Genomic DNA, 57,671 nt, shown 5'->3' on the forward strand with positions numbered 1-57,671 from the left:
CTCCTGGTGCAGCTCCAGCACCCCGGCCTCTTCCAGCGCCCGCAGGTGGTAGTTCAGCCGCTGGCGGGTCTGACCCAGGCGCTGAGCCAGGCCGGCCGCCGAATCGGGCAGCTCACGCAGCTCCTCGACCAGCCTGCGCCGTTCGGGATCCCTCAGCAGCACAGCGCCTTCCAGGCCCTCCAGGAAGGCGATCGGGGTCGGCTCGGTGGTCACGCTCGTCGTCGTCATGGCTCCATAATGTCTTGACAAATTTTTTTTGTCAAGACGTTTGTGTACCTGCCGCGGGCTGGCCGGTGCATCCCCACACCTTCGCGGGCGCGCGCCTGCTGCGTATCGATCCGGAAACCGCGGCCGTCGCCTCGCAGGCCAACATCGGCGGAGGCACCTCGGCTCTGGCCGTGGCGCGCAGCCTGGGACGCGGGGACCTGGTCGTGCCCGGCATTCTCATCGGCTCGCTCGGCAACGCCATCGGCACCTTCCTGGGCTTCTGGGCGGCGGCGAAGCTTTTCTGAGGCCGCGGCCCGTGGGCACCTTCCGCTCCACCTGTGGGGAGATTCCCTCTAGGCGCAACGAGCAACCGGCTCAATCATTGGAATCGGAGGAACAGCTTCCGTACCGCCAGTACGCGATATCCATGTAGCCGAGTAAGGCCAAATGGGTGCGCAACGGACTGTTCGTGTACGTGCACTAATGCTCTTGATCGCGGCGGGCATCGCCGGCGTAGCCTGCGGGGATGAGGGAACCCCGCCGGATCCCACGCCCACGGTCGGCAGCCTGACGTTCTCGACCATCCCGTCGACTTCGTCCACTGGCTCTTCGGTGCCGTTCACCGTCGTCATCAGGGACGATGGCGGCCGGCCGCTCTCCGGCATGTCGATCCGATTCGACGTCATGGCGGGAGGCGGCACCGCGGATCCCGCGTCGGCCGTCAGCGACGCGTCCGGCAGCGTCAGCGCGGTCTGGAACGTCGGGGCGAGCCCTGGCGTGCACCAGCTGCGTGCGTCGTCGGGCAGCAAGTTCGCCGAGGCGATCCTGACCGTTGTCGAGCCTCCGCCGGATCCCGTGCTCACGACGCTTCTGCTGGAAGGCGTACCCGCGAGCGCGCGCACCTTCGAGACACTCGACGTCACGGCCGTAGCGCTCGACCAGACCGGCGGGCCGATGCCCGGCATCTCCGTCACCACGACCGTCGTGGAGGGCGCCGGCACCGTCGCTGAAGGCGAAAACGTCACCGGCGCCGACGGACGAGTCGCCATCGCCTGGACGCTGGGACTCGAAGCCGGCCCCCAGCGGCTTCTGGTGACTTCTGGGACCCACGCGGCCGAGGCCTCGGTCACGGCGATAAAGCCCGCGCTCGGAGGCTTCGGCGCGGTGACGGGGGGTGGCCAGGAGGGCCCGGTCGGACGTGAGCTCGCCGCGCCGATCGTCGTGGAGGTCCTCGACGACGAGGGCCAGCCATACGGAGGGCTCGCGCTGACCTGGACCGTGGTGTCGGGCAACGGCACTATTGCTCCCGAGGGCCAGTTCACCGGCGCCGATGGGAAGCTAGCCGGCCGCTGGACCCTCGGTTCGGTCGTCGGACAGCAACGACTCGAGATCATGGCGGACGACGGACAGGGCAGGGTGACGGCCGTCGTGATCTCCGCCAACGCCTTCGACGGCGTCCGCATCTTCACCGACCTGCCCGTGATGCGGCGGACGAGGGCGGTAGACGTGAGCATGACCGCGCGAGGAGGAGCCGAGGAGACCGGCTATACGTGGTCGGTCACCGCGGGGATCCTGCCCCCGGGACTCGACCTGTCGGCGGACGGCGTGCTCGGCGGCGTTCCGACGGTGGATGGCGTGTTCCCGTTCACGATTCGCGCGACCGACATCGACGGGATCGGCGGCGAGCGCGCCTACGACGCCCGGATTTGCCAGGGTGCGTTGCTGCTGGCCGTGGGCGAGGTCGATATCACCACGTACCCCAACCCGTGCCCACCCCTGCTGCCGGCGTCCGACGCGGGCACATACCGCGTGGGCGTGATGGCACGCGGCCAGGATCGCATCTGGACTCGCGAAGTGGCCGGAGGACTGGCGCTCAACGCCGCGACGGAGGGTCAAGCGGCCATGGGAGCCGGCCTGCGTGTCGATGAGCCCCAGCTTCCGCAAATCGACGGGTCGGTCGCTCTCCAGATCGCGCCCGATCCCACGACCGGGTGGTACCACGAGGAGACCATAGAGGCCGTCGGCCGCTCGTTCCGACCGCGTGTGAACGCGACTGGTACCCACGCCGCGCTTCTCGCCGACCCGGCTCCTCACCGTGAATTCCTGGTGTTCGGCGACGCAGACCAGCTCGTCACCGTCGGCGCTACGCTGAGGGCTTTCTCGGAGACCGTCGCGTACTACGAGGAGGACGGACTCGTGGCCGCGGGCGGCACCCGGTACTCCGACCAGGACATCCAGGAGGTCCTGGCGTATCACGATCTGCATTCCCATCCCGTGCTAACGGAGGCGTTCGGGGGCTACGGGCCACCCGGGACGGTCCAGGTGTTCACCGACGACGCGGGCAACGTCCTGGACAAGCAGGTCGGAGACCTGGACGGCAACGGCCGCCTCGTGGCTCTGCAACTGAGACTCGACTGGATGCGTGGGGCCATAGGCTTCGTGGCGTTCTGCGACTTGGTCCCGCGTCCAGAGCACGCGGTCGAGGGGTTTGCGAGCTGCCCGGCGAGCAACGAGAGCGAGATCATCTACGTGCGCGCGCCCGGCAAGGCGCTCTTCGCGCACGAAGCCAAGCACGTGAGTAGCGGCGGCTGGTTCACCTACGGCGGCAGGGAACCTCACCGCGCCCCCTGGATCGAAGAGGGCACGGCGGTGCTGGCCTCGGAGCTCGCCAGCCGGCACGCCGCGGGCGTGGCGCCAACACAGCGCATCGGAGCCGCGGATGTCTACGTAGCCGGACAGCGGCCCGTTCCGGACGACCCGTCCTACCTGATGTGGGCCGCGACCGTGACCGGATATAACTATCTGGCCGCTGCGCCGTTCTCGGGGATCACGGGGGATCCGAACCCCAACCCTAACGGCTCATCCTTCTACGGCGCGTCCTGGCTGTTCCACCGCTATGTGCTGGATCAGTACGGAGCCGGTGACCCGCATGGTCTCATGCGGCGGCTGAACACCGTTTCGGGTGGCGTCGCGGGACTGGAGGCGGAGACCGGTAGACCGATAGCCTCCCTCTTCACGGAGCTGATGGAGGCCGCGCTCGTGGACGACGAGCCGGCCGCCCGCTCGGCGGCGGCGCACCGATTCCAGAGCTACGACTTCGGCGACATCATCGAAAGCGATCCGGCTGGCGTCACCTGGCCGCCGTTCATTGCGAGAGTCGGCTTCGGCGCCGGCACCTGGGATCTGCCCACCTGGGAGACGTCTTCGAACCTGTTCGAGTTCGTCGCATCCGGCACGCAGGACCAGCTTCTGTCGCTGACGCGAGGCGACGGCACAGAGGTCACGCCCGAACACGATGTCGCCCTGCTGGTCGTGCGGGTGCGCTGAAACCCGACCGGGACGTGTGACCCCGACCGCCGCCGCTTGGCCGGTCGGCGTCAGCGCCTGCGTTTACAGCTCGACGTCCAACCAGGGTCGTCGCCGCCGGAGTGCCAGTCGAAGCCCTGGTCGGTGATGTTGTGGAAGGTCAGCGCTGGGCCCTCAGTGCGGCCCTCTCGGCGGATGTGGATCTCGTCGCCCACCTGCCGCCCCTGCCACGCGCTGCTCTGGTAGCCCGGCATGCGGAAGAAGGTCACGCGCCAGGATTCGGTCTCCGAATCGAAGATGCGCACGTTCGAGGTGAAGAACGTCGGCGTCCAGTAGTGGTCCTGGATGCCGAAGCCGTTCAGGAAGTAGCGCGCGTTCCATATCGCCGGGAACTCGTTGCGAGATCCATCCGCCTGCCTCACCGAGTCCACGCAGTCGAACTCGCCGATGAAGAACGCGAACTGGCCGAGCTCGGGCGGCGCCTCGGGGTTGGGCCGGCCGAAGGGAAATGCGGGGCTGGGGGCGTAGCGCGTATCGACCTCCTCCTGCTCCTGGGCCAAAGCGGGCGACGCGCTGGCGCCAAGCGCCGAGGCAACGAAAGCCAGTCCGGCCGCGAATCTGGTGGGCGAATCGATCATCGTTCTCCGGTGTCGAGATTCCGCGCCCGCGCCGGGTCTGCCGTCGACTCCGAGAGGGATTCCCGGAGGTAAGGACAGGCGCCGGTCACGAGGGCGTCCATCGTACAACGATCGAGGCCCCCCAGTAGCCTACGACCCCGACTGTAACAACGGGAATTACCTTACGACCGGTCGGGTCCTCCCCTACAGTCCGATCCCCTTTGCGTCACAAGATTACTTCCATGAACCAGCATCCCGACGACACCGAAAAACAGTCCTCCCAACGCGGAGGAGACCAGTGAAGAACATCGTGATTCTCGGCGCCGGAACCGGCGGGACGATGATGGCCGCGAAGCTCCGTCGGGCGCTCGATCCCGACGAGTGGAGCCTCACCGTCATCGACCGGGATGACCGGCACATATATCAGCCCGGCCTGCTCTTCCTGCCCTTCGGCATGTACAACGAGCGGGACCTCTTCAAGCCCCGATCTCGCTTCATTCCCTCCGGCGTAGCGATGGTCTTCGGCGAAATCGACGTGATCGAGCCGGAGCAGAACCGCGTACGGATGGCGGGCGGAAGGACCCTGGATTACGACCTCCTCATCATCGCCACCGGAAGCCGCATCGCCCCGGAGGACACGGAAGGCATGACGGCCGCCGGCTGGCGAGACAGCGTCTTCGACTTCTACACGCTGGAGGGTGCCCAGGCGCTCGGCCGGTCTCTGCAGCGCTTCGACGGTGGGCAGCTCGTCGTTCACATGACCGACATGCCCATCAAGTGCCCCGTGGCCCCCCTGGAGTTCGCCTTCCTCGCGGACTGGTACCTGCGGGAGAACGGGCTGCGGGAGAAGACCCGGCTGACCTACGTGACCTCCCTCTCGGACGCCTTCACCAAGCCTCGCGCCTCCGCGGCCCTGGCGGACCTCCTGCGCACGAAGGAGATCGAGATCGAACCCGATTTCGCCGCCGCTTCGGTCGATGGATCGGCCGGCGTGCTGAAGAGCTGGGATGATAGGGAGGTGCCGTTCGACATGCTCGTCACCGTCCCGATCCACAGGGGCAGCGAGGTGATCGCCCGCTCCGGCATGGGAGACGACCTGGACTTCGTGCCCACCGATCCATACACGCTGGTCGCGCGGGATTGGCCCAACGTGTTCGTGATCGGCGACGCGACCGACGTGCCGACGTCGAAGGCGGGATCGGTGGCCCACTTCGAGTCCGAGATCCTGTTCGACAACGTGCTCAGGTGGGTGGGCGGCCGCGAGCCGGTGTCCGCCTTCGATGGCCACGCGAACTGCTTCATCGAGACGGGCTTCGGCAAGGCGGTGCTGCTCGACTTCAACTACGACACGGAACCCCTGCCAGGGAAGTTCCCGCTCCCCGGCCTCGGCCCCCTCTCGCTGCTCGCCGAGAGCGAAGCGAACCACTGGGGCAAGCTGGCCTTCCGCAGCGTCTACTGGAATCTGCTGATGAGGGGTGCGGACCTCAGCGCCGTCGGGCCGGCCATGCCGATGGCGGGGAAGTGGACCTGACCATGAACGAGTCGATGCCCTGGTCGACCGAAGCCGAGCGCTCGGAAGGGCTGCGCGAAGAACTCGGACGACTGAACGACAAGCTCGATCGCCTCACCACGTCGATCGCTCTGCTGGATCGACGCCGCAGCGAGGCGGAAGAGATGGTGGCGGATATGATGCCCGCGGCCAACGGCGCGGTGCGCCTGGCCGCCGACCGGCTCTGGGAGCTGGAGAAGAACGGCGTCCTGGAGACCGCCAGGGAAGGCGCGGCGGCGGCCGCGTTCGCGGCGCGACAGGTCGCCCCGGCGGATCTGCGGGACCTGGCCATGAACGCCGGCTTGGCGGTTCGCATGTTGGGCGACCTCACGGGGCCGGAGATGGCGACGCTGTCCGAGCGCACCGTGCGCGCGCTGCGAGAAGCGCGCACGGGGACGCCGCCGACAGCGTTCGCTCTCGCCAGGAAGCTGCGCCAGCCGCACGTCCGGCGCGGCCTGGGCGCGGCGCTCGCGATCCTGGAGGCGCTCGGCGAGGGCGCGCATCCCGTCACCCCGGGTGAGGCGATCGCCCCCACCACGAGCGCGCCTCCGCGCGAGCGCGCCCGTCCGGCGGCCGCTCCTATGGCGCGGCCTGCGCAAGCGGCGGTCTCATCGACCCCGGCGACCGCTCCCAGGACGGGACCGGACGGCCGGGGGATGGTGGTCGGGGACCGCACCGTTCCGCTCGACGCCGACGGATTCCTGGTCGACCCCGCGGACTGGTCGCCCGACGTGGCCGAGACCCTGGCGGCGCAGGTGGGCATCGGCCCCCTCGACGGCGACCACTGGAAAGTGATCGAATTCTGCCGCTCCGACGCGGGCCCCATGGGAGTTGCTCCCGGGCTGCGTCGCATCACCAAGGAGCTCGAGATTTCTCCCAAGGACATGTACCGGCTCTTCCCCAAGGGTCCCGGCATGCTGGCGGCCAGACTGGCCGGGCTGGGCAAGCCCAAGAGCTGCGTTTGAGGAGGTTTGACCATGAGCACGACAATGACCGATCCGCGGATGGAAACAGGCCTGGCCGCGCCGGCAACCGGAGAAGCACCGGCGCGGCGCAAGGTGGCCATCATCTGCTCGAAGGGCAGCCTGGACATGGCCTACCCCGGCCTCATCATGGCCAACGCCGCCCGCATGATGGACATAGACGCCATGATCTTCTTCACCTTCTGGGGCCTCGATGTGGTGCGTGAGAAGACCGTGGACAAGCTCCAGCCGGGCATCGTCGGTAACCCGGCGATGCACATGCCGCACATGGTGAGCGGATTGCCCGGAATGGGCGCCATGGCGGGCCGCATGATGCGCAAGCAGATCGACGCGATCGAAGTGCCACCGGTGCGGGAGCTGCTCGAGACGCTCGAGGAGTCGGGCGCGGAGCTGTATGCCTGCCACATGGCCATGGACATGATGGGCTTCACGAAAGAGGACCTGATACCGCAGGTCCACGATGTGATCACGGCGATGGAGTTTTACGAAAAGACGGAGGGTGCTCAGATCATTTTCGTCTGAACCACCTGAGTCCGAAGGAGGAGGCGCGCGGGACCGCACCCTCCGTCGTCGAACGCCACAATCAGGAGGATCTGATGAATACAAGAGCGATGCGGCCCGGCACCGTGCTGGCCGCCCTCGCGATGGGTCTGGTCGCCGCGCCCTCGGCGGCCCAGACCAACGGCTACGTTCTCCACTGCATGTCCGCGCGCGCCGCCGGCCAGGGGTGTGTAACCCGCGCCCAACCGGCTCTGCCTTCCAGCCTCTTCCGCGATCCCGCGGGCCTCGCGGCCTTCGACCGGGCCATGCTGGAGGTCAACGCGGCGCCCTTCCTGCCCTCCATAACGTTCGAGAACGCGGCGAACACCAGGGTGGACGGTACGCGGCACGTGTACCCCCTGGGCAGCGTCGCCTTCGTGGGACGTCCGCTTGGCGACCTGGCCTGGGCGGTGGGTTTCGAGCCCATCGGCGGCTTCGGCTCCGACTTTCAGTTGAAGCATGAATTGCTGAGCGGATCCACCGGTGATCTCATCGACTACGAGAGCTACTTCGCAGCCGCGAAGGCGGGCCCGGCGGTCGCCTACGAGTTGGCACCCGGACTCTCGGTGGGAGCCAGCGCGAGCCTCGTCTACGGCCAGATTCGCGACTTCCGGATGCCGTTCTCGATGCCGCCTAGCACAGCGAAGGGCATGGCCGCGATTCCGGGGCTGGACCCGGCCGTATACGGCCCGCTGTTCCAGCAGTTCACGGAATTGACCGCCTACGGCAACTCCGAAGGCTTTTCCGGATTCACCTGGGCGGCCGATCTGGGCATCGGCTACCGACGTGCCTCCGGCTTCGCGGTGTCGGCGTCCTGGGCCCCCGAGCGAGCTCTCGAGGTGGATGGTGGCGGGGCGCTGATCGACATGAGCGCGCAATTCGGGCAGATGATGATGGCAATGGTGTCGGCGCGGGCGGAAGCCTATCAGGAGGATCTCGGGCAGGCGCAGGCCGCCGTGCTGGACCAGCTCGCGGCCGCCGGCATCGATCCCTCGGTGGGTATGGCCGCCGCGTACGAAGCGGCCACCACCATCACCCTGCCCATGACCGCCGGCCTGGGCATGAGCGTGCCTCTCACCGGCGCATGGAAGGTATCCGGAGAAGCCGAATGGAGGCGTTGGTCGACCGCCGAGGACGTGATGCCGTTCAGGCTCACCGGCGGCGAGAACGCGAACATCAACCTCATGGTGAACGGCGACCCGGCCGACGGGAGCTTCACCTATCCCTTCCCGCTGCACTGGCAGGACACGTGGACGGTGAAGCTGGGAACCGAGTACGCGCTGGGCTCGACCGCGCTGCGCACGGGCTTCATCTATGGCGAGAACCCGGTGCCGCACAACACCGTGTTCATCACCTTCCCGGCGATCTGCACGCGGGCCCTGACCGCGGGAGTGGGCTGGACGCTGTGGGGCTTCCCGCTGGACGCCTCCTACGTGTACACGTCCGATCACGAGGCGCTAGGTCCGGACGCCGGGCACCTGCTGGGCACCGAGTACAATCAGAGCCGGACCACGATGAACGAGAGCACGTTCACGATCGGCACGACGCTACCCTTCTGACTCAGGTCGGCCGTCGTCGCCCGTGCAGGGCGGCGACGGCCAGCCTCCCCTCCTCCCAGCCTTCCACTGCCCTCTCGTGCGCCTAGGCGGAAATCTCGTGCGCGGGTCCCGCCCCCGAGGGCACCCGGATGGAGTCCACCAGGGCGCCCACGTGCGCCGGTGGCGGCGGCGTGAGCGCGGAAACGACAAGGGCCACGCCGAAGTTGACGAGCATGCCCAGCGCACCGATGCCCTCGGGCGAGACGCCAAACCACCAGTTCTCCGGGACGTTGGCGGCGGGGTTCACGAACTTGAAGTAGACGATGTAGGCCGCCGTGAACGTGATCCCGCTGACCATGCCGGCGATGGCGCCTTCCCGGTTCATGCGCCGGGAGAATATCCCCAGCAGCAGGATCGGGAAGAACGAGGAAGCCGCCAGCCCGAACGCGAACGCGACGACCTCCGCCACGAACCCGGGAGGATCGATCCCCAGGTAGCCCGCGACTATCACCGCGGCGCCGGCCGCGACGCGCGCCGCGATCAACTCGCCGCGCTCGCTGATCGTGGGTCGCAGCGCGCGCTTGAGCAGGTCGTGGCTCACCGCCGACGACACCACCAGGAGGAGGCCTGCCGCCGTGGAAAGCGCGGCGGCCAGCCCGCCCGCCGCCACCAGCCCCACCACCCAGTTGGGCAGGCGCGCGATCTCCGGGTTGGCCAGCACCATGATGTCCTGGTCTATGGTCAGCTCGTTGCGCACGGGCTCGCCCGCCGGGTCGGTGGCGTCCGGGCCGACGAACTGGATGTGCCCGTCGCCGTTGTGGTCCTCGTACGCGATGAGCCCCGTCGATTCCCAGGTCGTGAACCACTCGGGGACCTCCGCGTACGGCCGGCCCGAGACGGTATTCAGGAGGTTGGTCCGGGCGAACGCCGCCACCGCCGGCGCGGTCGTGTACAGCAGCGCGATGAACAGCAGCGCCCAGCCGACGCTCGCCCGCGCGTCGCGCACCCGCGGGACGGTGTAGAAGCGGATGATCACGTGCGGCAGGCCGGCCGTCCCGACCATGAGCGCCGCCGTGATGGCCAGCACGTCGATGGTCGATTTCACCCCCGACGTGTACGCCGCGAACCCCAGCTCCGCGTGCAGTCCGTCCAGGCGCTCGAGCAGGAACGTTCCGCTGGCCTGGTCCACGCCGCCGAACCCCAGTTGCGGGATCGCCTTGCCGGCTATCAGGAGCGACAGGAAGATCGCCGGCACCAGATACGCGAAGATCAGCACGCAGTACTGCGCCACCTGCGTATAGGTGATCCCCTTCATGCCGCCCAGCACGGCGTAGAAGAAGACGATGCCCATGCCGATCATGACGCCCACGTGGACCGGCACTTCCAGGAAGCGGCTGAACACGATGCCGACGCCGCGCATCTGCCCCGCCACGTACGTGAACGAGATGAACACCGCGCACACCACGGCCACTATGCGCGCGGTCTGCGAGTAGTATCGATCGCCCACGAAGTCCGGGACGGTGTACGCGCCGAACTTCCTCAGGTAGGGCGCCAGCAGCAGCGCCAGGAGCACGTAGCCGCCCGTCCAGCCCATCAGGAAGACGGAGCCGTCGTAGCCCCGGAAGGCGATCAGGCCGGCCATGGATATGAACGACGCGGCGGACATCCAGTCGGCCGCCGTGGCCATGCCGTTCGCGAGCGGCGGCACCCCGCCACTCGCCACGTAGAAGTCGCGCGTGGACCCGGCCCGCGACAGGATCGCGACGCCGATGTACAGCGCGAAGGAGAGCGCGACGAGCGTGAACGTCCAGGCCTGGACGTTCACGAGCCGTCCTCGTCCAGGCCGAACTCCCGGTCCAGCCGATTCATCAGGCGCACGTAGATGAAGATCAGGACGACGAAGACGTAGATGGATCCCTGCTGCGCGAACCAGAAACCGAGCGGGAAACCGGTGCCCGGGATGCGGATCCGGTCGAGTTGCTCCACGAACAGGATGCCTGCGCCGTAGGACACCGCGAACCAGACGACGAGCAGCGCGCCGACGTAGCGCAGGTTGCGGCGCCAGTAGGCCGACTGACGGCGTTTCGGCTGGGGCATCACCCGTCGCTCCCGGTATCTGAGGATTTCAAGGCAGCGCCGAAGATCGTAGAGCGCAGGGGCCGGCGGCAAACCCGCAGTCGAGCGGAGCGAGGTCGAGCGCTCCGCGCGCCTACGTCATCTGCCCGCCCCATCTACGTCACCCTACGTAGACATCCACGATCGCGCCCGCGCCATGTTGGGTGTGCAACGAACGCACACTCGGAAGGCGGCCATGATCCGCATGCATCGGCTGGGCTGGAGAACGCTGGACCTGGAGCTCGGGACCGCTCGGGGCGTGTCCGTGCGCATCCTGGAGCGGCCGGGGCGTTGGCTGGACGACGCCCGACGCGCGCGCCTACTCGGGGAAATGCGCGAGGTCGCGGCCCCTGCGGCCGGCGGCGGTGAGCTCCCCTACGGCGTGCTTTCAGGAGACGACGAGCGCTGGAACCGGGCCATCCTGACCACCCTCCGCGATCGACACAGCGGCCGCCTCGTTGGCTTCAACGCCATGTCGCTGCTGGACGTCGAGCTCGACGGCGCCAGCCAGGACGTGCTGCACCTCGGGCTTCTCGTTCTCGATTCCGATCATCGCGGCAGGGGCCTCTCGCGGTTGTCCTACGGGCTGAGCATCGCGCTGGTCCTGGCGCGCAGGGGCGGGCGCTCGGTCTGGGTGAGCAGCGTGACTCAGGTCCCCGCCATCGCCGGCATGGTGGCCCAGACCCTGGCGCACGCGCACCCGGCCCCTGGCAGCGCGCCGACGTCTGCACACGTCAGAATCGCCCGGCAGATCATGCGCCGACACCGGTCGGCGTTCGGAGTGGGCGAGGACGCGGGTTTCGACGAGCGGCGCTTCGTCATCACGAACGCCTACACCGGCGGATCCGACCACCTGAAGAAGAGCTACTTCGAGGCGCCGAAGCACAGGAACCCGGCGATCAACGCCTGGTGTCACCGCGAACTCGATTACGAGCGCGGGGACGATGTCCTGCAGATCGGCCGCTTCACGGCGCGCGTGGCCTGGGGCTGCGTGCGCCGCTTTCTCGCCGGGAGAGCCACCGTGGCTCCCAACGCCAGGGACCTGGGCCGCGCCCCGACCCGAACCCGGCCACGTGAAGCATGAACGGCGCTCCATTCGTCGACTTCGACTACTCGGTCATGACCGAGCGCAACGCTGGCTTCGTCACCGCCGAGGGCCAGCGACGGCTGCGTGCGGGCGCGGTGTTCGTGTGCGGCGTCGGGGGCATGGGCGGCGCCGCGCTGATCGCCCTTGTTCGCGCCGGCGTGGGCAACGTCGCCATCACGGACCCGGATCGCTTCGAGCTGTCCAACCTGAACCGCCAGTTGCTGGCCACGCTCGACACCGTGGGTAAGCAAAAGGCGCTCGTAGCCCGCGACCACGTACATCTCTTGAATCCCGAGGCTCGGGTCGCGACATGGGGCGACGACTGGGTCGACAGGCTCGACGAGATCCTTCCCGCCTATCCGCTCGTCGTGAACGGCATGGACGACGTCCGCGCCGCCATTCAGCTCTACCGTAAGGCCAGGGAACACCGAGTCGCGGTCATAGACGCCTACACCGCCCCCATGCCGTCCCTCATCCGCGTGGGGCCCGACGATCCGAGGCCCGAGGAGCGACTCGACTTCCCCTCCCTGGGGCGCGACCCGGCCACGCTTTCCGCTCGGGAGATAGCCGAGTGCGCCCGTCGTGAGATCGAGTTCGTGATCACCCACACCTCCGCGCTCGCCCATTTCGACGCGCGCGTGGCGGTGGAGGTGCTCGACGGACTGCGGGCACGCCCCTCGTTCGCCCCGGTGGTGCTGACGGCCGGCCAGCTCATGGCCGGGGAAGCTCTGTCGTGCCTCCTCGGCCGCCCGACCAGTACCGATCACCGCGGCTGGTTTCTGGATCCGTGGAACGGGCGGATCGAGCGGCCGTGCCACGACGACGCTCTCCCTGGGTCCGCGACGCCGCCCCCCACGCCCGGAGGATGACCGTGCAACCGACCTACCGATTGGAGGAGCGCGACGTCGGCGGATTCTTCCGCGTTCCGTTCGAAGCGTACCCCGACGATTGGCCGTACGCGTCGCCCATGGCGAGCGACCTGCGCAGGCTGCTCGATCCGCGGCGCAATCCGTTCTTCGGAGAGGCCGGCGACGGAACGACCTTCACCGCCTATCGGCGCGGCCGGCCGATAGGCCGAATCAGCGCGCACGTGCACCACGACGCCAACCGCCGGTTCGGCCTGAAGCGGGGCTATTTCGGCTTCTTCGACGTCGCGGACGACGAGGACGCCGGCCGACTGCTCCTCGAAGCGGCCGAAAGCTGGGTGCGCGAGCGGGGCTGCGAGGAGATCGCGGGCAACTTCAACCTCACGTCGGTGCAGGAGATCGGGGTGATGACGAGCGGGTACGCCCGCCGCCCGTACAGCGCGATGTGTTGGACCCCGCCGCACCTGCCGGGGATGCTCGAAAGTGCCGGGTACGGGCCCTTCTTCCCGATGTCCACGTTCGAGCTCGAGCTCGCCGAGTTCGACCCGGCGACGCTCATGGGCCCGCGGCAAGAGCGCCTCTTGAACTCGGGAGCGCTCGCCTGGACCAGTCTCGGCCGACCTGGGTTCCGGCGCCGCAGCGAGAGCGTTCGCTGGCTCCTGAACGAAAGCTTCGCCGACAATCCGCACTTCGTGCCGGTGCCGAAAGCCGAGTTCGACTTCCAGGCCGGGCCGCTCACGTGGATCGTGGATCCGAGGCTGTCCGTGCTGGCCGACTACGAAGGCGCGCCGGCGGGGGTGATGGTCTGCATTCCCGATCTGAACCCCTTCCTGCGGAGCACGCGGTCCCGCATGAGGCCGTGGACGCCCAGCCGATACCTGCGCCATCGTCGGCGTCGCGACCGCGCCGTGATCGTCTTCTCGGGCGTGGCTTCCGCGCTGCGGAACGAGGGCCTCGGCAGCGTGATGCTGCACCGCGTCGTCCGCGCCCTCAAGGAGTCCGGATACTCACGCCTCGGCATCACGTGGGTCTCCGACCAGAACGGGCCGAGCCTGCGTTTCGTCGAGAAACTGGGCGCCACGAAGCTCCACGACCTGGCGCTGTACAAGAAACCTCTGGAGGCGTGACATGCGACGGCCCGTGCCAACTACCTTGCTGACCATCGCGGTCCTCGCTTCCAACGGGTGTTCGGGCCTGTTGCGCGGGTACGCCGAAGGCGAGTCCACGGCGCTCGGTGAGTCCCTCCCGGAGACGTACGGCGCGACGTCGGGGATGGTGCGTTTCGCGCTCGACGATCTGGGCACGCTCAACACCGATGCCCTCGAAACGCACGCGCTCCCGTGGAAGGTCGCGGTAGCGGCCTTGCTGGTGAACCGGCGCGCGCTGGGGGAGGACATTCCCCTCGAACCCGAGGCGATCTTGCCGATCCTCCGTGAGTTCGGGTTCGTGACGCCGGACACGATCCGCAACTGGGAGGGCGCCCCCTACCCAGGGTTCGCGGACGGGCCGGTAGGCATGCTGCGCGGGGTGGCCCGACGGGGGTTCCCGCGTGTCGTCGTGGAGGTCGCCGGATTGGGGTGTGCCTCCTGCCACGCGGGCGTCCTCTACGACGAGTCGGGAAACCCGACGAACGAGGTTTGGCTGGGATTGCCGAACACGTCGCTCAACCTGGGGGCGTACTCCGACGCGCTGTCGAAAGCCTACTCGCATGCCGTCTCCGTCCCCGACCGGATCCTGGCCGCCCTGGACACGCTGTACCCGGCGCTGAACGCCGAGGAACGACACACGATCGAGGAGCACGTACTTCCGGGGCTCATGGAAGAGGTGCCCGAGCTGAACCGCCGCTTTGGATCGCTTTCGCCATTCAACCCGGGAGGTCCGGGCACCCCCAACGGGGTCGGCTCGCTCAAGCGCATGCTCGGACTTCTGGAAGAAACGCGAGACGACGAGGTGAGCCTGGCCCAGATCCCCGACCTGGGCGACAGGGTGCTGCGTACTTCGCTCACGGTCGACGGCGCGTACCGCATCCCCGGCCGGCCTCGCTTCGCGGCCATGACGCCCGACGAAGTAGACGCCCGTCACCTGGACGGACTCACGCGCATCGCCGCGTTCTTCGCGATGCCCGCCATGGGGGCCCGGGCAGGCCGGATCGAGCGCTCCGTGCCGCGCGTGCGCGAGATCATGGAGTACCTGCGCCACTACAGGCCTCCTCCCTTTCCGGGGCCGGTCGACTCGGCGCTCGCCCGCCGCGGCCGTTCCGTCTACGATCGCGCGTGCGCGGAGTGCCACGGCACATACGCCCCCGGGCTGGAGGGCAGGCTCACTGAGTTCCCGAACGCGCTCGTGGCCGGCGACGACATCGGCACCGACCCCGTGCGCTGGCAATCCGCCTCACCCGACGTGCTGGCGGTCCTGGAGGAACTGGACTACGCGCGCTACCTGGATCCGGCGCCGACCGGTGGCTACGTGGCGCCGCCGCTGACGGGCCTCTGGGCGACGGCCCCCTACCTGCACAACGCCTCGGTTCCGACCCTCTGGCACCTCATGCATCCCGAGCTGCGACCGGGACGGTTCGAAGTGGGCGGCCACATGCTGGACTACGATCGACTGGGGCTGGCGGGTGTGCTCGACCGCGAAGGCGTCTTTCGTTACCCGGAAGGATACCGGCCCTGGTCGACTCCCTTCGTATACGATACGAGCATCAGGGGTCAGTCGAACGGAGGCCACTCCCGCGAGTTCGCGCACCTCTCCGAGACGCAGAAGCGGTCTCTGCTGGAGTACCTGAAGTTGCTGTGAGTGCGCGGCCCCGGCGCCCGGACGGCGACTCAGGCTTGGAGCCGGGCGAGCCGCCGGGCGAAGTACGACGCGACCGGCTCGGCGTCTCCGCGGGCCACTGCCTCCTTGTAGCGAGGCGGGACGTACGCGCAGCACGGCTCTGACTCCGTGGGGTCGCCCGTCATCGCCCAGGCGCGCGCGCGGCTGCCGCCGCAGATGCCGCGAAAGGCGCACACCGCGCACTTCCCCTTGAGCCGGTCGCGGTCGCGCAGGGCACGCATCAGCGGAGCCTCACGGTACGTCCGCGCGAGGCCATCCCGGCGCACGTTGCCAACCGTGATCGGAAGGAAGCCGGAAGGCTGGATCTCGCCCTTGCGGCCCACGAACACGAAACCGTCGCCGTCGTTGACGCCGCGGGCACGGCCTATGCCGTCTCGCTGCACTCGACCCGCGTGGCGGGAGCGCCTCGCGCCGGGCATCTGCGTGGCACTGACGGCTCCCGGAGGCGAGCCGGCTCGCCGCGCGGCGCGGTCCGCCTTTGCCGCCTCCTGCCAGGCGACCCTGTGGCAGTGAGGCGCCGCCGTCGCCTTCACGTCGAAGGGCAGCGTCTCCCCCCGTCGGTGCAGCCATCGCAGAGTCCGCTCGAAGGCGTCCGCGCCGACCACATCTTCGGGCCGCGCGCGGCCGACGGGTACGAGGAAGAACACCTCCCAGAAGACGATGCCGAGGCGCTCGGCCAGGGCCGCCATGGCCTCCAGGTCGTCGAAGTTGTGGTGCGCGACGACGGTGTTGATCTGCGTGGACAGGCCCGCGTCCCGAGCTTCCTCCAGCACGCGCACGGCCTGGTCCCAGGCGCCGGGCACGCCGCGAAAGTCGTCGTGGATGGCGTCGGACGCGGAGTCGATGCTGACGGCCAGGCGAGCCAGGCCCGCGTCGCGGAATCGCTCGAGGCGCTCCCGATCGGCGAGCGGCGTGGCCGCCGGCGTGGCGGCGACGCGCAGCCCCAGGTTCGCCGCGTGCGCGGTCAGCTCGAAGATGTCCGGACGCTTGAGGCAGTCACCCCCGCTGAAGACGAATACGATGGGGCCGAACTCGCGCACCTCATCGAGCATCTTCTTCGCCTCGAAGGTGCTCAGCTCGTCGGGCTCCCTGATGGGACAGGCTTCCGCGCGGCAGTGCTTGCAGGCCAGGTCGCAGGATCTCGTCGTCTCCCAGATGACCAGAAAAGGGGCCTCTTCGAAGGGCGACGGCTGACCCGGCGGCGGCTCCGGCGGGGGCGCTGGTCTCGCGGACGAGGTGGGCATGATTCTCACCTGTAACGGGGCATCCTCTACAGAGAATGCGCCGCGACGCGGCCCCGGTCAGTGGGGAGGAGTCCCGTCCTCGGTGGGGAGAATCGCCACAGGCAACCGGCGCTCCGCGGCGCGCTCCAGCGCCCACGCGGCGTGTTCGCGCACGAGCGGCTCCTCGTCCTCCAGCGCGTCGCCCAGCAGGCGCACGGCTTCGTCGTCGGGCGGTCCGGGCCCGGCCAACCAGTTGCCGATCGCCACGACCACGTTACGCCTGAAGCCCACGTACCCGGCGCGCCTGATCGCCGAGCCGCGCGAGAATTCGTCCCATTCCTCCTCGCTCATTCTCAGCAGGTCCAAGAGCGCCGGCGCGTCGGTGCCGGGGTGCGCCGCGCCCGTCGATCCAACCGGCGCGACACCCGCCGGCGCCTCGCCGGGCCCGCGCGCCGCGTAGGCGGGGTCCCCCTCGGACGTCGCGAAACGAACGTTGAACGGACACACCTCCTGACAGATATCGCAGCCGAAAACGCGGTTTCCGATCGCCGGCCGCAGCTCCGCCGGGATCGGCCCGCGGTGCTCGATCGTGAGGTAGGAGATGCAGCGCCGCGCGTCCATCACGGGCGCCCCGGCCGAGTCGCGACCCAGGAGCGCGTCCGTCGGGCATGCGTCCAGGCACGCCCGACACGTGCCGCAGTGGTCTGCCGTGAAGGGCTCATCGGGGGCGAGTTCGAGCTCAGTCAAGAGAACGCCCAGGAAGAAGTACGAGCCGCGGCGCGGGTGAATCAGCATGGTATTGCGGCCGAACCAGCCCAGGCCCGCCGTGCGCGCCAGCTCGCGTTCCAGCACCGGGCTCGTGTCCACGCACGCGCGCGCCGCCGGCAACGGTCGCCCCACCTCGCCCTCCAGCCAGCGCAGCAGACGCCGGAGCCTTCCCTTGACTACCCGGTGGTAGTCGCGCCCGCGGGCGTAGCGGGCGATGGTCGCGCGCTCCCTATCCGCGGGGTCGACCAGGTCCCCCGCGCCGTAGGAATCCGCGATCACGAGCGCCGAGCGCAGCCGCTGGTCACGCGCTCGCGGGTCGAGGCGCCGTGCGACCGCATCGTCGCGCTCCAGGTAGGCCATGTCGCCGTGCAGTCCGTCGGCCAGCCAACGCTCGAGCAGATCCCCGTGGTCGCTCGGCCGGAGCCGGCACACGCCGGCGGACTCACACCCCTCCGTGGCGGCCCTGCGCTTGAGGCGTTGGGCCAGGTCCACGGGATCGTAGCCGGCCGCCTCCCCCCTCACGTCGGGTCCGGGTTCGCGCGAGCCTCCAGCGCCGCCGTCGCCAGCGCGCCCACGGGGTAGGTCAGCGCGAACAGAATGGGCTGCGCGTGACGCGCGTAGGTGAGGACCCAGAACAGCAGCGACAGGCCGGTGGCATACAGGCCCCAGCGGCCGACGGCCCCTCCCCACGCCAGCGCCAGCGCCAGGGGCGGGATCACCCAGAGCGCCAGCGTCAACGCCGAGCCCAGCCAAGAGCCCACGGGACCGGAGGACCTCCGGGCGGTGCGGGCGCCCGCCGCCAGCGCGCCGACGGGCCCGGGCTTACGCTCGCGTCGAGCGCCGAACGCCCGGCTGGACAGGAATCGCTCTCCGTGCAGCAGGCGCACGACGCCTCCTCCCTCGAGCACGCGTCTGGCCACGCTCGTATCGGCGGTCGCATCGGCGCGCGCGGCCTCGTGTCCGCCGGCGTTCAGGTAGGCCGCGCGCCGCACGAGCAGGAAGCCGGGATTCACGAGCACGCTACGCGCGTCGCGCACCCGGTTGACCAGCCTGGCGTTCAGATAAGCCAGCTCGCCTCTGGCTAGCAGAGCCGGCGCCAGCACGCGCTCGAGCAGCGTCTCCAACTCGTGCCTCGGGAGCAGGCTCAGGGCCGCGGCCTCCCCCTCCTCGAGCGCCGCTACCGCGCGAGCGAGCGCCTCCGGATGGTGGCGCGTGTCGGGGTCCGAGAACAGCAGCAACTCACCGGCGCCCGCGCGCGCGCCCTCCCGGCAGGCCCAGGCCCGCGACCGCCAGCCCTCCCGCGGGGTGCCCACGCCGAGCACCCGCACCCGGTGCGAGCGCTCCGCGACGGCGCGCGCGACCTCGAGGGTGCCGTCGCTGCTCGACTGGTCGGCGACGATGATCTCCAGGTTCGGATAGCGAGCCGCGAGCAGCGTCCCCAGACAGGGACCGATGTCGTGCCCCGCGTTCAGCGTCGGCACCACCACGGTGACGGTCGGCGAGCCCGATCCGAATCCCCGCGCGGGGAACGCGCCAAGCCGCGGACTGGGCACCAGCCGCAGCAGGGCCCACACACACAGAGCTGCCCAGGGCAGGGACGCGATGAGGGGTTCCATGGTGCCCGGAAGCTAGGCTCCACGGGCCGCGGCGGCGACACTCGCGGCCTCGGCTCCTGGCGGTGGCCGCGCCCCCTCGGGCCGGGTACGTTGGTCGCCATGACGACCACCCAGCCCCCGGAGCTCACTCTGGCGGAGGCGCAGCGCGAGGTAGACGCGTGGATCGGCCAGTTCCGGGAGGGATACTGGCCGCCCCTGGCGAACCTGGCGCGCCTGATCGAGGAAGTGGGCGAACTCGCCCGCGAGGTAAACCACCGCCACGGCCCGAAAAGGAAGCGCGCGGACGAGCCGGACGGAGACCTCGCGCTCGAGCTGGGAGACGTGCTGTTCGTGCTGATGGCTCTCGCCAACGAGCAAGGCATCGACCTGGACGACGCGCTACGCCGCGTGCTCGAGAAGTACCGGGAGCGCGATTCGGGGCGCTGGGAGCGCTAGTGTGCCGGCGCGGAAGTCCCGTGTGCACCGAGGCGCGTGATGCGCCCGCGGGGCAAGGCGGAACGACGCGCCGTAGCCGTCGCTACGGCAAGGAGTTCCAACGCCGCATCCGCGGGATGCAGCGCGAGCCGAATGCCTACGGGACTTCTGCAACGGTACGCTAGGCCCTCAGGCGAAAAAGCTCAGCGCCAACAGGACCGCGCCCACTACCAGCGCGATCTTCGCGAGCGTGAGCAGGGTTCGAATCACGAACCCCACGACCGCGACTCCGATGAGGACCGCCGCCAGGACCGCCAATGGGCCTATCGTCATCGGTCCGACTCAGGGCACGAGGACGATCTTGCCGAAGGCCTCGCCCGACTCCAGCCGTGCGTGGGCTTCGCGGATCTCCGACAGCGGCCGCACGCTGTCCACCACGGGGTCGAATTCGCCCGAGAAGACCAGGTCCATGACCTTCAGGAATTCGGCGTGGTTTGCCATCGTGGAGCCCACGACATGCGCCTGCTTCCAGAACAGCAGCCGCAGATCGAGCTCGCCGGTGGGGCCGGTCGTGGCGCCGTATACGATCATCCTGCCGCCGCGGGCCAGCGACCGGACGCAGGGTCCGAAGATCGTCGAGCCCGAGGAGTCCAGTATCACATCCACGCCGCGCTTGCCCGTCTCACGCCAGACGGATCGAGACCACTCCTCGTCGGAGCGGTCGTAGACCACGTGCGCGCCGAGTTGCCGCACGCGATCCAGGTAGGGCGTGGACGTCAGCGCGAGCACGCGGGCGCCCGCGAAACGCGCGATCTGAACGGCCGCGGTCGCGACCCCACCGGACGCCCCGGTGATCAGGACCGTGTCGCCCGGCCGCAACCGGCCCTGGGTGATGAGGGCGCGCCACGCCGTCATGAACGCTAGGGGCGCCGCCGCGGCCCGCTCGAAGGCCACGCCATCCGAGATCGGGTAGACGTTGCGCGCGGGCACCACCACGAACTCCGCGGCGCCGCCCCGCACGTGCTCGCCGATGATCCGGTAGCGGACGCACAGGCTGTGTTCTCCGCGGGCGCACCACTCGCACTCGCCGCACCACAAGGACGGATTCACCACGGCCCTCTGGCCCGGCTTCACGCCGAACACCACCGGCCCCACGTCGTCCACCTCTCCCGCGATGTCCGAGCCGCCGATGTGCGGCATCTCGATATCGATCGGGAGTCCGCGCCGGACCCAGAGGTCCAGGTGGTTCAGCGCCACCGCGCGCACCCGCAGGCGCACCTCCCCGGGGCCGGGCTGGGGCACCTCTACCTCTTCTATCCGGAGCATCTCCGGGCCGCCGTGCTCGTAGAAGAGCGCCGCTCGCATTCGCATCGGTTGGGCTTCTCGTGATTGGTCCCGGGGCCACTCCCCTCGAACCACCGCCAACCCTATGCCCCCGGAGCGCACGCCGCTAGCCGGTTGTGCGCGGCTCGCGCTCATGGGACATTTCCTGGCAATGACTCATCACGAAGGAAACGGGTCCGCGCCGGATCTGATCGACACGCTGCGCGCGACCAAGCGCGCCACCGGCGAGGCGGCCGATGCCACGCTCGCCGGGTATCGTCGCGAGCACGAGCGTCCGCCGGCGTTCGAGGGGGTCGATGGCCACGCCTACACGGTGGAGGTCGACGTCGAGGAGACCGACGACCCGAGCCGACCGTACGCCTCGTTCTTCGTGTTTCCGCGCTGGGCGGCGACCGGCGCGGGCATCATGGGCCACGTGGAATCACGCGACGTGGCCTCCGGAAGAAGCGCGGCCGAGGCGCGCGCGTCGGCCGAGGGCTGGACCTTGTTCGAGATTCGCGCGGAGCTGGACGCCGCCATCCGGCGCAGAGCGGAGGACCTTGGAGACGAAGCATGCTGAAGGACGTCCTGCTCGCGTTGAGCGAGAGTTCGCTCGGACGCCGCATCGCGACGGACGCGCCGTTCGCTCGATCCGTCGCCCGTCGGTTCGTCGCCGGAGAGACCGTCGAGGACGCGCTCGCCGCGGCCCGGGCGCTGAACGAGGGCGGCATGCACGTCTCCCTGGACTATCTGGGCGAGTCCGTCAACAGCGCCGAGAAAGCGCACGCCGCGGGAGCGACGATCGGCGCCGTGGTGAGCGCGATCGGCCGGGAAGAGCTGGACGCCAACGTGAGCGTCAAGCTCACGCAGCTGGGGCAGGACATCGACGATACGTTTCTCCTGGAGGTGGTGAATCCCCTGCTCGACGCGGCCGCAGAGCGCGACCTGTTCATCCGCTTCGACATGGAGTCGGCGGAGTACACTCAGCAGACCCTGGACTTCTTCGTGGAGCGCTGGAACGAGGGCCGCCGCAACGTGGGAGTGGTGCTGCAATCGTACCTCTACCGCACGGAAGAGGACGTCGCGAAGGCGAATCGCCTGGGGGCGAGGGTGCGGCTGTGCAAGGGCGCCTACAAGGAGCCGGAGGAGGTCGCGTACCCGGACAAGACCGACGTGGACGCCAACTTCGTCCGCTGCATGGAGGCGCTGCTCACGGACGGGAACTATCCCGGGATCGCCACGCACGATGAGGCGATGATCCAGGCCACCAAGCGCTTCGCCCGGGACCACCGCATCGACCGCGATCGCTTCGAGTTCCAGATGCTATATGGAGTCCGCAGGGACATCCAGAGGCAGCTCGTGGACGAGGGGTACCACCTGCGCATATACGTACCGTTCGGCGAAGCGTGGTATCCCTATTTCATGCGCCGCATGGCCGAGAGACCGGCGAATCTCCTGTTCGTGGTCGACAGCATCGTGCGCGAATCCCCGCTCGGCTTCCTGCGCGGGAACGGGTCGAGAGGGAGGAAGCCGACGGCGTGAGCGAGGGTGCCGCCCCGACGGATTCGGCCGCCGCAAGATCGGATTTACTGCGCGTCACCGAGATCTTCCACTCCATCCAGGGAGAGGGCACGTGGGCGGGGCTGCCGTGCACGTTCATCCGCCTTACGGGATGCCCGCTCCGGTGCGTGTGGTGCGACACCGAGTACGCGTTCCACGGCGGCGAGCGAATGACCCTGAGGGCCATCGTGGAGCGCGCGCGGTCGATCGGCACGCCGCTCGTGGAGGTGACCGGCGGCGAACCCTTGGTCCACCCGGGAGCGTTTCGGCTGTGCACGCTCCTCCTGGACGCCGGCTTCACCGTACTCGTCGAGACGTCCGGCGCATTGGATGTCGGCCCGCTCGACCCCCGAGCCCACAAGATCATGGACCTCAAGTGTCCTGGGTCGGGAGAGAGCCACCGAAACCTCTGGTCGAACATCGACAAGCTCACCGGACGCGACGAGGTCAAATTCGTCGTGGCCGACCGCGTCGACTACGAGTGGGCTCGTGAGACGATCGCTGTCCGCGGGTTGGACGAGCGCGTGCGGTCCGGCCAACTCCGCGCGCTGCTCATGGCACCAGCCTGGGGCGCCGTGGAGTGGGCGGACCTGGCCGGCTGGATCCTGGAGGACCAACTCCCCGTGCGCCTGCAATTGCAGTTGCACAAGCTCATTTGGGGGGCGGACGCCACGGGCGTGTAACCGCGCGTCGACGACGCGCGCTGTCTGGTGGTCTGTTACAGCCCACTAGTTGATCGCCGGCGCCCCGCCGCACGCGTCCGGCGGCTGACTCAAGCGAAAACCGCTGTCCGGGTCGAGCACCCGCAACGCCCGCTCCACGGTCTCGAGCTCTTCGAGCAGGGCCTCCAGTTCCGGGCGGACCTCCTCGGGGACGGGTTCCTCGCGCCACCTCCTACCGTACAGCCTGCGCGCGAGCCACCGGCGGCCCGCGTCCCCCGCCAGCGCCCGGCCCCGCTCCAGAGCGAGTCCCCGCGCGACCGACCGCGCCGCCTGGCGGATGAGCTCGCGTCGCGCGCCGGCGCGGGCGTCGCCGTAGGCCGCGCCAGGCGCCAGGCAGATCCACGCGTCCAGCGCGTCCGCGGCGAGCTCGTAGCCGCGCAGCGCGGTGCGCAGGCGGCGCGGGCCGCGCCGCGCCGCGGCGCCCTCGGGGAAGCGGGCGTCGCGGGGGTCCGCCAGAGCCAGCCTCAAGAGGTCCATGGCGGTATGGGCTCGGCCCGGCCCGAATCCGGACAGGAACCACTCGCGTGTCTCCGCGTACACCGGCGCGATGTCGTCCAGGATCGCTACCAGCGCGCCTCCAGCCTTCCCGCTGACGTCGGGGGGCGGGACCGTGCCGTACCCGGTCAGGACGTCGTCCTGCACGGACGACAGGTACCCGTTCATGCGACCCTCGTGGCCGAGCGCCACGACACTGAACCAGTCGATTCCCCGGGCAAACACTTCGGCGGGTCTCGCCCAGTGGCTGCCGTCGGCAGGCGCGGCGGCGGCGCTGGAGGCTGCAGCCGCGAGCCCGCGCACCGAGGTCGCGAACGAGTCGCCCGCGCCCCGCACGGATCGATCGGTGCCGTAATCGCCCCGGACGTGGTAACGGCGCAGTGCCACCTGCCAGTCCAGGTCGTGCGCGATCTCGTGCGCCAGCGTCCCGGCTCCGGTGAGGGGCGGGAGATAAAGGCGGCGCTCCCCGGGGTCGTGCAGCGCGAGGGGGCCGGTGCGCTCCGCCGCGCCGACGTGGATGCGCAGGCCGTCCAGCCGCAGGGTGGGCATCACGCGCCGCAGGTCGGACACCGCCACGTCGAGGACGGCCAGGTAGTACGGCCTCCACGCCTCGGCCACGCTGGCGTCGAACGTCACGCCGGCGATCCCATGACGCTCGGCCAAGTCAGCCTGCAGAGGCGCCGGCGAGCCCGGGAACCACGGTCGCTCCTGGGCGAACGCTCGCGTGCCGACAGCGGACCACAGAGCGACCGCGTTGCCCACCGGATGGTCCGCGGTGCGGGCGTTGAGCAGTACCAACTCGGCCGCGAGCGCCTCCTCGGTCGTGGCCCGGCTCAGGAACCGCCGCGCGGCCACGCGCCCGTGCGCTCCGAACCCCACGCCGCTGCGCAGAACGGTGGCGTGGGATTCCAGGGCGAGAGAGATCGCCGGGCGCGGTGGCGCGTGGTGACGGTTCGCAAGGGCAGCCAGGCGCGTCGCGGCTGCCGCAGCGAGCAACGGCCTGGAAGACCGCTCTCCGGCAATCCCCCGGGTCGCGCCCGGCCCGGCGAGGTTACGGACGGCGTCCACCAACAGCGCCGCCAGGCGCAGTCCCTCCGACTCCAGCGCGGGCGTGGGGGGCTGGCTGAGCGGCTCCTCCACTCGCGCACCGCCGTCGGCGCGCCAAGCCGGCAGGATCGTCAACGCGGACTCGCCGCTCTCCTCCGCCGCGGCCAGCAACGCCAGGGCGTCTCGTCTGGCCAGCTCCCGGTCCCGCAGAAGCGCCGCCACACGGATGGCGTTGCGGACGGCCGATCGCTTGACGACGCCCTCGGCTCCGGCCAGCGCATAGGCGACACGCACCGCCAGCTCACCCGCGCGAGGATCCTCGGCTTCCCGGATGGTGCGCTCGATCAGCCGGACGTGATCGGACCCGGGCCGCACTTCGCGGCGGCCCATGAGGACCTCGGCTCCGTCCAGCACCCGTGAGTCGATCGCGTAGATCTGTCGGCGCAACGTCCGCTGCAGGATCGACGCCGCCACCGGCCGGCGATCGGCCTCCGTGACGCGCGGATCCGTCAGCGCGAACTCGGCGAGTCGGAATGGCGATCCCAGCCCCAGGCGTGCGCGCTCGAGGTATCCGACGCCGATCAAGCGAGAGTCGGACAGCTGCCCGCCCCGACGCGCCGCGCGCACCCAGCGCGACGCCTTGGCCGCACCAAGGCCCACCTCCGCGGCCGCATCGATCGGGGGACTCGGCGCCTCCTGCGGCCCGCACCCGCCCACGAGTAGGGCCGTGAGGGAGGCCGTAACCCAGCCCTTCCGCGGCGCGCTCATGGCGCCCGCGCTCGCTCGGCGGCGGCGCGCTCGGAGGCGCTTCGGGCGGCCTCGATTACCGCCCTGCGGTGGCGCGGCCAGACCCAGCGAGCGCTGCGAAGGAAGTTCTCACGGGCCATTGCGTCCGACTCCAGGTAAGCCCAGGCCGGTCTGCCGGCCTTGCCCCGATTACAGGTCAGGCAGGCGGTAACGAGGTTGCCGTCGGAGTGATCGCCACCCCTTTGCCGCGGCTCCACGTGGTCCACGCTCAGTTGGCTCTCCTCGTATGGCCGCCCACAGTAGACGCACCGGTAGCCGTCGCGCTCGAAGATCCTGCGCCGTCTTTCCGCCTTCGCGCCGCCGGTAGTCATGATCCGTCCTACACGGCCCGCGGCGAGTTTGCTCCCCGCCGAGGGCTCGGGTAGTCTGGCGCCATGTCGCAGCTTATCGAGGCCCTGCGCGCCACCCTTCAGGACCGGCCCGCGCGGACCGTGCACAGACCGGATGGGACCACAGAGGCCGCCGTGGCGCTGCTGCTGCGAGCTACTCCGTCCCTGGAGCTCCTGCTGATCCATCGCGCCGAGATGGCGGGCGACCCCTGGTCCGGGCACATCGCGTTCCCCGGTGGGAGGCGCGAATCGGCCGACAGCACGCTGCTGGAGACGGCCCTCCGCGAATCGGATGAAGAACTGGGAGCCAACGTGTCCCGACTCGGACGGCCCCTCGGCGCCCTTCACGAAATGGCGCCTTCAGCGCGCCGGTTGCCCTCCATCGTCATCGCCCCCTTCGTGGTCGCGGTGCCACCGGATCTGCGGCTGCGGCCGGATCCGCGCGAGGTGCAGGAGGCCTTCTGGGCCCCCGTGGCCGACCTGAGAGCGGAGGCCTCGGCTACCGAGATCGTCCACGGGACCGGCCCCGAAGCGCGCACGTTCCCGGCCATCCGACACGGGCGACACACGGTCTGGGGGCTGACCCTGGGGGCGCTGTGGGGACTGTTCGACGCGCTCGATGCGGCCGCCGGGGGCTAGAGTGTACCGTTGGAGAAGTCCGTGCGGTGCGCGAGTCCCGGCTGGCGCACGCCGGCGCTGAAGCCGTCGAATTCCGCCGCGGGGCCCTCGGGCATGCGCGCGTCCCTGTTCTCCAACGCACGCTCGGCGGCGCGCGCCACTTCCTGGGTCACCTCTTCCTCGATCGCCTCCAGTCTCTGCCTCGGCACGCCCCGTCCCACGAGCCACTGCTCGTAGAGGCCGATGGGGTCGCGCTTGCCCCACTCGCGGAACAGCTCGGCGGGAAAAGTACGCCGCGCCTCTGCCTCGTCGTGGGTGGCGTGCCCGCCCATGCGGAAGGTGTCGGCCACGATGATCGTCGGGCCTCCTCCCGCGCGTGCGCGGTCGGCGGCCACGCGCGTGGCCGCCAGCACGTCCAGCACGTTGTTGCCGTCCACCCGGTCGCCCGCCATGCCGTACATGCGCGGCCACGCGTCGAAGTCACCGGCGTGGTGCTGATCGACTCGGGTCCCCAGGGCGACCTGGTTGTTCTGGATGATGAACACGGCCGGCACGGCCTGCACCGCCGCCAGGTTGAGCCCCTCGTGAACTGTCGCGGTCTTGGTCGCGCCGTCGCCGATCCACGTCAGCGCCACTCGCGGATCTGCGCGATTGCGGAACGCCAGCGCGACACCGGTCATGACGGGGACCATGTCGCCCACGTGCGAGATCGGCTGCAGCACCCCACTGGCGGCCGATCCCACGTGCAGGTCGCGCCCCCCGTTGGGCCCGTCCGCGGTGCCCAGGTAGCCGGCGAAGAGATCCTCCAGGCGCATGCCCATCTCGTGGCACGCGCCGGCGTTGCGGATCATCGGAGCGACGACATCGCGCTCGCGATCCAGCGCGTGCACGGCGCCCACCGTCACCGCTTCCTCACCCGTCCCCAGCCACGCCTTGGAGATGACGCCGCGCCGCACCCAGCGCTTCAACTCGGTGTCGTGGGTGCGATTGCGCACCATGCCGGCGTACAGGTCCAGGAACTCCTGCGGCTCCAGCGCGGAGATCACGGACCGGCGCGACGGGTTCTCGTCGAGCGCCCGTCCGTACGCCAGGGTCAGCGCGGGATCGGGCTCCCAATCCACGTACTCGGGCGGATCGAAAGGGGGGTATCTGCGCATGGGACAAACCTAGCCTGTGGCGGCGGAATCGGGCCACCCACGGAACCGGGTGAGCGATGGCTCCGTTGCCGCGCGTCGCTCGCGCCCCCACTTTGCCGCTCGCGATCCCGTGCGGATCGCTCCGACGATTCGGCGACCTGCAAGAATGACCACCGACCCTTCCGCGCGCCTCGACGGCACTATCGCGGCTCGGCTTCCGCTCGTGCTGCTGGAGACCGTGCGCGCCATCGATCTGCCCGAGGAGATCCTCGAGAACGAGGATCTCCCCGCCAGCCTGCCACGCCGCTTCGGCTTGAGCGACGTGGTGGCACGGCGCATCACGGGTTACGAGGCAGCGGCCCGAGACGGGAAACGCGTACCGGTGGAGGAGGTGGTCGACCTCTTTCGGCTCGTAATCCGCCGGCCCGACGCACGCAACGTGCTCCGCGAGGCCGGGGTCGCGTTCGCGCGGCGCTCGCTGCCGCGGTTTCGAGTCGGCCCCGGACTGCCGTCCTTTCTCCGACGCATCGCCGCACGGCGCGCGGCGAGGTCCCTGCTGAGGCCGGTGGGCACGCCCGGCGGGCGGTTCAAGGTAGAGCGGCCGTTGGTGGTTCGGTCGCCGTCCCCGTTCACCGCGGCGGCCGACGACCTGGGTACCGGCTGCGCGGTGGTTACTGGCGCCCTGGACGAGCTGGCCAGGACGTATCTGCGGGACCACCAGGGCGTAACCCACGAGCGCTGCGTGAAACGCGGAGACGACGCGTGCGAGTGGGTCGTGAGTTCCGCCGAAGACTGACGGCGGGGAGGCGAAGTGGTCGACCTGGAGGACATCAGAGCCGCTCGCGAGGTGGTCTACGGAGCGCTCGGCCGCACGCCGCTTCTTCGCTCGACCACGCTGGGTGAGCGCGCCGGGGTAGATGCCTACCTGAAGGCGGAGAACCTGCAGCGCACCGGATCCTTCAAGACCCGCGGCGCCACGGTGCGCGTCTCCCACCTGAACGCCGCCGAGCGCGCGCGGGGCCTGGTCGCGGTTTCGGCGGGGAACCATGCGCAAGCCGTCGCCTACGCCGCCAGCGCCGCCGGCGTTCGAGCCACGGTCGTCATGCCCGAAACCGCGCCGCGCGCCAAGGTGGAAGCGAGCCGCGGCTACGGCGCGGAAGTGGTGCTCCACGGCACCGTTTACGACGCCTTCGACAAGGCCGACGAGCTGAGCCGTGAACGCGGCCTCGTCTACGTCCACCCCTTCGACGATCCGCACATCATCGCCGGCCAGGGGTCGGTGGGGCTGGAGATTCTGGAGGACCTGCCGGACGTCGACGCCATCGTGGTGTGCGTCGGCGGCGGCGGCCTCATTGCGGGCATCGCGACCGCCGTGAAGTCTCTGCGCCCCGGAACGCGCGTGATCGGGGTCGAGCCCACGGGCGCCGCGTGCGTGGCCGCCGGCCTGCGCCAGGGCAGCGCCCACTTCCTCGATGCCGTCACCACCATAGCCGACGGGCTCGCCACGCCGACGAGCGGAGACCTCGTGCTCGAGCACCTGCGGGCGTACGTGGACGACATGGTGCTGGTCGACGACGAAGAAATCGTGGAAGGGATGCGCTTCCTGCTTCAGCGGGCGAAGCTGCTCGCGGAGCCCGCGGGCGCCGCCGCGGTCGCGGCGGTGCTCGCCGGCAAGGTCGACCTGCCCCCGGGTGGCAGGGTGGCGGTCACGGTGAGCGGCGGCAACATCGATCTGGGCAGGCTCAGCCAGTACCTCGAGCACGGGCCGCCGGACGCCTAGTGGACTCCCGGCTCGCTCAGGCCCCTTTGGCCCCCTCGCGCTCGTGCATCCCCTCGGCTATGCGCCGGGCGACCGCCATGATGGTGAGCGAGGGATCCTTCGATACGCTGCCCGGCACCGCCGCTCCGTCCGCCACATACAGGCCCCTCAGGCGATGCGACTCGCCGTTGGGGTCCGCGAAGGAGTCCTGGGGGTCCGCGCCGATCGGCGCCGTTCCCAGAAAGTGGCTGCCAGCAGCGAACTGGGCGTTGGGCATGACGGACCGGATGCCGATATTCCGCTCGACCTCGTCCTCTGCGCGCACCACGGTGCCCCACACATCTGGTATCCACACCTCACGCGCGCCGGCCGCCAAAAGGATGCGCGCGGCGTTCCTCATGTAGTCCACGGCCTTGTGGACGTCGACTCCGCGCACGCGGTGCCAGCTGCGCCGGTGGCCGTCGTCGTCCACCCAGATGCGGCCGGGGTTGGTCTCGTCGATGACCGACATCAACGAGCCGAGCTGGCGATACTTGCCGATCCGCTCGCGGTGCGCCGCGCCGATCTCGCTCAGCGTCGCCGCGGTCACCCCCGGCGACTGGTGGTTGCAGAGCATCGTATAGCCGCCGCCCTGATAGCCGCCCGTAGCGTCCGTATGCAGCTCCCGGAACTGGCTCACTTCGTACGCACAGGGGATACCGGTGACGTTGTCGATCTCGCGCCCGAAGTCGCCGTACACGAAATAGTGCGGGTTCATGTAGAGCCGCTTCCCCACCGTGGGATCCTGCACGTTGCGAAGCAGGAATTCGGCTGACCCGATGGCCCCGCCCGCCACCACCACCAGGTCGGCGTCCACGCGGAAGGTTCCGCGCGGCTCGTCGGTGTCCCGACTCAGCAGCGCACCCTCCACGCCCCGCACCCGGCCGCCCTCGACGATCAGCCGATCCGCGCGCGCGTCGCTGTAGACGCGACCGCCCCGGATGGAGACCCGGGGGATCGTGGTGATGAGCTGCGAACTCTTGCGGTTGTAGGCGCAGCCGTACTGCGTCCACCCGCAGCCGATGCAGTCCACCCGCGCGGTGGGAACCGCGCCACCCTCTACGCCCAGTTCCTCGCAACCCTGGCGCACCAGACGGTTGTTCTCGTTGAACAGGCGCTCCTCGCAGATGTGTATGCCGAGGTCCTCCTCGATCGCGTCGAAATGGGGCGCCAGGTCCGCGACCGTCATCCAGTCGATGCCGAGCCCCCTCCACACGTCCAGGCGGTCCGCCGGCGCGCGGAACGAGTCGCCCCAGTAGTGCACCGTACAGCCGCCCACGCATTCGGCGTAGTTCAGGAAGTAGGCGTTGTCCACGGTGGAATCGAGCCCGCGGCGGCCGTTGAAATCGGCCATCGCCTCGTTCTCCCGCTGGCTGAAATCTTCGGCCCGGAAGAACCCTCCCTTCTCCAGCATGACCACGTCCCACCCGCGCTCCGACAGGAAGTCCGCGAGCGTGCCACCGCCGGCTCCGGTGCCGATCACGATCACATCGGCCCGGTCGCGGATCTCACCGGTACGGTGGGTGCCCTGGATGATCACGCGATCTCTCCGAAGTCCACCGGCGGTACCGGGAAGGAGAAGCGCTCGGGCCACGGACCCTCGAAGCCCGTGACGGCCCAGGTCTCCTCGCGCAGATAGGTATTGAAGAAGAGGAAGCCGCGCGTGGCCTGGAACGCCGCCCGGCGCAGGTTGAGGCGGCTCCGCGCCCAATCGAGCAAGTAGGCGCGGCGATCCTCCAGGTTCAGCGACGTGAAACGACGCAGGTGGCCGCTCAGCGGCGTGAGGTGTTCCAGCAGAGTGAGGACCGTCCGCATGTCGGCCCGGATCGGGTCGCCGACCGCGGCCAGGTCCGCGTCGACCGCGCGCGCGACCAGCGCCGGCTCGACCGGGACGTCCACCAGGAGAGCCTCCGCCGCCGCCCGCGCCACGGCGTACTGCTTGGCCGAGAGCGCCCGCAGCCGCGTCCCATCTTGCTGCGCCGCGGGGTACGCCTCCAGCGTGCCCGGGGGCAGCGCTCCGGCGAGCGCGATGGCGGCGCCACCGCCGGCGGTGGCGCGCAGGAAACCACGCCGGTTCATGCCCGTCTCGGCGCCCGGGTCGGGTGGCTGATTCATGCGCGGATGATAGCGTCGGCGCATGGGTGGCGACACCCGTAACACGCTTGTACCGAACCAACTTCGGCGCTAGCTTTGCGCGATTCGTGTCTCCCCCGGCGACGCCCACGGACGGGCGAAAAGCGCCGCGACAACCGAGTGGACGGTGCGCTTGCAGGCGATTCGCTTCCACTACAATCCCCTGCGGTACATCGCTACGCGGATGGTGGCCAAGCGCCGACCGTCCGCGGCCGTGGGGAGCCTGGGCTGTACCCGGCTGGATGACGTGGATCCCCCGGCGCTTCCGGGCCCGGGCTGGGTGCGCGTACGAACCGTCGTAAGCGGAATCTGCGGCAGCGACCTGTCGGCGGTCACCGCGCACGATTCGTTCACGCTGGAGCCCTTCGGCGCGTTCCCGTTCACCTTCGGGCACGAGAACGTCGGCACCGTCGCGGAGGTGGCGGGGGACGTGGGCGACTGGCGCGTCGGGGACCGCGTGGTCGTGAACCCGATGCTCGCGTGCGAGCAGCGCGGGCTCGACCCTTGCGCGGCCTGCCTGCGAGGCGAACGGGGGCTGTGCAGGCGCACGGTGGAAGGCGACCTGGGTGTGGGGCCCATGGCCGGCTACAATCCGGTCGTTGGAGGGGGCTGGGCGGGCTCGTTCGTGGCCCACCGATCGCAGCTCCATGAGGCCGGCGAGCTCGACGACCGCGTGGCGGTCTTGACCGATCCGTTCGCCTCGGCGCTGCGCCCGGTGTTGCTGCACCCGCCGCGTACGGACGACGTCGCGCTCGTGATCGGGGCCGGCACGATCGGCCTCCTGACGATCCGTGCGCTGCGGCTGGTCGGGTACGGGGGCACGATAGCCGCTACGGCTCGCTACGACGCGCAGCGGCGCATGGCTGAAGCCGCCGGCGCGGATGTGCTCCTGCGCGGCGGCGACGACGCGCTGAAGTGGGCCGCGAGCCTCCCCGGCGCGAGGGTGTTCGAGCCGAGCATGGCGCCCGACTTCGTGGAGGGCGGACCGTCGCTCGTGTTCGACACGGTGGGCAGCCAGCGCACCGTCGGCGAGGCGCTGACGCTCACGCGCGAGGGCGGACGCCTGGTGCTGGTGGGTGGCGCCGCCAAGGTGACCGCGGATTGGACGCGGGTGTGGTACCGGCAACTGACGATCGCGGGGGTCATCGCTTACGGCGACGCGCCCTTCCGCGGTCAGAGGAGAGACATATACGACATCGCCCTCGAGCTGATGCGCGAGGGAGGATTGAACGACCTGGACCTGGTCACGCACGAATTCGGCCTGGAGGACTACCGTGACGCCCTCGACACCGCCCTCGACAAGCGCGGACGCGGCTCTATCAAAGTCGTCTTCCGCCCCAATTAGTGGAGCGCTCCACGACTATACGAGCGCTCCGTTTGGCGGGCTGTTTTCGCGCTTTACCGCCGACGACCTGATCCAGGAAGGCTCGCTGCTGGACTGCCCCGGCGCGCGCCGCTGGTTCGAGCGCTTCGAGGTCGGGCTGGTCGATGACATCTACACGTTCCAGTTGCCGCTGGATCGCATGGCGGGGCCCGACTCGGCCGCGCTCGGCGAGCCGATCGTGATGTTCTCCACGTACAGCTACCTGGGGCTCATCGGGCACCCCAGGGTGCAGGTGGCCGTCAAGGAAGCGGTCGACCGGTACGGCACCTCCACCGGCGGAGTCCGGCTCCTGACGGGCACGCTGGCTCTCCACCTGGAGCTGGAGCGAGAACTCGCCGACTTCCTGGGCCAGGAGGCGGCGGCGGTCTACCCGTCGGGCTACGACGCCAACGTGGCCTCCATTACCTCTCTCTTCGCGTCGGAAGACATCGCGCTGCTCGACCAGTACGCGCACGCCAGCATCGTGGAGGGAGTGCGCACCGCCGGCGCGGAGTTGCGCCGCTTCCGCCACAACGACATGGGGGACCTGGAGCGGCGACTCCGGCAGGCCCGCAACCGGGGCTACAAGCGCATTCTGATCGCGGTGGACGGGGTGTTCAGCATGGACGGCGACCAGGCACCCATAGCGGAGCTCATCCGGCTGAAGCGGGAGTACGGCGCGTTCCTGCTGGTGGACGAGGCGCACAGCCTGGGCGCCGTGGGCGAGACCGGGCGGGGCGTGTGCGAGGCGCAGGGAGTGGACCCGCGCGGCGTGGACATCCACACCGGCTCGCTCTCCAAGGGCGTGCCGTCCTCGGGCGGTTTCGCGGCGGGGAGCGAGTTGCTCAAGATCTACCTACAGCACGGTTCCAACCCCTACATCTTCTCGGCCGCGCTCACGCCGGCCAATTCCGCGGCGTGCCTCGAGGCCATCCGCGTGCTGCTCGAAGAGCCCGAGCACATGGAGCGCCTGCGCGAGAACACCCGCCTCCTGGACGAGGGGCTCCAGCGTCTGGGCCTGAACCCGGGGACCGCCGAATCGCCGGTCATCCCGATCATGCTGGGCCCGGATCGGCGCGCCTTCCTGTGGTCCAAGTGGCTGCTGGAAGACCACGGCGTGTTCACCTCCTCGGTGGTCTTCCCCGCCGTATCGCCGGGCCAGGCCCGTTTGCGAATATGCGCAACAGCGGCGCACCGGCCCGAGCACTTCGAGAGGCTGTTCGCGGGCCTGGAGGCCTGCCTGAAGCGGGAAGAGGCGGAAGCGGGCGAGGCCGAGGCCGGGTAGGAACGAGCCGGACCCCAACCGATGCGAAAAACGCGGCGGACCCGAAGGTCTGCCGCGTTCTTCCATAAGAGCTGCAGCGCGACGCCGAACTAGCGGTTGCGGCCGGACCCCATGCTGAGGATCAACTCGATCGTCTGCTGGTCGAAGTAGCGCTGCCAGCCAGTCTCGGTGAACTCCTCCGGATGCGTGGCATAGACCTGGTGGAAGTTGCCCCAGCCGGTCTGGTCGTAGAAAACGAACACGTCGTTCCTGCTCCCGGCGTACCGCCACACTTCGTACATCCGCTCTCCGGTGCGCACCCGAAGGCCCTCTCCAACTGGGCCCGTCGTGGGCCGCGTAAACCGCTCGAAAGGCGCGCCCTGCATGACCCACACGCGACCACGAGCCGTCGCCCAGCCCTCGCCCGGATTGCCCGCGAAGTCGAACTCGCGGTTGGCGTACTCGACGCGGTCCATGTACTCCTGGTACGCCTCGTTGGGGTCCCCCGCGATCGGGTCGCGCCGGCTCCAGAATTCCTCCATGAAGCGCCGCTTGCCCTCCGCGGAGAGACCCTTGAACATGCGCCGCTCCCTGGGCGTGGCGATGTAGTCGACCTTGAGGTAGAGCGAGTCGAGCTGGGCTTCGGAGTGGCTCGGGAACAAGTCGGTCCTCGCCGGCCCGACCGCCGCCACCCGCGGCGCGCTCAGCTCAAACCGCTGGTACGCGGTGACGGCGGTGTCCGGGAAGGCCACCCGCACGCCGACCCGATACGGACCCGGCGCGAGTCCCTCGACCGGCACCCGCACCAGCTCCAGGCCACCTCCGGGCGGGTAGCGCTTCTGCACGGGCGGCGCCTCCTGCTGGAGGTCGGGCGTCTCCTCCGCCGCGAGCAGGATCTGCACGTCGGCCACGTCCTCGCCCTCGGCCGTCTGGGGCGGGTAGACCTCCGTGTACACCTGCACCAACGCGCCGTCCGCCGGCAGCGTCCCGGTCAGGTTCGGCGCGATCGCGAGCCCGTGCCTCAGTAGCGACCCGGCGGGCGCCTCCCCGCCTTCCGGAACCCGATCGATCGAGTGGGCCAGCAAGAGGTCGCCGATCAGCGGCCGCTCCCCCGTCGCGTCTATCACCTCCTCGAGGCGCGTCGATTGGCCCGAGACCGAGTCTCGCACCTCGACCGCCAGGCGGTACTCTCCCGGCTTCAGATCGAAGCTCATGTTCTCGACCGCCTGAGAGCTGGAGGGGACCTCGCCCATGCCCACGCGGACGCGATTACCCCAGTCCTCCTGAACCAGGACGTTGCCACTGGCGTCCAGGATGGTCAGTCCGATCTCGTAACGGGCCACGCGGCTGCGTTCCTCCGCGTCTTCAGCGTACGTCAGTTCGGCGAGCGGCACGGAAACGAAACAAACCACGTTGGTGATGTCCGGCGCCCGCCAGTAGCGATAGACGTGGAGTTGAGCCGTGGTGTCGGCGGGCGGCGCCAGCAGCAGCGCCGACAGCAATGCAATCATGAATCCTCCTGAAAGAAACGCTTTCCGCTCGGAGGTGGCGGCGGCGGAAGCGCGAGCGGCCCGCTCCCGGAGGAACGGGCCGCTGCTCTTACATCAGGACCGGCGCAGCTCCGCTGCAGCGATGATCCGCCGGCGACGTGTCCTCAGAAGTTGATAGACACGCTGAACATATTGGTTCCCTCGAGCAGCCCGAGGTGCCGGTAAGCGTAGTCCAGCGAAAAGCCGAACGACTCGGGATCGGACGGCCGCCAGGAGATTCCACCTCCCCCAGCGAGTCCGTCGGCGCCGTCGTCGTCGAGTGACAGCGAGGTGCCGACCGTGGTCTCGTCGAAGCTGCGATCGGGCTCGTACGTGTATCCGCCGCGCAGCGCCGCCGAGAAGCCCGGCACGCCTTCCGGCATGATCGTGTACTCGGCGCCGAACGCCGCCGACGTGTTGTTCTGCTGCGGCTGCCAGAACTCACCGGACAGCATCAGCCGGTTCGAGGCAGTCGACACGGCGTCGTATGCCAGGCCCACCTTGAACATGACAGGCAGGGGGAAAGGCTGCGTCCGCAACTCGGCGCGGTCCTGCCGGTTGGGCTCGTTCGGGTCCGGGTTCTGGACGGTGATTTCCAGGTCCGAGCCGGACTGTTCGATCTCCCCACCCAGATTCAGGATCGCGAAGCTGGCCCTCAGCATCCGGTCCGAAACCGTGGTGTGGAAGTTCGTGCCCAGATCCACCGCCAACGTGGAGCCATCGGTGTCCGCCAGGCTCTCCTGGACGAACTTCCCGGTGGCGCCGAACGAGAAGCGATCGGTCACGTTGAAGGCCGCCGTCAGCCCGCCCACGAACATGCTGTTCGAGAACGTGGAGCCGGTGCCTTCGGGCTGAGCGACGGTGGTCTCGAGGCCATCCTCGAAGCTGAAGCCGCCGACCTGGAAGCCGATGACCCAGTCTCCCCCGCTCAAGGGGAAGGTCACGCCGCCCCACGAATAGCTAGTGTCGAGCACGTAGTCGTAGAACGAGAAATGCGCGTTGACCTTGTCGGACGCGAACCCGGCGTTGGCCGGATTCCAGTACAGCGACGTCGCGTCATCCGCGAACGCCGAGGCCGCCTGACCCATGGCCGCGGCGCGAGCACCGACCGGCACGAGCAGGAACTCGCCCGCGCGCGTTCCGAACGCGATCTGGTCGATGCTCGCATTGGGATCGGCGCTGTCCTGGCCCACCACCTCCCCGCCCGTGAGGGCGAGGAGGGTGGCCACCGTAAACGCCGAAGTCAGAAACTTTCCTCTATGCATTGTGTCGTCTCCCCGGCGTCAGTTGTTGGGCGCCTGAATGATGGTCATCCGGCCGAGCTTCTCGGCGCCGGTCGGCGTGCTGACGTGATAGAAGTACACGCCGCTCGCCACGAACTGGTTGTTCCGGTTGCGGAGATCCCAGTTCGCCGTCCCGCCCCCGGCGGGATCCTCGTGCATGATCGCATCGACCAGCACGCCGGAAAGCGTGAAGATCCGGATCGTGGCCTGCGTGGGCAGGTTCACGAACAGGATCTTGCGATCCGAGGAAGCCTGCTGCAGCGCCGACGATCCCCGGAACGGGTTCGGCACCGTGTGCACGTCCTCCAGCGAGGCGCTGGCCACGTCGAAGGTCTCCGGCGAGCTCACGGTTACGGCGGCGCGTAGCCCCGGAATGGGGGGCGGGCGCGGCGACTCCAGGAACGAGTAGGCGCTCGTCGTGGAGTCCTGAACCACCGTGCCAGAGTATGTGCGCAGCTTCCACACGTCACCGGCGGCCGGCAGCGTCGAGGTCTCGAAGAGCCACGCCTCCCCGGCGACGAACATGCCGAAGCCCTGCGTGTCGGCCACGTCCACCACCTCACAGAACTGACCACAGCTCTGTGAGCCAGGTGGCACCGTTGCCATGGGCCCGATCACCGCGGTCTGGCTGAAGGAACCCGCCACGCCAGCGACAGGCAGCCAGGTAGCCAGCGGCTCGATGCTCCAGAAGTCGCCGGCGGACAGGATGTTGTCCTCGTTGACGTTGTTCAGAACGCCCCAACTCGCGGCCATGTTGGCCGAGAACGGAATGTCCACGTTGTGCGTCAGGTCCCGCACGCCGGCGACCGTGCCGCCCGCGCCCCATGTGACCTCGATGTCCGCGGCGCGCCACAGACCGCTCTGGGTGTAGACGCCCAGCCAGCGCATCGATACGTCCTGATCATACTGGCTCGGCAAGCTCCAGATGGTCACGCCCGGGAGCGAGCCGGTGGCGTTGCCCAGCGTCGGGTCCGCCGCAGGCGCGTCGCCCGTGAACCAACGCGAGCCGCCTTCCGGGCCGACCACGTGCGAGCGGTTCGACGCAACCGTCTCGGACTGCGACATCAAGTGCGTCGGGCCGTAGGTGATGTTTCCGCCCAGGGAGCCGACGAAGATCGACGGATCCACGCCCTGCGCGTTCGCAGCCGCGGCGTCCGCGAGGACGGACACCGGCGATATGTCCTGAGAGATGGTGCCGATGCAACCGAACAGGCCAAACGGCTCCTTGACCTCCTGCGGAATCTCCGTCGCCGTCCCGTCCGGCGCCGTGGCCGTCAGGTAGTACACCGTGGAAGTGCCCAGACAGTTTGGAGTAGCAGGCTGAACCCCCCCGCCAGCGCCGACGGCTGAAACCACCGAGTCGATCCGGATCTCGTAGTCACCCGCCTGCACCAGCGCGGGCTGCGGCAGGTTGACCAGCGCCGCGAAGGAGTTGGTCGGCGGAGCTGCGCCACCGAATACTCCCGTGGTCGCGTCGATCGCGGGCATGCCGCCCGTGGGATCCAGAACGTTGCCATCACCGTCGAACAGCACCGGATCCCCGATCACGGCCGCGGTCCTGCCGGCCGCCGTGCTGCGCGGGGTCGCCGCCGCGCCACCCGCGGCCTGCGAAGCCACCGACAGGCGCCGGCCCGACTCGAGCGAGCTGCCGCCCGGGGCGAACGGCGTATTGATGTCGAAGGACGTAACGGCGTAGAAGTACGTCACGCCGTTGAGCAGCCCCGGGCCGTTGGCGGCGTCGGGGAAGCGCCCGCCGCGATCCACCAGCGTGAACTGCAGGCCGGTGTCCGTAGAGCACGCGACAGCCTCCTGCCCCGCCAACTCGGGCTGGAGCGGCACGCAGAAGTCGGCCGTGTCGGTGCGGACCGCCAGGAACGAGCTGTCCACCACCTGCACGCTGTCGGTGGTCACGATCTGCGCGCCGACGCCGTCCTTCAGGTCGAACTGCGCGATCTGCGTCCAGGGGTCGGCCGCCCGCACCTTGCGGTACACGCGGAAGCCCTGGAAGTCGAACTCGTTGAAGTCCGTGATCGAGAAGTTCTCGGCGATGTCCGCGAACGGGTCGCGGGCGTTCACTGGGTCGGCGCCCCAGGTGATGAAGTTCTGCTGATCACCAGGGATCGCCGTGACCACCGGGGCCGGCGGCGGGCTGGGCAGCAGGAAGTTGTTCTTGAACAGGTTGTTCGCGTCCAGAACCTGCTTGAACAGCGACGGGTACGCGGTCGTCTCGACGCCGCGGCCCATGATCTTCTCGATGATCCGACTGGTGTCGCCCGGCAGTCCGTGCGGCACCAGTGTGCCCGGCGTGAAGCCCGGCACGTTCAGCACCGGAGCGCCACCGACCAGACCCACGACGACCTCGACGCTGTCGCCGGGCGCCAGGTCGAACGGACCCGTCGCGTGGAAGTAACGCGTGTCCGCGGGGGCCGGCTGATCCACGAACCCGAAGCCCGCCGGGGCGCCCACGATCTGGGACAACTCGGAGGCGTTCAGGTTCCCGGAGTAGTAGCGCCACGACTGCGCCGCGTCGGTCGGGTCGGGGAAGACCCCGCCGCGGGTGGTGTTGGAGCCGAAGCTCTGGCCGATCTCGTGGATGCGCAGGCTGTCCTGCGCGGCCACGTCTCCGAACGCGGCGAGCTCGCGCAGCTCGGCGAGCGTCTCCTGCTCGATCGGCGGCACGATGATGAACGTCGTGTCGGCCACGTTGGTCGTGACCGTCTGCACGACGATCGTGTCGCCCGTGTTGTTATGGGGCGAGCGCAGGAACGTCGTACCCACGAAGCCGGGCACCGAGCAGAACCCGCACTGGGCGTACGGCTCGAAGTCGGTCGCGTCGAAGTCGCCCAGCCAGATCGTGCCAATGTTGAGGGCCGTTTCGTCGTCCAGGAACGGCACGAAGCTGCCCCAGTTCTGGTCCAGGTCGTTGCCCGACACGTCGGCGTCGTGGCCGACCGCCAGGTAGAAGTCCTCCAGCGTCCACCCGCCGGCCGGCACGGCCAGCGCGGGGTTGGCGCTCTGGAAGAGCGGGGTGTCGGAGATGTTCTTGATCTTGAAGATGAAGAACAGCATGTCCCTGAAGCCTTCGAGCGTGAAGGTCAAGGTGTGCTGCACGATCTCGACCCCCATGGGGTGCCCGCCCGGCACCGTGAAGGACGGGTTGCCGTCCCAGTAGCGGGCGCACGTGTCGAGCTGCGACAGCGACTTCACAAGCTCGCCCGTCTGCGGGTTCGCAAGCAGACAGGTGTCCGGCCAGTTGTCCAGGTCGTCCGACACGTCCGAGTGGAAGATCCCGTCCAGCGGCCCGCACTGCGCGTTGGTCGCGCTCACGTTGAAGCAATGCGCGGCCACGAAGCCGTTGGGATCGAGCGGATCGCGCGCGGCGAACTGCAGGCCGGCGAGGAACACGTACTGGTTGGTCGTGCCGATCGGCCAGAAGCCGCCGCCACCCGTGGTGCTACCGAAGGTGTTGACGCAGATGCTCCCGTCGCTCCGGAGCCCGCACAGCCAGTTGTTGACGTTGAGGGTAAGGTCCGCGTCTCCGGACCCACCCAGGTTGACGTTGCTCACGTCGAACGCGCTCCGGCCGGCCTCCCACTCCTGAAACTTCTGGAGGCCAGTCTGGGCCTGGAGCGCGCCGGCCCAGAGCGCCGCGACGCCAAAGGCCACGGCGAGCGGGGCAAATCGATTCCGGCGCAAAGTTCTCTTCAACGGATTCCTCCCGTTGTGGCTCGGAGTGGGCGCGGAGTAGCCGCGCCCACCCGTGCGAGTGTCGTCAAAGTCCAAGGCTAGAACTCCCATTCCAGGCCCAAGCGGATCTGCCGCGGCTGGCCGAACTGCTGGCCGTACACGATGTTCGTCTGGTTCGCGTCCGTCCCCGAATTCAGGAACGACAACGCCGAGCTGAGCTGCTGCTCGTCGACCGACAGCACGCCGTCTCCATTGCCGAAGAACACGTCCCGGCGGCGCAACTGCTCGCGCTGCAGGTCGGTAAGCGCGCTCCCCAGGAGCGTGGCGGTCGGGTCCGTGTAAGCGACTTCCTCACCGAACACGCGCTGCGTGCCCGACGTCCGGTTGGACAGGAAGTTCGCGCCCGGGTTGAGCACGTCGCCCGTCAAGCTCCACACGTCGTTCGGGTTCTTGAAGTTCGCGATGTTGCGGACGTCGACGTAGGCCCGCACGCGCATGTCCCTGGGCAGCTCGAAGGCCTTGCCGACGCTGGCGTTGAGCAGGAACGTCCACGGCAGGCGCGACCCGTTGACCTCCTCGTTGAAGACCGGGTCCGGCCCCAGAATGCTGGCCGTCGCGCCGGGCGTGGTCGACGAGGTGTACGGCAGCCCCGAGCGGGCCGAGAGCGCGCCGTTCAGCGTGACGTTGCGCAGAACCTTGTTGAGGCCGCTGCGCTCCTCCAGGAAGTCGTCCGGCATCGTCATGACCAGCGAACCCGTGAACGTGTGGGTCCGGTCGAAATCGGCCGGCAACGCCGCCTGCGGCGGAACGAACGGCTGACCAGTCACCGGATTCGCCTGGCGTCCGATGGTGCGCAGGAAGTTGGTCGGGTCGGAGCCCGTGGTGCGCGTGGTCAGGAAGCTGTAGTTCACCTGCGCGAAGAGCAGGTCCGTCCAGCGCCGGCTCAGGCGCGCGTCCATGCCGCGCACGTAGCCGAAGTCGCCGTTGGTCAGGAAGGCGACCGTCTTGGCGCCGCCCTGGCCCGGAATCACCAACTGCGCCTGGCGGAACGCTATGTCACCCTGCTTCTCGCGCGTGTAGCCGGAGATGTCCACGACGGTCAGCGGATCGAACGAGTGCGTGAAGCCGAACTCGTAGCCGATCGTGCGCCCGAACTCGATGGGCCGCCCGAAGATGTTGTTCGGGTTGGTCTTGGACAGGTCGTTGGTGATGCCGCCGAACAGGAAGTTGAGCGGGGGCGCCTGCGTGAAGTGCCCGTAGCTCAGCCTGAACTGGGTGTTCTCGGTGACCGGGAACCCTACCCCCAGGCGCGGGCTGAACTGCCACACCGTGGCCTGCTCGATGAACTCCGGCTCGACGAGCCCCAACTCGGGGTCCTGGGCCGCGATCGTGAAGCCCGGGATCGCCGGGTACACGACGTCGCTGTCGAACATGTCGACGCGGCCGCCTATCTCCAGCACGATGTCGCCGATGTCGATGCGGTCCTTGGCGTAGAAGCCCGCGATGACAGGCGAGGCGGCGTACACGTTCTGGAACGTCGGGCTGGTGTTGCTGACGCCGCTCTGCGCGGTGCCGAACGAGCTGCCCGAGCCGATGTTCTCGATGTCCTTCCAGTAGACCTCTCCGCCGATGCCGACGCGGTTGTGGCGGTTGTACTGCCAGTCCAGGTCGGCACGCACGGACAGCGTCTGCTCCCTGCGGAGGCCGAAGGGCGAGAAGCCCTGGCCGAAGAAGTCGTTGATGCCGAACGGATTGTCCGCTCCGCCACCCGCCGTCTGGAAGAGGGCGCCCTCTTCCAGCGTGAAGTTCTCGCCCGTGGCCGGGTTGACGATGGTCTCGAAGGGCGTCAGGAAGCCGAGCGACGGGTTTTCCTGGATCTCGTCGAAGCGCTCGAACCAGGCGTCCGTGGTAAAGCTGTCCTCGAACGGGAACGTGAAGTCGTCGAACGTGAAGCCGAAGAAATCGCCTCCCTGCTCGAACTTTTCGCCCTGGATGATCGCCAGAGTGTCGGCTAGGGTCTCGCCGAGCATGCCGCGCATGAACTCGTCCTCGCCGTAGCCGACGTTGACGCGCAGCGTGGCGCTGGACTCCGAGGTCTGGAAGAGCAGGTGCTCGATGCCCCCCCTGATCAAGTAGCTCTTGTCGCGGCGACCCAGCATCGCCTGCGGCCGGAATGCGTACCGCGGCGAAAAGAACCGGCGCTGGTTGCGCGCCAGCGTCACGCCCGCGTTGTAGCGCGTCCCCGCGCCCGTGCCGCCGCGCAGCGTCAGGTTCAGGTTGTACTCGTCGCCGTTGTTCCAGGGTAGCTTGGCGCCGATGTCATCTCCGGAGCAAGAGGCCCCGGACGGCGTGCCGTTCGAGCAGATCTCCGCGAAATTGTTGACGATGGTGCCGTCGTCGAGCGTCGTCTGCGTGCCCGTCGGCGCGAAGAACCGATCCGGCTGCGCGCCGATCGTCAGGTTGTCGAAGTCGGCGAACGTCAGCGTCCCGGGGGAATCGCCCAGGCGGGTCGGCCGGGCGTCCTCCTGGCCGACAGCTACGCCGGACAGCGAGAAGCCCAGGTACTCGCCGAAGATCGGCCCGGCCACGCTCGCCTCCAGGCGCGTGTAACCATAGCTGTTCTCGATCTCGACCTGGTCGGTCTCGAGGGCGATGGAGCCGCTGAACGCGGTGCCGCCGCCCTTCGAGATCAGGTTGATCACGCCGGACTGGGCCTGACCGAACTCGGCGCCGAAGCCGCCGAGCAGCACGTCGGCCTCTTCCACCGCGTTGGTCTGAAGCGTGATCTCGCTCTGCGAGCCCGCGTTGAAGTTGCGCACCAGGACGCCGTCGATGAAGACCGCGGCCTCGCCGGGGCGCCCGCCGCGGATCACCTGACCCAGGCGGCTGCCGGTGTCGACGACGCCCGGCTGCAGGGCGATGACGGCGCGCACGTTGTCCAGCGGAACGGCGTCGAAAACCTCCGACGTGATGATCGCCTTGGACAGCGTCTGGTCACGCGGCACGAGCGGGTTGGTCTCACCTTGGACGGTGATCCCCTCGATCTGTACCGCCTGCTGCGACAGCCCGAAGTCCACGATCGCTGACTGGCCGGCCAGCACGCGCTGACCGGTCACGGTCACCGTGCCGTAGCCGATGAACTGTGCCCGGATGTCGTGAACGCCGGCCGGTACGTTGTTGACGAAGTAGTAGCCTTCCGCGTTGGCGATGTTGCCCAGCGTGGTTCCGACCACGGTAATCTGGGCACCCGCCAACGGTGCGCCGGATTCCGCGTCGCGGACGTGGCCTTCGAGCTTCCCTTGCGTCGCCTGGGCGAGCAGGGAAGTCGAGGCCGCCGCAAACGCGACTCCGACGAGGAAAGCCGTTAGACCGGCGCGCCTCACCGAAACGTGCATAGAGTGCCTCCTGCGGGGTGGATGCAGGCCTCACGCGCGCAGGCGCGCGGGAGCCTGTTGAAACTGACGGCCATCGTCATGGACCGTATGATCGATCGACTGTGTATACCGCGCGGCGGATTTTCGGCCGCAAGCGAATCCGACAGCCTACCGTTGAGCCAGTTTGGTGTCAAGAGTGCGTAACCTATCTATTTAACTGCAACTTGCGCGGGTGCGATCCCCGGACTTCGTACGCCCCGCGTCCGCCTGAGACAGACTCACCGGAACGTGTACTGGAGAACGACCGAGCGCCCCCACACGTGACGCCTCCCGGTCAGGGACTTGTCAGAGAAGTATCGAGTGTGCCGGCGCGGAAGTCCCGTGTGCACCGAGGCGCGTGATGCGCCCGCGGGGCAAGGCGGAACGACGCGCCGTAGCCGTCGCTACGGCAAGGAGTTCCAACGCCGCATCCGCGGGATGCAGCGCGAGCCGAATGCCTACGGGACTTCTGCAACGGTACGCTAGCGGCCGGAGCGCTCGAGGGCGGCCGCGACGCGGAGCAGCGCGCGCGCCTTGGCGAGCGTCTCGTCGTACTCGCGATCGGGATCCGAGTCGATCACGATCCCCGCCCCCGCCTGCACCGAAGCGACGCCCGCCGAAACGGTCATCGTGCGGATGGCGATGGCCGTGTCCATCACCGCCCCTCCGTAGCCGATGTAACCGATGGCGCCGGCGTAGGGCCCACGTCTGGTGGGTTCCAGCTCGTCGATGATCTCCATCGCCCGCACCTTGGGCGCGCCGGACACCGTGCCGGCCGGGAAGCACGCGCGTAGCACGTCCAGCGCGTCCAGGTCGGAGCGGAGCGCGCCCTCCACCTGGCTCACGAGGTGCAGGACGTGGCTGTAGCGCTCCACGTCGCGCAGCCTGGTCACCCGGACGGATCCGTGGTCGGCGACGCGGCCCACGTCGTTGCGGCCCAGGTCGACGAGCATGAGGTGCTCGGCGAGCTCCTTGGGGTCGCCCCTCAGCTCTTCCTCCAGGCGGGCGTCTTCCGCCGCCGAGCCGCCGCGCGGTCGCGTCCCCGCGATGGGGCGCACCGTGACCACACCGCCCTCGAGCCGCACCATGACCTCGGGCGAAGAGCCGACGATGGCCATGCCGTCCAGGTCCAGGTAGAACAGGTACGGCGAGGGGTTCGTGGTCCTCAGCAGCCGGTAGGCGTCGAGGGGCTCCGCCGTGAGCGGCATGGTCAGCCGTTGCGACAGCACCACCTGGTACGCGTCTCCCTGGGCGATGTAGGCGCGCACGCGCTGGACCGCCTCCTTGAAGCGCTCGCGCGTAAAGGTGGACCGGAAGGCGGCGTCCGCGTCCTCAGCGCGCAGCTCCAGAGGAGGCAGGTCGGGCCCCGACTCCAGCCGGCCTATCGTCTCCTCGATCGTCTCGACCGCGTCGTCGTAAAGGCGCCGCAGGTCGGCGCCGTCCGGATCGCCGGAGGCGTCGACCAACCGAATCGCGCGCGCGCGGCCGAACAGGTTGTCGATCGCGACGACGATGTCGGTCAGCATGAAGACGCCGTCGGGGATACCGGCGTCGTCCGGCGGCGCGGCCGGCAGCCGTTCGATGTAGCGGACCGCGTCGTACGCGAGGAAGCCGACCAGGCCGCCCAGGAACCTGGGCAGCCCTTCGACCTGAACTGGCGACAGGGTACCGGCCAGCGAGGTCAGCTCGGCCAGCGGGTCTTGCAGTACCATGGCGGGGCCCCAACCCTCAGCGGGCGTCCAGGCGCGCACCGCGCCGCCCGGATCGACGCGCCAGGCGGCGCGCGGCTCGGTGCCCAGAAAGGTGTAACGGGCCCACGTCTCGCCGCCGACGACGGATTCGAACAGGAATCCGAACGGCGGGCGCGCGACGCGCCTGTACGCGCCTACGGCGGTATCCCTGTCGAACAGGAATTCGCGCCAGACGGGGATCAGGTCTCCCCTCTCGCGCAGCGCGAGGAAGTCGTCGAAACTCGGGCCTATCACGGGGGCCGAATGTCCCGCAGCCAGGTCGAAGTGTCAATCATCGGGGTCGACACCGGGGGCACCTTCACGGACCTCGTCGGCTGGATCGCGGGTGAGTGGCACCGCCTGAAGATTCCGTCCACCCCGGACGATCCGGGGCGCGCCGTGGTGGAGGGAGTGCGACGGCTTCTGGCCAAGGAAACGCGCGCCCGCGTGGTGCACGGGTCGACCGTGGCCACCAACGCGCTGCTGGAGCGCACCGGCGCGCGCACCGCGCTCGTCACCAACCGAGGCTTCGAGGATCTGCTCGAGATCGGACGACAGGCTCGGCCGACCCTGTACGCGCTGGAGGCGAGCCGGCCGGCGCCGCTCGTGAGCGCCCGGGACCGGGTGGGACTGGCCGGCCGCATCGGCCCCACGGGAGAGGTGGAGGAGGCGCTTTCGGCCGCCGAGTTGGAGGCGCTGCCGGGTCGACTGTCGGAGGCCGAGTCGGTGGTCGTGTGCCTCCTGCACGGGTACGCGAACCAGGCCGAAGAGCGGCACGTCGCCGAGGCGCTCGCCGGCTTCGACGGCGCGCTGACCCTCGCCTCCGTGCTGGTGCCGGAGTTTCGCGAATTCGAGCGGCTCTCCACGGCCGTGGTGAACGGCTACGTGATGCCGCTGATGGCCGGGTATCTGAGCGCCCTGGTCGCCGAGCTGGGTTCCGACGCGGTTTCGGTGATGGGTTCGGGGGGCGGCTGGCTGAGCGTACCGCGCGCCTCAGCGGAGCCGGTGCGCACGGTGCTGTCCGGGCCCGCCGGAGGCGTCCTCGGCGCGCGGCACGTAGCCGCCGAGGCGGGCGTGGAAAGGGTGCTCTCGCTGGACATGGGCGGCACCTCGACGGACGTCGCGCTGTGCCCCGGCGAGCCGCTGCGCACGCGAGAGCTGCGGGTCGGGGGACAACCTCTCGCGATCGACGTGCTGGACGTACACACCGTCGGCTCGGGGGGAGGCTCGGTGGCGTGGGTCGACCCGGCGGGGGCGCTGCGGGTGGGGCCCAGGAGCGCCGGCGCCCGGCCGGGCCCGGCGTGCTACGGTCTGGGCGGTGAACGCGCGACCGTGACCGACGCGAACATGGCGCTGGGGCGCCTGCCCGCTGACGCGTTCGGCCTGGAGGGAAAGCCCCTCGACCCGGCGGCGGCGCGCCGCGCGCTGGAGGCGCTGGGGCGCGACCTGGGCGTGGACGCCGAGGTAGCGGCGCAGGCGATCATCGACGTCGCCGACGCCGCCATGGAGGCAGCGCTCCGCCTGGTCAGCGTGGAGCGCGGATACGACCCGGCGGAGTTCACGCTGGTGGCGTTCGGCGGAGCGGCCGGACTGCACGCGGCGTCGCTGGCGTCGCGGCTGGGAGTCCCGAGCGTGCTCGTGCCGCGCGATCCGGGTATCCTGTCTGCGTACGGCATGGTGGTGGCGCCGGCGCGCAAGGACGCGTCGCGATCCGTCCTGTGGACGCACTCGCAGGACACCGAGGTGCGCGTCCGGCGACTGCTCGATGAGCTCGAGGAGGGCACGCGCGAGGCGCTCGGGCGCGACGGCCTGGATGCGGCCGACGTGGTGACACGGCGTTGGGTCGATGCCCGTTACCTGGGTCAAAGCCACGAATTGCGGGTCCCGGCGGACGGCTGGGCGGAGCGGTTCCACGCGCGGCACGAGTCGGCGTACGGGTACCGCAGGGATGATCCGGTGCAGGCGGTCACGCTCCGCGCGGAGTCCACGGCGGAGCTCGGCGTAGTACGCGAGCGGGAGGCGCTCGGCGCCTCCGACGGCAACGGCGACGAGCCGGCACGGGCTCACGCGGCGCACGCGAACGGCCACGCGCGGGTCCTCTGGCGCGGGAGCCAAGTGGCTGCGCGGGTGTCGCCCAGGACGGCGCTTTCGGCGGGAGAGGCCAGCGCGGGTCCGGCGATCCTGACCGAGTACACGTCCACCACCTGGATTCCGCCCGGTTGGAGAGCGGTGGTGCTGCCCGGCCTCGCCCTCGAGTTGGCCCGGACCGAAGACCCTTCCGCGCCGAACTCAGGGCGGCTCGGCGGGTAGGGAGGTGCCGCCAGGGCAGACGGCGGCCCGACAACGACACGCGAATTTGCGAGCGGCGATGGCATCCGACCGATCCGGTTCTCGCAGGAAACGCGCGCAGGCGAGCGCGTCAGATCGACAGAGCGGTCCTTCGACTCCCAGCTACGAGCCCCCTTACCGCTGGGCGTTGCTGGCCGGCGGGCTCGTGTTCGTGCTCTACATCCTCACGCTGGCGCGTACGACCGCGTTCTGGGATACGAGCGAGTACATCGCCACCGCGCACATGCTGGGCGTCCCGCACCCGCCGGGAAATCCGATGTTCGTGGTATTCGCCCGCGCTTGGGACCTGCTGCTGACGCCCATCATCGACTCGACCGCCATCCGGCTGAATCTCTTCAGCGCGTTCATGTCGGCGGCCGCGCACGGATTCTGGTTCCTGGTGGTGTACCGCATCCTGGCCGACTTCTCCGACAACAAGACCTTCCGACTGGTCGGCGCCTGGGCGGCCGTGCTGCTGAGCGCGACTGCGTTCACGGTCTGGAACCAGAGCAACGTCAACGAGAAGGTCTACACCGTCTCGCTGCTCACCATCGCCCTGCTGTCCTGGCTGGCCTTCCACTGGCGGGACAACCTGGGAAGCCCCAAGGACCACAACCTCATCCTGCTGGGCGCCTACATCCTGGCGCTGTCGGTTGGCAACCACCTGATGGCGTTCCTGGCGGCGCCCGCGCTGTTCGTGTTCATCATGATGGTGGACCGGTCGATTCTGACGAACTGGCGGCTCTACGCCGGCATGGCGCTGGTGGCCGTAATCGGCCTTTCGATACACCTGTACCTGCCAATCCGCGCCGGGCTGGATCCGGTGATAAACGAGGTGGACCCGTCCACCCTGGATGCGCTTTTCCAGTCGCTCGGTCGCACCCAGTACGACAAGCCGGGCGTGATGGCGCTGCCGTGGGACCCGAGGCTGCCCCGCTCGCCCGAGCTGTTCGCCGCGCAGATCGGCAATTACGCGCAGTACTTCGACTGGCAGTGGGCGCGCTCGCTGGCGGGCAACGACTCCACCTTCGGGGGCTGGCGGCCGATCTTCACGGCGCTGTTCCTCGGGCTCGGGGTGGTGGGCGCGTACCGGCACAGCCAGAGCGACCGCTCGAGCTTCGCCTACGTGGCCATCCTGTTCGCGACCGTGTCACTGGGGCTCGTCTTCTACCTGAATTTCAAGTACGGCTACAGCTGGCGCCGCGACGTCTACCCCGCCCAGGCCATGCACGAGGTTCGCGAGCGCGACTACTTCTTCATCGTGAGCTTTTCCTTGTGGGGGCTGTGGGCGGGCGTGGGGCTGGCCTCGCTGTGGCGTCAACTCGGGCAGAAGCTGGGCGGCGCGGGGCGCGGGCTGAAGCTCGCCTCGCCGCTGCTCGCGCTGGGCTTCGTGCCGCTGTTGGCGAACTGGGGCTGGGCCACGCGGGCCGACGACTACTCGGCGCGCGACTGGGCTTACAACCTGCTCAACAGCGTGGAGCCGTACGGCGTCCTGATCACCAACGGCGACAACGACACGTTCCCGCTGTGGTACCTGCAGGAGGTGGAGGGCATCCGCCGCGACGTGCAGGTGATCGTGATGAGCTACCTCAACACGGCGTGGTACGTCAATCAGATCAAGGATCTCACGACGCCCTGCGGCCCGGGCGAAGATCCGGACGCTGATCCCACGCGGATCCTGTGCCAGCGGCCCTACGAAGTGGACGCTGGGCCAGGCATATACCGGACCCCCTCGCTGAGCGCGGACCCACCGCCGCAGACCGTCGGTGGCGACCCGGGACCCGGCAGGCGTCCGCCCACGCAGTCGATCATCCAGATGGAGCCGGCGGAAGTGGACGGGGTCGCCAGGGGCGGCTTCCGGGTCCGTCAGAACCAGGAATTCGCCGCCGGCCGGATACGCACCATCATCGCTGCGGGGACGGTGTTGCTGCCCTCCGACGTGTTCCTGGGGCACATCATCGGCCAGGCGATCGAAGACCGGCCCATCTTCTTCGCGACGACCACTCAGGCCTACCGGAAGCTGGGGCTGGCGCCGTACCTGGTGCGACAGGGGGTGGCCTATCGGCTCAACGACGGCGCTCCATCGGAGGGCGCCGGCGTGGTGGAGATAGACGACCCCGCCGCGGCCATGACCGCCGGGCGCTGGGTGGACGTGGAGCGCACCGACTCGCTCCTGTGGAACGACTTCGTGCACCGCGAGGGCTTCCCGGACAACCAGGAGTTCTGGGTGGACGAGTCGACGCAGGGGATCCCGTTCTACTACGGCTCGGCGCACGTGGCGGCGGCGCAAGCGCACATGGCGCAGGCGGGCGACACGGTTGCGGCGCGGCGCCACATGCTGCGCGCCGACGAGTGGTTTCGGTTGGCGAACCAGTAGCGACGCGGGTCGGCGCGAAGGCGCTCGCCGCGGCGGCCTCGCCGGGCTTCAGCCGCGCAACGCGGCCAGCGGCAGTGTGTCCGCGCCCGGCGCCACCGACTCCGGGCTGACCACGCTGCTGCCGGTGCGCTCGTCGTAGCCCACCCGCAGCACGTGGTCGACGCCCTCGCGGATCTCCTCCACGTGGGTGATAAGGAGCACCTGGTCGAAGCGCGTGCGCAGGCGCTGCAAGAGGCCCAGGACGCCGCTGCGTCGCTGCGCGTCGAGCGAGCCGAACACCTCGTCCAGGATGAGCACCGACAGCGGCTGACCGGCGCGCTCGGCTATCATCTGGCTGACCGCCAGGCGCAGCACGAGGTTGGCCACGTCCTCCTCGCCTCCGCTGATCACCGGCTTGGGCGTGCCGTCGTCCAGGACGAGCACGTCGTAGGCCTCATCCACTTCCACCGCCGCGTAGCGGCCGTCGGTCACGAGCGCCAGGAAATCCCCCGCCAACGCGCCCAGCTCGGGCCGCACGCGGGCGTTCAGCTCCGCGCGCAGCTCGCTGAACACGCGGTCGAGCTCGTCGTGAAGCCGCCGCTCGCGCTCCAGCGCCTCCAGGCGCGCCCGGCGCGTGGCGTCCTCGGCCAACGCCGTGTCCGCGTGCGCCAGCCGTTCGCGGGCCGCGCGTTCCTCGGCGCGCGCCTCGCTCAACGCGAGATCCGCCGCGCGCGAGTCCGCCTCCGCCCGCTCGTGATCGTGCAACGCGTCCCGGTAGGCGGTCTCCTCGAAGCCCAGCTCCGCGCGCGCGGTCGTGATCGCGGCGTGGGTCTCCTGCGCCCTTTCTCTGGTGGCGCGGGCGGCGGCCGCCTCGGACGACCAGCGCGCGCGCGCCGACAGCGCCTCCTCGAGCGCGCTCGCGCGCATCGTCGCGTCCCGCAGCTCGGCCAGCGAGGCCTCCGCCGCGGCCAGCGCGGCCGGGTCGAAGTCGTCGGGGAGAGCCTCGATCTCCGAGTCGGCGCGCGCCAGCCGTTCCCGCAGGCCCGCTGCCTCCGAGCGGGCGCGCTCCAGGTCCCGCACGCCGTTCGCGCACCGCTCCAGACGCGAGCGCAGGCGATCCACCTCTGTGGCGGCGGACCCGCGGGCGGCCGCCGCGGCGCCCACCTCCTCGGGCTCCTCGCCCAGCTGCTCGACGCGCTGCCGGTAGTACTTGCCGTCCTGCCGCAGGCGAACGCGCTCGTCCTCCAGCGCCTTGAGGGCGCTCTCGAAGCCCGCCCCGAGCGGCCTTCCGCACGTCGGGCAAGGGCTTTCGGGGCCCACTTCCACCAGCCGCTCGATGCGCTGCTCGAGGTCCTTGTATTCGCGGTGGTAGACGGCCAGCGCCGCCTCCACTCCCTGCCTCTTCTGCCCCCACGCCTCGCGCTGCGCGGCCTCCTCCGCGCTAGCCTTCTCCAAGGCCTCGCGGGCCCGTGTGGCTTCGGCTTCGCACTCGGCGAGCAGTCGCGGAGCCTGCTCCAGCCCCTCCAGGCGGGCCTGCTTGGCGTCCATGTCGCGGCGACTGTCCGCCGCCGCCTCGAGCAACGCCCGCCGGCGTTCGTGCACCCGCGCCAGGTCCTGCTGGGCGCGCACGGCGGCCTCGACCTCGCCCAGCCGCGCAAGCCCCGGCCGCAACGCGGCCAGCTCCGACTCGGCGGCCTCGGCGCGCGTCAGCTCCTCACCGGCCGTCCGCTCCGCGCGCTCCGCGGCGTCCCGCTCCGCCAGCGCGGCCGCGGCGCGCGTGGCGAACGCCGCGTCTTCCTGTCTGGCGCGCTCCAGCGCCGCCCTCAGCGGCGCGGCGCGGGCCACCTCCGCGGCGGCCGCCCCGGCCGTTCCCTCGGCACCCCGCGCGGCTTCCGCCGCCCGGTCCAGCCGCGCCTGCGCTTCGGCCCGCTCGCGCTCCAGCCCGGCCCGCGGCGGCAGCGCGCCGGCGAGTCCGGTGGCCTCGTGCCGAAGTTCGGTGCGCCGACCGCGGGCGAGGTCCTGCGCCCGACGCAGGCGCTCGTAGCCGAGCACCTGGTTCAGGAAGCGGGCCCTTTCGGCCGGGCCGAATCGCGCCAGGAAGTGGAGGTCGCGCTGCCCCGTGTAGTAGGTGTTGAAGAACTCATCCCTGGCCATGCCCAGGCGTCGGGCCAGGTACTCGGTGACCCCGCCGACGCCGCTCGCGACGGGCTCGGTGCCCCCATCCACGAACGCGTCCGCGGACGACAGAGAGCGCCGGACGCGGTACTCGTGCAGGCCCATGCGGAAGGTCAGCTCGGCGCGAACCCGGGCCCCGGCGGGCGCGCCCGCGTTGCGGATGGTGTCGTTCGTGCCGCGCGTCGCCGCCGCCCCGTATATGGTCCAGCCGACGGCCTCCAGCAGCGACGTCTTGCCCGCCCCGTTGGGGCCGATTATGGCGGTGATCCCGTCGTGAAACTCGACCTCCGTACTGGCGTGCTGGCGGAAGTTCTCGAGCGCGAGCTGCACCAGCTTCATGCCGCGCCCCCATCCCCTGCGCGCGCCAGGTAGGCCTCGGCGAGCCTGGCCAAGCGCGGCGCGTCCAGGTCGGCGGCCGAGGGTTGCCAGTCGCGCAGGAAGGCGCCGACCTCCTCCTCCAGCGAGAGGCGGCGCTCCGGGGGCGTCGCCGGCGCGCGCGGCGCGGCGGCTCGGTCGGGGCGGCGCACGTCCAGGTGGAAATGCAGCGCCCTGGCCCGGTAGGACCGCAGCCGCTCGTGATCCAGCGCCGTCTGCTGAGCCCGCGGAGCCTCGCGCAGGACCAGGCGCACCAGCTTGCCGTCGATGCCTCCGGGCACGGCGTCCACCCGCTTGCCGATACGCTCGTCCAGTACCGCCGGGTCGAGGAAGTCGCCGCCGGGGGCGCGGCCGCTCAGGGGCTCCAGGTCCAGCACGGGACGGGTGGCGATGGGGTGGAACCGCGCGCTCGCCGAAACGGTGTCGAAAGTCACGAACCCGTTCGGTTCCTCCGCCTCCGCCCAGATGTTGGTGCTGGTGGATTCGGTGGCGCCCGCGTACCAGGTGTTGGGGGCCAGCTCGGTGGCGACGTGGTAGTGCCCCAGCGCGACGTACGTCCAGCGCTCCGGGCGCAGCTCCTCCAGGCCGAGCTCGATCCCCCCGTACCCCACGCCCCGACGGATCTTCTGGGCGTTCGGCCCGCCCACCACCGTCGCGTGCATGAGGAGGACGTTGTGCCGGGCCGCCGGGTCCGGCTCCAGGATCAGCGGCTCGCCGCGCGCCAGCGCCGCGTAGGGCACGCACAGGACGGAGGTGTCGGCCCCTCCGGCCTGGACACGCACGGCCTCGGGGGCGCGGCCGTCGGCGACGTGAACCCCCGGGATCTCGGCGAACAGGCGCAGGATGCTGCCGGTCTCGGCGGACCGGGGCGCGTCGTGGTTGCCGGAGATGATGACGATGGGAGAGTCGGGCAGGCCAGCCCGCAGGCGCAGTATCTGGCGGAACGCGTCGGTGATGGCGGCGTTCGGGGGGCGCACGGCGTGAAACACATCGCCCGCGATCAGGACCAGGTCCGGGCCGAGCCGCAGCACGCCCTGAATGGCGGCCTCGAACCCGTCGGACACGTCTCGCTCGCGCTGATTGCGTCCGTCCGGCGCGGCCCTGTGGTAGGCGCGGTAGCCGAGGTGGGGGTCAGCGATGTGCGCGAGGTTCATTGGCCCCGGTGCCTCAGCTGTAGCCGCGGGCGGGGACGCCGATGACCTGGCCCGTGACCCCGGTCGCGCCGTCGCCCGCCAGGAACGCCACGACCTCGGCGACCTGTTCGCGCGTCACCCAGGCGACGGACTCGGGGGACTCGGTCCCGCGACGGTTCTCCTCGGTGTCCACCATGCCTGGCGCTATGGCGTTGACGCGCACCCCGTGATCCTTCTCCTCCAGCGCAACCGTGCGCGTAAACGCCACGACGGCGGCCTTGGCGGCGGCGTAGGCTCCGAGTCCGCCCACGGCTCGCTCGGCCGCCTTGCTGGCGAAGTTGACCACCGAGCCCCCGGTCTCCCGCAGTGCCGGCAGCGCGGCTCGGGTCATCACGTAGGCGGTGGTGGCGTTGCGCTCGATTTCTCGGGCCCAGCCGTCCAGCTCGGTCTCCGCCACGGGCGCGACCAGGCCCAGGCCGCCGGCCACGTTCACCAGCGCGTCCACCCTGCCGTAGCGTTCCAGCGTGGTCTCGAGCACGCGCCTGGCGCCCTCCGGGCGGGACAGGTCCGCGCTCACGCCCACCACGTCGCCGTGCGCCCGCAACTCATCGGCCAGGCTCTCGACGACCGTGGACAGATCCGCCACGACCACGCGCGCCCCCCGCGTGATCAGCGTTTCGGCGACCGCGAACCCGACCTGACCGCGCCCGCCGACGCCGGTAACGATGGCCACTCGATCCTGCAGGTCCACGCGCAACTCCAGTCGCTTCCGGTTATCGTAGACGCCCGCGAAGGCAACCAGAACGGCGGCGCCCAGCATGGACGATCCCAGGGGCGCGGCCGGTACCAGCCACGAAGCTGACACGAGCATGCCCAGTCCGGCGCCCAGCAGAACCGCGGTCGGCGGCGGCACGGGCGACGCACCCGCCGCTATGCCCTTCGCGGCCGTACCGCCGCGTAGAGCCGCGTCCGCCTTCGCCAACGCGGTCGCCAGCGCGGCCAGCGCGTACGCTGGCTCGGCGATCAGCAGCACCACGGCGAGCAGGCGGCCCCACAGCGACGTCCGCAGAACGGGCAGGAACAGCCAGGCCTCCGCGTACAGCGCGGCGGCCGCGAACGCCACGACCAGCGCCGTCCAGCGACCGCGCACCGCGGAGGGCGAAGGCGCGCGCCCCGCGTGCACCCAGATGCCCGCCGCCGCCGCCGTCGCGGAGACCGCCATCAGGAAGGCCGCAGCGCGTAGCAACCCCGCGCCGGTATCCAGCGTCAACGACGCGCCGATGAGCGTGACGGCCCCGTAGGCAACGCCCGCCACCCCCGCGCCGACCGCGCTGGGCCAGGCGCGCCGCTCGGTCATCGAGTGTACCGGCCGTATCCGCCGCGGTAGTAGACCAGCGGTGACCCTTCCCGTGCGTTCCCGCCAACGACCTTGCCGACCATGATGGAGTGGTCGCCGCCGGCGTAGCATTCCCAGATGGTGCACTCCACCCAAGCGAGCGCCGAGTCGAGGATCGGCGCCCCGGTCGCGCCTCGGTGGAAAGCCACGCCTCCGAATTTCTCGGCGGTGTTCCAGGTGGCGAAGCGACGCGACAGCCGCTCCTGATCCTCCGACAATACGTTCACGCCGAACGACCCCGCCGAGACGATGCGGTCGTGGGAGTCGGCGGAGTGGTCCACGCACACCAGCACCAGCGGAGGGTCGAGCGAAACCGAGGCCACCGCGTTGGCCGTCAGGCCGCACGGCTCGGCTGTCTCGGAGTCCGCCGCCGTGACGATCGTCACGCCGGTGATGAAGTGCCCGAGAATGCGCCTGAACTCAGCGGACTCGAGCTCGGGGTTGTCGGCCGAGGGGCTCACCCCTGAAGGGTCCGCTCCGTAGCCGGGCCTCTGCGTCGCCTCGTCGAACGAACTATGCATTACGTTGCGTTTGGGGTACGGCCCCATCTACTCTTGGCGCTCGACGAAACGGGGCCCGTCCACCTCCTCTTCCATGCGGCCGCTGACAGCACGAGAGCCTGCCGAATCGCGCCCCGGAAAAGGGCCGCTGAGCGCCCTGGGCGCGCTCATCTTAATCCTCGCTTCGGGCTGCGACAACGTGGCCTGGGGCGGCGTCGATTTCGATGTGGTGCCGCCGCCGCCGCGGGAACAGCCCGCGGCCGAAGGGGCCTCCGCCGAGGCTTCTCCCGAGACCATCGCCCTGCCCACCGCCGCGGTCCTGTTCGTGGCTCGTGCCGGCGGCGGTGGCGCTCGCCTGCGCCCGGTCGCGGAACTCGCGGAAGACGGTCTCAGGCCGCTCGGTCTGGAGCCGCTCCCCGAGGAGTATTGGCGGCGATTCGTCACGGAGTTCATGCGCCAGGGCAGCGAGTTTTCGCTCTACAGGGCGGGACGGAGGGCCGGAACGTTCGTGCTCGACGGCGCCTCGCCGTCGGGCGACGGCGCGTGCGCGGCGACCGCGACCGCCACCGGCGGCCTGGAACTCGCGGCCGGCGTCGAGCGCGCGGGCGACTTCCTCGCGCTCGCCGAGGGCACGCTGCCGCCGCAGACGGGAGTGGGCCGCGACTCGGCGGCGGCGGCCGCGCTGCGCGCGCGCGGCAGGCGGGTCGGTCCCATCCTGGCCGAACGACTCCTGCGCGCGCGCGGCGCCGGCCTGCCCGGAAACTGGCAGGCGGCGCTGGTCCAGGCGCAGGCCTTTCCGAGCCCGGACGGCGGGGACGGCCTCGTGGCCACTTTGCTCGTAGGGGATACCCTGGGGCCCGGCCTGGACGACCTGGGCTTCGCGCTGTTCTACCTCGCGACGCCGAGTGCGGATCGATCCGGCATCGGCCTGGACACGGTGTTCACGGCCTTCTGGGACTACCCCCAGACCGGCAAGACGGCGCCCAGGGTGCTCGGCTATCTGGACTGGGATCGGGACGGATGGCCCGGATTCGTGCTGGAGGTGTTCGACACCTCCTCCAGTCGGCTGGAGACCCTCCAGCGCGATGAATCGGGGCAGTGGGCGACGGCGCCGCTGCTCGACTGCACGCCGTAGCGGGCCTGGCCGGGTCCCCTCAGAAAATCTCCAGATTGATGTACTTACGAGGGTTGGCCCGCACGTCCTCGAGCAACGCGTTCAGACTCTCCGTCGCCGCCTGCATGCCGCTGGCCGCGCCGGTCAGGCTCAGGTAGAGAGAGTCGTCGGCGCTCAGCAGACCCAGCGTTCCCTCGCCGCGCTCCATCCGCCCCAGCACCTCCTGGAGGGACGCGGTGGTGGCGGTCAGGTGCGTGGACGCCTGCGTGAGCTCGGCCGTGAGGGAGTCCATGCGGGCCACCGCGCGCTGCAGCTCGGGCCCCGACGTGGCCCTCTCCAGGTTCTCCGCGCTGACCCGCAGCGAGCGCGACAGACCCGCCAGGTCCGAGCGCT

The 57,671-nt window shown here is 69.8% G+C and carries 45 protein-coding genes and 1 pseudogene (1 of these 46 running past the window's edge); 22 read left to right on the plus strand and 24 right to left on the minus strand.

Annotated features, from left to right (window positions below):
* On the minus strand, positions 1-228 hold a 228-nt coding region (locus ABFS34_02105), incomplete at its 3' end, for a winged helix-turn-helix domain-containing protein (protein ID MEN8374222.1).
* An 89-nt stretch (positions 229-317) separates the two neighbouring features.
* On the opposite strand from ABFS34_02105, the pseudogene ABFS34_02110 reads away from it, so the two are divergent.
* Both ABFS34_02110 and ABFS34_02115 read left to right on the plus strand, forming a co-directional pair.
* Positions 318-512: pseudogene (locus ABFS34_02110) on the plus strand (DUF819 family protein).
* 178 nt (positions 513-690) lie between these two features.
* Positions 691-3,534: an Ig domain-containing protein gene (locus ABFS34_02115; protein MEN8374223.1), complete on the plus strand. Its 2,844-nt coding sequence runs from the start codon at positions 691-693 to the stop codon at positions 3,532-3,534.
* Between the two features lie 50 nt (positions 3,535-3,584).
* Here the strand turns inward: ABFS34_02115 and ABFS34_02120 are convergent, their stop codons facing one another.
* On the minus strand, positions 3,585-4,151 hold the full coding sequence (locus tag ABFS34_02120) for a hypothetical protein (GenBank protein MEN8374224.1): 567 nt from the start codon (positions 4,149-4,151) through the stop codon (positions 3,585-3,587).
* A 277-nt stretch (positions 4,152-4,428) separates the two neighbouring features.
* On the opposite strand from ABFS34_02120, the gene ABFS34_02125 reads away from it, so the two are divergent.
* The 4 genes from ABFS34_02125 to ABFS34_02140 all read left to right on the plus strand — a co-directional run bounded on the left by ABFS34_02125 (position 4,429) and on the right by ABFS34_02140 (position 8,761).
* Positions 4,429-5,661: an FAD/NAD(P)-binding oxidoreductase gene (locus ABFS34_02125; GenBank protein ID MEN8374225.1), complete on the plus strand. Its 1,233-nt coding sequence runs from the start codon at positions 4,429-4,431 to the stop codon at positions 5,659-5,661.
* A 2-nt stretch (positions 5,662-5,663) separates the two neighbouring features.
* Positions 5,664-6,644 (plus strand): TusE/DsrC/DsvC family sulfur relay protein, encoded by a 981-nt coding sequence (locus tag ABFS34_02130; GenBank protein ID MEN8374226.1) that lies wholly within the window; start codon positions 5,664-5,666, stop codon positions 6,642-6,644.
* A 12-nt stretch (positions 6,645-6,656) separates the two neighbouring features.
* Complete coding sequence (locus ABFS34_02135) at positions 6,657-7,184, plus strand: DsrE/DsrF/DrsH-like family protein (GenBank protein ID MEN8374227.1); 528 nt, start codon at positions 6,657-6,659, stop codon at positions 7,182-7,184.
* A 74-nt stretch (positions 7,185-7,258) separates the two neighbouring features.
* Positions 7,259-8,761, plus strand: coding sequence for an outer membrane protein transport protein (locus tag ABFS34_02140; protein ID MEN8374228.1), 1,503 nt, complete (start codon positions 7,259-7,261; stop codon positions 8,759-8,761).
* An 82-nt stretch (positions 8,762-8,843) separates the two neighbouring features.
* On the opposite strand, the gene ABFS34_02145 is transcribed toward ABFS34_02140, so the two are convergent.
* Positions 8,844-10,565, minus strand: coding sequence for a sodium:solute symporter family protein (locus ABFS34_02145; protein MEN8374229.1), 1,722 nt, complete (start codon positions 10,563-10,565; stop codon positions 8,844-8,846).
* Positions 10,562-10,837: a DUF4212 domain-containing protein gene (locus tag ABFS34_02150; protein ID MEN8374230.1), complete on the minus strand. Its 276-nt coding sequence runs from the start codon at positions 10,835-10,837 to the stop codon at positions 10,562-10,564. The genes ABFS34_02145 and ABFS34_02150 overlap by 4 nt, the downstream gene beginning before the upstream one ends.
* A 214-nt stretch (positions 10,838-11,051) precedes the next feature.
* On the opposite strand from ABFS34_02150, the gene ABFS34_02155 reads away from it, so the two are divergent.
* From ABFS34_02155 to ABFS34_02170, 4 genes are read left to right on the plus strand one after another with little or no spacing between them, the layout of a single operon-like run.
* A complete protein-coding gene (locus tag ABFS34_02155) occupies positions 11,052-11,939 on the plus strand; it encodes a hypothetical protein (protein MEN8374231.1) in 888 nt (295 codons plus the stop codon).
* A complete protein-coding gene (locus ABFS34_02160; GenBank protein MEN8374232.1) occupies positions 11,936-12,811 on the plus strand; it encodes a ThiF family adenylyltransferase in 876 nt (291 codons plus the stop codon). The genes ABFS34_02155 and ABFS34_02160 overlap by 4 nt, the downstream gene beginning before the upstream one ends.
* Positions 12,812-12,813: 2 nt before the next feature.
* The gene (locus tag ABFS34_02165; protein MEN8374233.1) at positions 12,814-13,935 is read left to right on the plus strand and encodes a GNAT family N-acetyltransferase; all 1,122 of its coding nucleotides are present in this window, start codon (positions 12,814-12,816) and stop codon (positions 13,933-13,935) included.
* Between the two features lies 1 nt (position 13,936).
* The gene (locus ABFS34_02170) at positions 13,937-15,604 is read left to right on the plus strand and encodes a hypothetical protein (protein MEN8374234.1); all 1,668 of its coding nucleotides are present in this window, start codon (positions 13,937-13,939) and stop codon (positions 15,602-15,604) included.
* A 29-nt stretch (positions 15,605-15,633) separates the two neighbouring features.
* On the opposite strand, the gene ABFS34_02175 is transcribed toward ABFS34_02170, so the two are convergent.
* Genes ABFS34_02175 through ABFS34_02185 form a run of 3 tightly spaced genes read right to left on the minus strand, consistent with a single transcriptional unit; the run spans position 15,634 to position 19,250 of the window.
* Positions 15,634-16,887: a TIGR04053 family radical SAM/SPASM domain-containing protein gene (locus tag ABFS34_02175; GenBank protein MEN8374235.1), complete on the minus strand. Its 1,254-nt coding sequence runs from the start codon at positions 16,885-16,887 to the stop codon at positions 15,634-15,636.
* A gap of 57 nt (positions 16,888-16,944) precedes the next feature.
* The gene (gene queG, locus ABFS34_02180; GenBank protein MEN8374236.1) at positions 16,945-18,156 is read right to left on the minus strand and encodes a tRNA epoxyqueuosine(34) reductase QueG; all 1,212 of its coding nucleotides are present in this window, start codon (positions 18,154-18,156) and stop codon (positions 16,945-16,947) included.
* Positions 18,153-19,250, minus strand: coding sequence for a glycosyltransferase family A protein (locus ABFS34_02185; protein ID MEN8374237.1), 1,098 nt, complete (start codon positions 19,248-19,250; stop codon positions 18,153-18,155). The genes queG and ABFS34_02185 overlap by 4 nt, the downstream gene beginning before the upstream one ends.
* 99 nt (positions 19,251-19,349) lie before the next feature.
* On the opposite strand from ABFS34_02185, the gene ABFS34_02190 reads away from it, so the two are divergent.
* On the plus strand, positions 19,350-19,685 hold the full coding sequence (locus ABFS34_02190) for a nucleotide pyrophosphohydrolase (protein ID MEN8374238.1): 336 nt from the start codon (positions 19,350-19,352) through the stop codon (positions 19,683-19,685).
* A gap of 168 nt (positions 19,686-19,853) precedes the next feature.
* Here the strand turns inward: ABFS34_02190 and ABFS34_02195 are convergent, their stop codons facing one another.
* Complete coding sequence (locus ABFS34_02195) at positions 19,854-19,997, minus strand: hypothetical protein (protein ID MEN8374239.1); 144 nt, start codon at positions 19,995-19,997, stop codon at positions 19,854-19,856.
* A gap of 9 nt (positions 19,998-20,006) precedes the next feature.
* Positions 20,007-21,035 (minus strand): alcohol dehydrogenase catalytic domain-containing protein, encoded by a 1,029-nt coding sequence (locus ABFS34_02200; GenBank protein ID MEN8374240.1) that lies wholly within the window; start codon positions 21,033-21,035, stop codon positions 20,007-20,009.
* Between the two features lie 124 nt (positions 21,036-21,159).
* On the opposite strand from ABFS34_02200, the gene ABFS34_02205 reads away from it, so the two are divergent.
* From ABFS34_02205 to ABFS34_02215, 3 genes are read left to right on the plus strand one after another with little or no spacing between them, the layout of a single operon-like run.
* Positions 21,160-21,567: a hypothetical protein gene (locus ABFS34_02205; GenBank protein ID MEN8374241.1), complete on the plus strand. Its 408-nt coding sequence runs from the start codon at positions 21,160-21,162 to the stop codon at positions 21,565-21,567.
* On the plus strand, positions 21,561-22,529 hold the full coding sequence (locus ABFS34_02210; protein MEN8374242.1) for a proline dehydrogenase family protein: 969 nt from the start codon (positions 21,561-21,563) through the stop codon (positions 22,527-22,529). Before ABFS34_02205 ends, ABFS34_02210 begins: the two co-directional genes overlap by 7 nt.
* Positions 22,526-23,230 carry a radical SAM protein gene (locus ABFS34_02215; protein ID MEN8374243.1) on the plus strand — a complete coding sequence of 235 codons (705 nt, stop codon included), beginning with the start codon at positions 22,526-22,528 and terminating at the stop codon, positions 23,228-23,230. The genes ABFS34_02210 and ABFS34_02215 overlap by 4 nt, the downstream gene beginning before the upstream one ends.
* A 45-nt stretch (positions 23,231-23,275) precedes the next feature.
* Here the strand turns inward: ABFS34_02215 and ABFS34_02220 are convergent, their stop codons facing one another.
* Positions 23,276-25,579: a hypothetical protein gene (locus tag ABFS34_02220; GenBank protein ID MEN8374244.1), complete on the minus strand. Its 2,304-nt coding sequence runs from the start codon at positions 25,577-25,579 to the stop codon at positions 23,276-23,278.
* Positions 25,576-25,929, minus strand: coding sequence for an HNH endonuclease (locus tag ABFS34_02225; GenBank protein MEN8374245.1), 354 nt, complete (start codon positions 25,927-25,929; stop codon positions 25,576-25,578). Before ABFS34_02225 ends, ABFS34_02220 begins: the two co-directional genes overlap by 4 nt.
* A 63-nt stretch (positions 25,930-25,992) precedes the next feature.
* Here ABFS34_02225 and ABFS34_02230 point away from each other — a divergent pair, with 63 nt between their 5' ends.
* On the plus strand, positions 25,993-26,586 hold the full coding sequence (locus ABFS34_02230; protein MEN8374246.1) for a CoA pyrophosphatase: 594 nt from the start codon (positions 25,993-25,995) through the stop codon (positions 26,584-26,586).
* Here ABFS34_02230 and ABFS34_02235 read toward each other — a convergent pair.
* Entirely contained in the window at positions 26,583-27,722 is a 1,140-nt protein-coding gene (locus tag ABFS34_02235) for a thiamine pyrophosphate-dependent dehydrogenase E1 component subunit alpha (GenBank protein ID MEN8374247.1), read from the minus strand. The genes ABFS34_02230 and ABFS34_02235 overlap by 4 nt on opposite strands.
* A 145-nt stretch (positions 27,723-27,867) precedes the next feature.
* Here ABFS34_02235 and ABFS34_02240 point away from each other — a divergent pair, with 145 nt between their 5' ends.
* A complete protein-coding gene (locus tag ABFS34_02240; protein MEN8374248.1) occupies positions 27,868-28,497 on the plus strand; it encodes a hypothetical protein in 630 nt (209 codons plus the stop codon).
* A 15-nt stretch (positions 28,498-28,512) separates the two neighbouring features.
* Positions 28,513-29,481 (plus strand): threonine ammonia-lyase, encoded by a 969-nt coding sequence (gene ilvA / locus ABFS34_02245; protein ID MEN8374249.1) that lies wholly within the window; start codon positions 28,513-28,515, stop codon positions 29,479-29,481.
* A 16-nt stretch (positions 29,482-29,497) separates the two neighbouring features.
* Here ilvA and ABFS34_02250 read toward each other — a convergent pair whose 3' ends face one another.
* Positions 29,498-31,039: a GMC family oxidoreductase N-terminal domain-containing protein gene (locus tag ABFS34_02250; GenBank protein ID MEN8374250.1), complete on the minus strand. Its 1,542-nt coding sequence runs from the start codon at positions 31,037-31,039 to the stop codon at positions 29,498-29,500.
* Positions 31,036-31,614: a twin-arginine translocation signal domain-containing protein gene (locus ABFS34_02255; protein MEN8374251.1), complete on the minus strand. Its 579-nt coding sequence runs from the start codon at positions 31,612-31,614 to the stop codon at positions 31,036-31,038. The genes ABFS34_02250 and ABFS34_02255 overlap by 4 nt, the downstream gene beginning before the upstream one ends.
* Positions 31,615-31,759: 145 nt before the next feature.
* Between ABFS34_02255 and ABFS34_02260 the strand changes: the two genes are divergently transcribed.
* Positions 31,760-32,977 (plus strand): alcohol dehydrogenase catalytic domain-containing protein, encoded by a 1,218-nt coding sequence (locus ABFS34_02260; GenBank protein MEN8374252.1) that lies wholly within the window; start codon positions 31,760-31,762, stop codon positions 32,975-32,977.
* Entirely contained in the window at positions 32,907-34,280 is a 1,374-nt protein-coding gene (locus ABFS34_02265; GenBank protein ID MEN8374253.1) for an aminotransferase class I/II-fold pyridoxal phosphate-dependent enzyme, read from the plus strand. The genes ABFS34_02260 and ABFS34_02265 overlap by 71 nt, the downstream gene beginning before the upstream one ends.
* An 89-nt stretch (positions 34,281-34,369) precedes the next feature.
* Here the strand turns inward: ABFS34_02265 and ABFS34_02270 are convergent, their stop codons facing one another.
* The 5 genes from ABFS34_02270 to trpE form a co-directional block, all read right to left on the minus strand.
* Positions 34,370-35,770: a GWxTD domain-containing protein gene (locus ABFS34_02270; GenBank protein MEN8374254.1), complete on the minus strand. Its 1,401-nt coding sequence runs from the start codon at positions 35,768-35,770 to the stop codon at positions 34,370-34,372.
* A gap of 143 nt (positions 35,771-35,913) precedes the next feature.
* The gene (locus tag ABFS34_02275; GenBank protein MEN8374255.1) at positions 35,914-37,053 is read right to left on the minus strand and encodes a PorV/PorQ family protein; all 1,140 of its coding nucleotides are present in this window, start codon (positions 37,051-37,053) and stop codon (positions 35,914-35,916) included.
* Positions 37,054-37,071: 18 nt separating this feature from the next.
* On the minus strand, positions 37,072-40,779 hold the full coding sequence (locus ABFS34_02280; protein ID MEN8374256.1) for a hypothetical protein: 3,708 nt from the start codon (positions 40,777-40,779) through the stop codon (positions 37,072-37,074).
* Between the two features lie 77 nt (positions 40,780-40,856).
* A complete protein-coding gene (locus ABFS34_02285; GenBank protein ID MEN8374257.1) occupies positions 40,857-44,153 on the minus strand; it encodes a TonB-dependent receptor in 3,297 nt (1,098 codons plus the stop codon).
* 500 nt (positions 44,154-44,653) lie between these two features.
* Positions 44,654-46,156 (minus strand): anthranilate synthase component I, encoded by a 1,503-nt coding sequence (trpE, locus tag ABFS34_02290; protein ID MEN8374258.1) that lies wholly within the window; start codon positions 46,154-46,156, stop codon positions 44,654-44,656.
* A gap of 30 nt (positions 46,157-46,186) precedes the next feature.
* Here trpE and ABFS34_02295 point away from each other — a divergent pair, with 30 nt between their 5' ends.
* Both ABFS34_02295 and ABFS34_02300 read left to right on the plus strand, forming a co-directional pair.
* The gene (locus tag ABFS34_02295; GenBank protein MEN8374259.1) at positions 46,187-48,211 is read left to right on the plus strand and encodes a hydantoinase/oxoprolinase family protein; all 2,025 of its coding nucleotides are present in this window, start codon (positions 46,187-46,189) and stop codon (positions 48,209-48,211) included.
* 58 nt (positions 48,212-48,269) lie between these two features.
* Positions 48,270-50,606, plus strand: a complete 2,337-nt coding sequence (locus ABFS34_02300) for a DUF2723 domain-containing protein (GenBank protein ID MEN8374260.1) — start codon at positions 48,270-48,272, stop codon at positions 50,604-50,606.
* Positions 50,607-50,654: 48 nt separating this feature from the next.
* Here ABFS34_02300 and ABFS34_02305 read toward each other — a convergent pair whose 3' ends face one another.
* Genes ABFS34_02305 through ABFS34_02320 form a run of 4 tightly spaced genes read right to left on the minus strand, consistent with a single transcriptional unit; the run spans position 50,655 to position 56,185 of the window.
* Entirely contained in the window at positions 50,655-53,099 is a 2,445-nt protein-coding gene (locus tag ABFS34_02305; GenBank protein MEN8374261.1) for an SMC family ATPase, read from the minus strand.
* Positions 53,096-54,289: a metallophosphoesterase gene (locus ABFS34_02310; protein ID MEN8374262.1), complete on the minus strand. Its 1,194-nt coding sequence runs from the start codon at positions 54,287-54,289 to the stop codon at positions 53,096-53,098. Before ABFS34_02310 ends, ABFS34_02305 begins: the two co-directional genes overlap by 4 nt.
* 13 nt (positions 54,290-54,302) lie before the next feature.
* On the minus strand, positions 54,303-55,625 hold the full coding sequence (locus ABFS34_02315) for an SDR family oxidoreductase (protein ID MEN8374263.1): 1,323 nt from the start codon (positions 55,623-55,625) through the stop codon (positions 54,303-54,305).
* On the minus strand, positions 55,622-56,185 hold the full coding sequence (locus ABFS34_02320; protein MEN8374264.1) for a flavin reductase family protein: 564 nt from the start codon (positions 56,183-56,185) through the stop codon (positions 55,622-55,624). The genes ABFS34_02315 and ABFS34_02320 overlap by 4 nt, the downstream gene beginning before the upstream one ends.
* A 178-nt stretch (positions 56,186-56,363) precedes the next feature.
* Here ABFS34_02320 and ABFS34_02325 point away from each other — a divergent pair, with 178 nt between their 5' ends.
* Positions 56,364-57,299 (plus strand): hypothetical protein, encoded by a 936-nt coding sequence (locus tag ABFS34_02325; protein MEN8374265.1) that lies wholly within the window; start codon positions 56,364-56,366, stop codon positions 57,297-57,299.
* Between the two features lie 19 nt (positions 57,300-57,318).
* On the opposite strand, the gene ABFS34_02330 is transcribed toward ABFS34_02325, so the two are convergent.
* A protein-coding gene (locus tag ABFS34_02330; protein ID MEN8374266.1) for an MlaD family protein crosses the window boundary here: on the minus strand, positions 57,319-57,671 show its 3' end. It continues 595 nt past the right edge of the window; the window shows 353 of its 948 coding nt (coding positions 596-948); its start codon lies off the right edge, out of view — the gene reads right to left on this strand; its stop codon occupies positions 57,319-57,321.

Source organism: Gemmatimonadota bacterium, from assembly GCA_039715185.1.
In the GTDB taxonomy this organism is placed as follows: Bacteria; Gemmatimonadota; Gemmatimonadetes; order Longimicrobiales; family RSA9; genus DATHRK01.

Coding starts and splice junctions, on each gene's coding strand:
- ABFS34_02115 (MEN8374223.1), top strand. CDS start 691: ATGCTCTTGATCGCGGCGGGCATCGCCGGCGTAGCCTGCGGGGATGAG.
- ABFS34_02120 (MEN8374224.1), bottom strand. CDS start 4,151: ATGATCGATTCGCCCACCAGATTCGCGGCCGGACTGGCTTTCGTTGCC.
- ABFS34_02130 (MEN8374226.1), top strand. CDS start 5,664: ATGAACGAGTCGATGCCCTGGTCGACCGAAGCCGAGCGCTCGGAAGGG.
- ABFS34_02135 (MEN8374227.1), top strand. CDS start 6,657: ATGAGCACGACAATGACCGATCCGCGGATGGAAACAGGCCTGGCCGCG.
- ABFS34_02140 (MEN8374228.1), top strand. CDS start 7,259: ATGAATACAAGAGCGATGCGGCCCGGCACCGTGCTGGCCGCCCTCGCG.
- ABFS34_02150 (MEN8374230.1), bottom strand. CDS start 10,837: ATGCCCCAGCCGAAACGCCGTCAGTCGGCCTACTGGCGCCGCAACCTG.
- ABFS34_02155 (MEN8374231.1), top strand. CDS start 11,052: ATGATCCGCATGCATCGGCTGGGCTGGAGAACGCTGGACCTGGAGCTC.
- ABFS34_02160 (MEN8374232.1), top strand. CDS start 11,936: ATGAACGGCGCTCCATTCGTCGACTTCGACTACTCGGTCATGACCGAG.
- ABFS34_02170 (MEN8374234.1), top strand. CDS start 13,937: ATGCGACGGCCCGTGCCAACTACCTTGCTGACCATCGCGGTCCTCGCT.
- ABFS34_02175 (MEN8374235.1), bottom strand. CDS start 16,887: ATGCCCACCTCGTCCGCGAGACCAGCGCCCCCGCCGGAGCCGCCGCCG.
- ABFS34_02185 (MEN8374237.1), bottom strand. CDS start 19,250: ATGGAACCCCTCATCGCGTCCCTGCCCTGGGCAGCTCTGTGTGTGTGG.
- ABFS34_02190 (MEN8374238.1), top strand. CDS start 19,350: ATGACGACCACCCAGCCCCCGGAGCTCACTCTGGCGGAGGCGCAGCGC.
- ABFS34_02195 (MEN8374239.1), bottom strand. CDS start 19,997: ATGACGATAGGCCCATTGGCGGTCCTGGCGGCGGTCCTCATCGGAGTC.
- ABFS34_02200 (MEN8374240.1), bottom strand. CDS start 21,035: ATGCGAATGCGAGCGGCGCTCTTCTACGAGCACGGCGGCCCGGAGATG.
- ABFS34_02205 (MEN8374241.1), top strand. CDS start 21,160: ATGACTCATCACGAAGGAAACGGGTCCGCGCCGGATCTGATCGACACG.
- ABFS34_02210 (MEN8374242.1), top strand. CDS start 21,561: ATGCTGAAGGACGTCCTGCTCGCGTTGAGCGAGAGTTCGCTCGGACGC.
- ABFS34_02220 (MEN8374244.1), bottom strand. CDS start 25,579: ATGAGCGCGCCGCGGAAGGGCTGGGTTACGGCCTCCCTCACGGCCCTA.
- ABFS34_02225 (MEN8374245.1), bottom strand. CDS start 25,929: ATGACTACCGGCGGCGCGAAGGCGGAAAGACGGCGCAGGATCTTCGAG.
- ABFS34_02230 (MEN8374246.1), top strand. CDS start 25,993: ATGTCGCAGCTTATCGAGGCCCTGCGCGCCACCCTTCAGGACCGGCCC.
- ABFS34_02235 (MEN8374247.1), bottom strand. CDS start 27,722: ATGCGCAGATACCCCCCTTTCGATCCGCCCGAGTACGTGGATTGGGAG.
- ABFS34_02240 (MEN8374248.1), top strand. CDS start 27,868: ATGACCACCGACCCTTCCGCGCGCCTCGACGGCACTATCGCGGCTCGG.
- ABFS34_02255 (MEN8374251.1), bottom strand. CDS start 31,614: ATGAATCAGCCACCCGACCCGGGCGCCGAGACGGGCATGAACCGGCGT.
- ABFS34_02270 (MEN8374254.1), bottom strand. CDS start 35,770: ATGATTGCATTGCTGTCGGCGCTGCTGCTGGCGCCGCCCGCCGACACC.
- ABFS34_02275 (MEN8374255.1), bottom strand. CDS start 37,053: ATGCATAGAGGAAAGTTTCTGACTTCGGCGTTTACGGTGGCCACCCTC.
- ABFS34_02285 (MEN8374257.1), bottom strand. CDS start 44,153: ATGCACGTTTCGGTGAGGCGCGCCGGTCTAACGGCTTTCCTCGTCGGA.
- ABFS34_02300 (MEN8374260.1), top strand. CDS start 48,270: ATGGCATCCGACCGATCCGGTTCTCGCAGGAAACGCGCGCAGGCGAGC.
- ABFS34_02305 (MEN8374261.1), bottom strand. CDS start 53,099: ATGAAGCTGGTGCAGCTCGCGCTCGAGAACTTCCGCCAGCACGCCAGT.
- ABFS34_02310 (MEN8374262.1), bottom strand. CDS start 54,289: ATGAACCTCGCGCACATCGCTGACCCCCACCTCGGCTACCGCGCCTAC.
- ABFS34_02315 (MEN8374263.1), bottom strand. CDS start 55,625: ATGACCGAGCGGCGCGCCTGGCCCAGCGCGGTCGGCGCGGGGGTGGCG.
- ABFS34_02320 (MEN8374264.1), bottom strand. CDS start 56,185: ATGCATAGTTCGTTCGACGAGGCGACGCAGAGGCCCGGCTACGGAGCG.